Source organism: Halomonas sp. NPDC076908, from assembly GCF_050269715.1.
GTDB lineage: Bacteria > Pseudomonadota > Gammaproteobacteria > Pseudomonadales > Halomonadaceae > Vreelandella.
Map to the genome: position 1 here is coordinate 1 of NZ_JBNNIW010000009.1, position 57,671 is coordinate 57,671.

At 50.7% G+C, this 57,671-nt stretch carries 47 protein-coding genes and 2 pseudogenes (1 of these 49 running past the window's edge); 19 read left to right on the forward strand and 30 right to left on the reverse strand.

Features of this window, described 5'->3' with window-relative positions:
• Positions 1 to 102: 102 nt before the first annotated feature.
• The 3 genes from ACQKE4_RS06980 to ACQKE4_RS06990 are packed head-to-tail and all read right to left on the reverse strand — an operon-like array spanning position 103 to position 4,867.
• Complete coding sequence (locus ACQKE4_RS06980) at positions 103 to 708, reverse strand: hypothetical protein (RefSeq protein ID WP_427387535.1); 606 nt, start codon at positions 706 to 708, stop codon at positions 103 to 105.
• A gap of 48 nt (positions 709 to 756) precedes the next feature.
• Positions 757 to 2,004, reverse strand: a complete 1,248-nt coding sequence (locus tag ACQKE4_RS06985; RefSeq protein ID WP_427387536.1) for an RNA-binding domain-containing protein — start codon at positions 2,002 to 2,004, stop codon at positions 757 to 759.
• A gap of 19 nt (positions 2,005 to 2,023) precedes the next feature.
• A complete protein-coding gene (locus tag ACQKE4_RS06990; RefSeq protein ID WP_427387537.1) occupies positions 2,024 to 4,867 on the reverse strand; it encodes an SNF2-related protein in 2,844 nt (947 codons plus the stop codon).
• A gap of 263 nt (positions 4,868 to 5,130) precedes the next feature.
• Between ACQKE4_RS06990 and ACQKE4_RS06995 the strand changes: the two genes are divergently transcribed.
• Positions 5,131 to 5,724, forward strand: coding sequence for a YajG family lipoprotein (locus ACQKE4_RS06995; protein WP_427387538.1), 594 nt, complete (start codon positions 5,131 to 5,133; stop codon positions 5,722 to 5,724).
• Positions 5,725 to 5,790: 66 nt separating this feature from the next.
• Here the strand turns inward: ACQKE4_RS06995 and ACQKE4_RS07000 are convergent, their stop codons facing one another.
• The 3 genes from ACQKE4_RS07000 to ACQKE4_RS07010 all read right to left on the reverse strand — a co-directional run bounded on the left by ACQKE4_RS07000 (position 5,791) and on the right by ACQKE4_RS07010 (position 7,527).
• Positions 5,791 to 6,423, reverse strand: coding sequence for a thiopurine S-methyltransferase (locus tag ACQKE4_RS07000; RefSeq protein ID WP_427387539.1), 633 nt, complete (start codon positions 6,421 to 6,423; stop codon positions 5,791 to 5,793).
• Between the two features lie 52 nt (positions 6,424 to 6,475).
• Positions 6,476 to 7,111 (reverse strand): TIGR04211 family SH3 domain-containing protein, encoded by a 636-nt coding sequence (locus tag ACQKE4_RS07005; RefSeq protein WP_427387540.1) that lies wholly within the window; start codon positions 7,109 to 7,111, stop codon positions 6,476 to 6,478.
• An 86-nt stretch (positions 7,112 to 7,197) separates the two neighbouring features.
• Complete coding sequence (locus ACQKE4_RS07010) at positions 7,198 to 7,527, reverse strand: DUF1820 family protein (protein WP_427387541.1); 330 nt, start codon at positions 7,525 to 7,527, stop codon at positions 7,198 to 7,200.
• Between the two features lie 194 nt (positions 7,528 to 7,721).
• Between ACQKE4_RS07010 and ACQKE4_RS07015 the strand changes: the two are divergent.
• The 4 genes and pseudogenes from ACQKE4_RS07015 to ACQKE4_RS07030 all read left to right on the forward strand — a co-directional run.
• Positions 7,722 to 7,916: pseudogene (locus tag ACQKE4_RS07015) on the forward strand (carboxylate--amine ligase); the annotation flags it as partial.
• Positions 7,894 to 8,097 carry a hypothetical protein gene (locus ACQKE4_RS07020; RefSeq protein WP_427387542.1) on the forward strand — a complete coding sequence of 68 codons (204 nt, stop codon included), beginning with the start codon at positions 7,894 to 7,896 and terminating at the stop codon, positions 8,095 to 8,097. The pseudogene ACQKE4_RS07015 and the gene ACQKE4_RS07020, both read left to right, overlap by 23 nt.
• Before the next feature lie 30 nt (positions 8,098 to 8,127).
• Positions 8,128 to 10,173: a hypothetical protein gene (locus ACQKE4_RS07025; RefSeq protein ID WP_427387543.1), complete on the forward strand. Its 2,046-nt coding sequence runs from the start codon at positions 8,128 to 8,130 to the stop codon at positions 10,171 to 10,173.
• A 28-nt stretch (positions 10,174 to 10,201) separates the two neighbouring features.
• The gene (locus ACQKE4_RS07030; protein WP_427387544.1) at positions 10,202 to 10,960 is read left to right on the forward strand and encodes a TlyA family RNA methyltransferase; all 759 of its coding nucleotides are present in this window, start codon (positions 10,202 to 10,204) and stop codon (positions 10,958 to 10,960) included.
• Here ACQKE4_RS07030 and mscK read toward each other — a convergent pair.
• On the reverse strand, positions 10,957 to 14,307 hold the full coding sequence (gene mscK, locus ACQKE4_RS07035) for a mechanosensitive channel MscK (RefSeq protein WP_427387545.1): 3,351 nt from the start codon (positions 14,305 to 14,307) through the stop codon (positions 10,957 to 10,959). The two genes, ACQKE4_RS07030 and mscK, sit on opposite strands and share 4 nt — an antisense overlap.
• 162 nt (positions 14,308 to 14,469) lie before the next feature.
• Here mscK and ACQKE4_RS07040 point away from each other — a divergent pair, with 162 nt between their 5' ends.
• The 4 genes from ACQKE4_RS07040 to ACQKE4_RS07055 all read left to right on the forward strand — a co-directional run bounded on the left by ACQKE4_RS07040 (position 14,470) and on the right by ACQKE4_RS07055 (position 16,592).
• On the forward strand, positions 14,470 to 15,501 hold the full coding sequence (locus ACQKE4_RS07040; protein WP_427387654.1) for a phospholipase A: 1,032 nt from the start codon (positions 14,470 to 14,472) through the stop codon (positions 15,499 to 15,501).
• 80 nt (positions 15,502 to 15,581) lie between these two features.
• Positions 15,582 to 15,914: a DUF883 family protein gene (locus ACQKE4_RS07045; protein ID WP_427387546.1), complete on the forward strand. Its 333-nt coding sequence runs from the start codon at positions 15,582 to 15,584 to the stop codon at positions 15,912 to 15,914.
• Positions 15,914 to 16,318, forward strand: a complete 405-nt coding sequence (locus ACQKE4_RS07050) for a phage holin family protein (RefSeq protein WP_427387547.1) — start codon at positions 15,914 to 15,916, stop codon at positions 16,316 to 16,318. The genes ACQKE4_RS07045 and ACQKE4_RS07050 overlap by 1 nt, the downstream gene beginning before the upstream one ends.
• Positions 16,293 to 16,592, forward strand: a complete 300-nt coding sequence (locus tag ACQKE4_RS07055; RefSeq protein ID WP_427387548.1) for a YqjK family protein — start codon at positions 16,293 to 16,295, stop codon at positions 16,590 to 16,592. Before ACQKE4_RS07050 ends, ACQKE4_RS07055 begins: the two co-directional genes overlap by 26 nt.
• Before the next feature lie 35 nt (positions 16,593 to 16,627).
• Here the strand turns inward: ACQKE4_RS07055 and ACQKE4_RS07060 are convergent, their stop codons facing one another.
• Positions 16,628 to 17,812 carry an NAD(P)/FAD-dependent oxidoreductase gene (locus ACQKE4_RS07060; protein WP_427387549.1) on the reverse strand — a complete coding sequence of 395 codons (1,185 nt, stop codon included), beginning with the start codon at positions 17,810 to 17,812 and terminating at the stop codon, positions 16,628 to 16,630.
• Positions 17,813 to 18,051: 239 nt separating this feature from the next.
• On the opposite strand from ACQKE4_RS07060, the gene ACQKE4_RS07065 reads away from it, so the two are divergent.
• Both ACQKE4_RS07065 and ACQKE4_RS07070 read left to right on the forward strand, forming a co-directional pair.
• Positions 18,052 to 19,134, forward strand: a complete 1,083-nt coding sequence (locus ACQKE4_RS07065; protein ID WP_427387550.1) for an efflux RND transporter periplasmic adaptor subunit — start codon at positions 18,052 to 18,054, stop codon at positions 19,132 to 19,134.
• On the forward strand, positions 19,134 to 22,253 hold the full coding sequence (locus ACQKE4_RS07070; RefSeq protein WP_427387551.1) for an efflux RND transporter permease subunit: 3,120 nt from the start codon (positions 19,134 to 19,136) through the stop codon (positions 22,251 to 22,253). The genes ACQKE4_RS07065 and ACQKE4_RS07070 overlap by 1 nt, the downstream gene beginning before the upstream one ends.
• 147 nt (positions 22,254 to 22,400) lie before the next feature.
• Here ACQKE4_RS07070 and ACQKE4_RS07075 read toward each other — a convergent pair whose 3' ends face one another.
• A complete protein-coding gene (locus ACQKE4_RS07075) occupies positions 22,401 to 22,829 on the reverse strand; it encodes a DUF3617 domain-containing protein (RefSeq protein WP_427387552.1) in 429 nt (142 codons plus the stop codon).
• Positions 22,830 to 22,967: 138 nt separating this feature from the next.
• On the opposite strand from ACQKE4_RS07075, the gene ACQKE4_RS07080 reads away from it, so the two are divergent.
• Positions 22,968 to 23,177, forward strand: coding sequence for a CPXCG motif-containing cysteine-rich protein (locus ACQKE4_RS07080; protein ID WP_427387553.1), 210 nt, complete (start codon positions 22,968 to 22,970; stop codon positions 23,175 to 23,177).
• Positions 23,178 to 23,202: 25 nt separating this feature from the next.
• Here the strand turns inward: ACQKE4_RS07080 and ACQKE4_RS07085 are convergent, their stop codons facing one another.
• From ACQKE4_RS07085 to ACQKE4_RS07100, 4 genes are all read right to left on the reverse strand, one after another.
• Positions 23,203 to 24,039: an ABC transporter permease subunit gene (locus tag ACQKE4_RS07085; protein ID WP_427387554.1), complete on the reverse strand. Its 837-nt coding sequence runs from the start codon at positions 24,037 to 24,039 to the stop codon at positions 23,203 to 23,205.
• The gene (locus tag ACQKE4_RS07090; RefSeq protein WP_427387555.1) at positions 24,039 to 24,947 is read right to left on the reverse strand and encodes an ABC transporter permease subunit; all 909 of its coding nucleotides are present in this window, start codon (positions 24,945 to 24,947) and stop codon (positions 24,039 to 24,041) included. The genes ACQKE4_RS07085 and ACQKE4_RS07090 overlap by 1 nt, the downstream gene beginning before the upstream one ends.
• Before the next feature lie 77 nt (positions 24,948 to 25,024).
• Positions 25,025 to 26,206 (reverse strand): ABC transporter ATP-binding protein, encoded by a 1,182-nt coding sequence (locus tag ACQKE4_RS07095; protein WP_427387556.1) that lies wholly within the window; start codon positions 26,204 to 26,206, stop codon positions 25,025 to 25,027.
• A 101-nt stretch (positions 26,207 to 26,307) separates the two neighbouring features.
• Positions 26,308 to 27,411 (reverse strand): polyamine ABC transporter substrate-binding protein, encoded by a 1,104-nt coding sequence (locus ACQKE4_RS07100; protein WP_427387557.1) that lies wholly within the window; start codon positions 27,409 to 27,411, stop codon positions 26,308 to 26,310.
• 303 nt (positions 27,412 to 27,714) lie between these two features.
• Between ACQKE4_RS07100 and ahpC the strand changes: the two genes are divergently transcribed.
• Positions 27,715 to 28,272 (forward strand): alkyl hydroperoxide reductase subunit C, encoded by a 558-nt coding sequence (gene ahpC / locus ACQKE4_RS07105; protein WP_427387655.1) that lies wholly within the window; start codon positions 27,715 to 27,717, stop codon positions 28,270 to 28,272.
• A 119-nt stretch (positions 28,273 to 28,391) separates the two neighbouring features.
• Positions 28,392 to 29,948 carry an alkyl hydroperoxide reductase subunit F gene (gene ahpF, locus ACQKE4_RS07110; protein ID WP_427387558.1) on the forward strand — a complete coding sequence of 519 codons (1,557 nt, stop codon included), beginning with the start codon at positions 28,392 to 28,394 and terminating at the stop codon, positions 29,946 to 29,948.
• A gap of 86 nt (positions 29,949 to 30,034) precedes the next feature.
• On the opposite strand, the gene phaC is transcribed toward ahpF, so the two are convergent.
• The 5 genes from phaC to prmB all read right to left on the reverse strand — a co-directional run bounded on the left by phaC (position 30,035) and on the right by prmB (position 35,196).
• Entirely contained in the window at positions 30,035 to 31,963 is a 1,929-nt protein-coding gene (gene phaC, locus ACQKE4_RS07115; RefSeq protein ID WP_427387559.1) for a class I poly(R)-hydroxyalkanoic acid synthase, read from the reverse strand.
• Between the two features lie 127 nt (positions 31,964 to 32,090).
• Positions 32,091 to 32,501 carry a phasin family protein gene (locus ACQKE4_RS07120; RefSeq protein WP_427387560.1) on the reverse strand — a complete coding sequence of 137 codons (411 nt, stop codon included), beginning with the start codon at positions 32,499 to 32,501 and terminating at the stop codon, positions 32,091 to 32,093.
• A gap of 138 nt (positions 32,502 to 32,639) precedes the next feature.
• Positions 32,640 to 33,041, reverse strand: coding sequence for a hypothetical protein (locus ACQKE4_RS07125; RefSeq protein WP_427387561.1), 402 nt, complete (start codon positions 33,039 to 33,041; stop codon positions 32,640 to 32,642).
• 90 nt (positions 33,042 to 33,131) lie between these two features.
• Positions 33,132 to 34,223, reverse strand: coding sequence for a chorismate synthase (gene aroC / locus ACQKE4_RS07130; RefSeq protein ID WP_427387562.1), 1,092 nt, complete (start codon positions 34,221 to 34,223; stop codon positions 33,132 to 33,134).
• 13 nt (positions 34,224 to 34,236) lie between these two features.
• Entirely contained in the window at positions 34,237 to 35,196 is a 960-nt protein-coding gene (gene prmB / locus ACQKE4_RS07135) for a 50S ribosomal protein L3 N(5)-glutamine methyltransferase (RefSeq protein WP_427387563.1), read from the reverse strand.
• A gap of 160 nt (positions 35,197 to 35,356) precedes the next feature.
• Between prmB and ACQKE4_RS07140 the strand changes: the two genes are divergently transcribed.
• Positions 35,357 to 35,926 carry a Smr/MutS family protein gene (locus ACQKE4_RS07140; RefSeq protein WP_427387564.1) on the forward strand — a complete coding sequence of 190 codons (570 nt, stop codon included), beginning with the start codon at positions 35,357 to 35,359 and terminating at the stop codon, positions 35,924 to 35,926.
• A 4-nt stretch (positions 35,927 to 35,930) separates the two neighbouring features.
• Here the strand turns inward: ACQKE4_RS07140 and ACQKE4_RS07145 are convergent, their stop codons facing one another.
• From ACQKE4_RS07145 to ACQKE4_RS07160, 4 genes are all read right to left on the reverse strand, one after another.
• Positions 35,931 to 36,944 carry a patatin-like phospholipase family protein gene (locus ACQKE4_RS07145; protein WP_427387565.1) on the reverse strand — a complete coding sequence of 338 codons (1,014 nt, stop codon included), beginning with the start codon at positions 36,942 to 36,944 and terminating at the stop codon, positions 35,931 to 35,933.
• A 35-nt stretch (positions 36,945 to 36,979) separates the two neighbouring features.
• Positions 36,980 to 37,882: an alpha/beta fold hydrolase gene (locus ACQKE4_RS07150; RefSeq protein ID WP_427387566.1), complete on the reverse strand. Its 903-nt coding sequence runs from the start codon at positions 37,880 to 37,882 to the stop codon at positions 36,980 to 36,982.
• 249 nt (positions 37,883 to 38,131) lie between these two features.
• Complete coding sequence (locus ACQKE4_RS07155; protein ID WP_427387567.1) at positions 38,132 to 40,708, reverse strand: ABC transporter permease; 2,577 nt, start codon at positions 40,706 to 40,708, stop codon at positions 38,132 to 38,134.
• On the reverse strand, positions 40,705 to 41,433 hold the full coding sequence (locus tag ACQKE4_RS07160; protein ID WP_427387656.1) for an ABC transporter ATP-binding protein: 729 nt from the start codon (positions 41,431 to 41,433) through the stop codon (positions 40,705 to 40,707). The genes ACQKE4_RS07155 and ACQKE4_RS07160 overlap by 4 nt, the downstream gene beginning before the upstream one ends.
• 82 nt (positions 41,434 to 41,515) lie before the next feature.
• Between ACQKE4_RS07160 and ACQKE4_RS07165 the strand changes: the two genes are divergently transcribed.
• Positions 41,516 to 42,217 carry an arylesterase gene (locus ACQKE4_RS07165; RefSeq protein WP_427387568.1) on the forward strand — a complete coding sequence of 234 codons (702 nt, stop codon included), beginning with the start codon at positions 41,516 to 41,518 and terminating at the stop codon, positions 42,215 to 42,217.
• 117 nt (positions 42,218 to 42,334) lie between these two features.
• Here the strand turns inward: ACQKE4_RS07165 and ACQKE4_RS07170 are convergent, their stop codons facing one another.
• From ACQKE4_RS07170 to ACQKE4_RS07205, 8 genes are all read right to left on the reverse strand, one after another.
• Positions 42,335 to 43,339, reverse strand: coding sequence for a glycosyl hydrolase family 8 (locus tag ACQKE4_RS07170; RefSeq protein WP_427387569.1), 1,005 nt, complete (start codon positions 43,337 to 43,339; stop codon positions 42,335 to 42,337).
• Between the two features lie 43 nt (positions 43,340 to 43,382).
• The gene (bcsD, locus tag ACQKE4_RS07175; protein ID WP_427387570.1) at positions 43,383 to 43,862 is read right to left on the reverse strand and encodes a cellulose biosynthesis protein BcsD; all 480 of its coding nucleotides are present in this window, start codon (positions 43,860 to 43,862) and stop codon (positions 43,383 to 43,385) included.
• Positions 43,846 to 48,033 (reverse strand): cellulose synthase subunit BcsC-related outer membrane protein, encoded by a 4,188-nt coding sequence (locus tag ACQKE4_RS07180; protein WP_427387571.1) that lies wholly within the window; start codon positions 48,031 to 48,033, stop codon positions 43,846 to 43,848. The genes bcsD and ACQKE4_RS07180 overlap by 17 nt, the downstream gene beginning before the upstream one ends.
• A gap of 71 nt (positions 48,034 to 48,104) precedes the next feature.
• A complete protein-coding gene (gene bcsA / locus ACQKE4_RS07185; protein ID WP_427387572.1) occupies positions 48,105 to 52,643 on the reverse strand; it encodes a UDP-forming cellulose synthase catalytic subunit in 4,539 nt (1,512 codons plus the stop codon).
• Positions 52,643 to 53,425: a cellulose biosynthesis protein BcsQ gene (bcsQ, locus tag ACQKE4_RS07190; RefSeq protein WP_427387573.1), complete on the reverse strand. Its 783-nt coding sequence runs from the start codon at positions 53,423 to 53,425 to the stop codon at positions 52,643 to 52,645. The genes bcsA and bcsQ overlap by 1 nt, the downstream gene beginning before the upstream one ends.
• Positions 53,422 to 53,850, reverse strand: a complete 429-nt coding sequence (locus ACQKE4_RS07195; RefSeq protein ID WP_427387574.1) for a hypothetical protein — start codon at positions 53,848 to 53,850, stop codon at positions 53,422 to 53,424. The genes bcsQ and ACQKE4_RS07195 overlap by 4 nt, the downstream gene beginning before the upstream one ends.
• A gap of 205 nt (positions 53,851 to 54,055) precedes the next feature.
• Positions 54,056 to 54,934 (reverse strand): DMT family transporter, encoded by an 879-nt coding sequence (locus ACQKE4_RS07200; RefSeq protein ID WP_427387575.1) that lies wholly within the window; start codon positions 54,932 to 54,934, stop codon positions 54,056 to 54,058.
• Complete coding sequence (locus ACQKE4_RS07205) at positions 54,931 to 55,200, reverse strand: SelT/SelW/SelH family protein (RefSeq protein WP_427387576.1); 270 nt, start codon at positions 55,198 to 55,200, stop codon at positions 54,931 to 54,933. The genes ACQKE4_RS07200 and ACQKE4_RS07205 overlap by 4 nt, the downstream gene beginning before the upstream one ends.
• Before the next feature lie 452 nt (positions 55,201 to 55,652).
• Between ACQKE4_RS07205 and ACQKE4_RS07210 the strand changes: the two genes are divergently transcribed.
• The 3 genes and pseudogenes from ACQKE4_RS07210 to ettA form a co-directional block, all read left to right on the forward strand.
• Positions 55,653 to 56,075 carry a PAS domain S-box protein gene (locus ACQKE4_RS07210; RefSeq protein ID WP_427387577.1) on the forward strand — a complete coding sequence of 141 codons (423 nt, stop codon included), beginning with the start codon at positions 55,653 to 55,655 and terminating at the stop codon, positions 56,073 to 56,075.
• Between the two features lie 175 nt (positions 56,076 to 56,250).
• A complete protein-coding gene (locus ACQKE4_RS07215; RefSeq protein WP_290837496.1) occupies positions 56,251 to 56,463 on the forward strand; it encodes a PA3496 family putative envelope integrity protein in 213 nt (70 codons plus the stop codon).
• Between the two features lie 184 nt (positions 56,464 to 56,647).
• A pseudogene (gene ettA / locus ACQKE4_RS07220) lies at positions 56,648 to 57,671 on the forward strand (energy-dependent translational throttle protein EttA); it runs 637 nt beyond the window's last position.

Below are 57,671 nucleotides of genomic sequence, written 5' to 3' on the forward strand. Positions count from 1 at the left end.
ATTGCCCGATGATGGACAGCCCGGCGTGGCTGGTGAGGGTGCGGCGACTGGCGCGGAACTTTATGTTGGGCATGGCACTGTCTGGGTGAATGGCGGTAATGGCTATATTGCCATGCAGGTCAGTGGGTTAGAAGTGCTTCCGGGGGCCGGTCTCACGGATTCAGGGGTATGAAAGCGGCCTTCATTCGCGGTATTCGTTGAGAAAGTTCGTCCTTCACTATCTTTTAAACCAGCGTACTGTAGGTAGGTGTCCAGGCTTTCGCTGAAGTTATCTGGATAAATAAATTCTTTACCAGTATTGTAGGGCGGGTCGATATAGATCATCTTGATACTGCCGTAGTAGTCTTTTTGCAGAAGCTTTAGCACCTCAAGATTATCGCCTTCGATGAATAAATTTTCAGTGGTATCAAAATCCACCGACTCTTCCCGGCAAGGCTTAAGAGTGGCGGTTGAAGGCTGCTGGATCAACCGCAGGCAGTCGCGTTTTCCCGGCCAATCCATACCATACCGTTCGCGGCGGTTGTCATAAATATCTGTTAACTCGCCTAACTCAGCTTTTAAACGCTCAAAATCAAGCGACTCAACGACTTCCCCTTTATCATTACGGGTTTCGGTAAAAGCACTGGGGAAAAGCTGTTTGAGCTCAATGCGACGCTGCTGGGTTATATCCAAGGATTCGCCTGCTAAGCGGGTATTCTGGTTGCTCATACGACAATATAAACCCTAATAATATTTAATTTCCAATGCGTTGCAGCATCAGTCTGTATGGATATCTTTACTCGCAGCGTAAATTGTTAACAGCAGTTCGCTATCATCAACCATGCGGTATGTTGGCTCAACGCCACTTAATTCGCGGCTGCGGTTAATAATTTTGGGGACACCTTCCCCCCTCCGCTCAATCAGTGCTTGGCGGCCTGCTTCTTCTCTCGCTTGGTAATAGCGGCTTAACAAGTTAACCAACGCTTCATTACGGGTAACTGTGTTTTCCATTAAACCATCGATGGTAAGACTGTTGGAGAGCTGGCCGGGACTGAAGAGCTCCAGCCGGTCTGCAAACATATGCAGGCGAATACGCCGACCAGTCATGGAATAGTCACGGTGGGCAATGGCATTCACAACCGCTTCAAATACAGCGCCAAGGTCGTATTGAGGAATATCAATACGCCCCAGCTCTTTCTTAGCAGCTACTCGCAAATTGCGCTTCACGAAATCCACTGCACCATTGATCTGTTGATCAACCGGCCCGCTGTAATCCTGAGCATCCAACTGATCTTGGGCATCACGTTCAGTGCCGCTATAAAATACGCACTGCACATAGGCGTTGTTAAGCCACTGCGTAGGATCTGAAGTGAGTAGCAAAACACCGCACACGGACAAACCTTCGTCGTAGTCGTCCCGAGCAGTGAGATGCAGCTTAAAAAGCTGCTCCCGCTCCGATGTGTCTGACTTGAGAAAACGCTGCTTCAATGTCTTATCAACATTACTCAGAGCCGTGCCGGGAACCAATGATTCATCAAACCGTATTAGCCTCGCCTGGGAGCGCTGCTGAAATAAGCGCGCCAGCACTTCGGGTTTCATTTCTTGCTTGGTCGAGCCTACTCGCTGGTAGTAGCGTCCAGCACTCTGATGCACTGAAATGCTGCGAGAAATATCAACGCAAATGACCGTTTTAAGATCACCTTGCTGGTTAGGCAGTTGAACTAGATGGGTGTCTATGCGGACAGGTGGAACGATGCTGTTTTGACTTATATTGACGATCCACTCTTCTGTTTTGGCCACTTTTTCGTCATCAATACCTACCACTTCTCGGGTACGATCTATAACGCCAAGAATAATTCGACCACCTTGACCATTGGCAAAGGCAGCAATTTCATGAGCCATTTTATCTCGGTTAGGATCTTTAGGACGATCCCCATCATAGGTAATGGCTTTGAATTCAATACTGGAATCTTCGCCAAGGCGAATATGAAATAACAGGTCTTTAACGAGCTTTTCCCGATCCATGTTGCAATCCCGCAGAAGCTTAGTGTTTAAGTGTCCAGCGTGCAGTGAACAGCTCTTTAATATCGAGGGTCAGTTCAAGCTTTTCACTTACCTCATCCAGCAAGCGATCCTCTTCCTGTTCAATCTGTTTTTTCGACTGGTGATACTCTGCCAGAGCGTCATCCCGCTTTCGCTCTAGTTTACGCAACGCTTTTTTTGCCTGGATTTTCTCTACCGTGGACGCCAACTGCCGGGCTTCTTTCTTGTACATACGAATTTGCTCATCCAGCTCTTCAACTGTCGCCATCAACGCTTTACGACGATCCTGTGCCCAACGTTCAAGTTTTTCAGACTCTTGCTCTAAATAGCTATCTAGCTCTTCTTCAGTTTGTGCCTGTGCCTCTTCAACGATTTGCGTACGCCAATCATCAAATAACCCCGGGTGTAATGGGCCGGAAAGTGCTTGCTCGGAGGCAGGGATATACAACAGGTGATCGCTATTTTCTAAGCTCAACCGCTGACCGTCATCTGTCTGTGCTAACACAATCAGCCGAGTATTCTGCGTCTTACCGCGATTATAAGAGAAGCGGAGCTCAAAGGAGGTCAAAACTCCAGACTGACCGATGTAGTCCTTCAGCGCTGCAAACTGTCCTTGCAATTGATCATAATGAAACGTCAGATGCGTAGGTTCCAGAGAGTAGGATTTGGCTCTATGCACTAGCTCCCATGCCAAAAAATGTTCATTAGCCTGCAAGCGGAAAAATTCTGAATTATTTTCTTCAGCCAGTGGCCAGCTTAAATCATAACGCTGACCATTTAGATAAAAATGGTTAGTATTAAATACGGCGGCAGGAAGTTCAGCTCTTGCCAAGTCCATCAGTACCTGCTCATATTCCTGAAGAAAGTCATTACTCTGATCCCTGCGGGTTTTAAGTGTCGATACAACATCCCGATCAAAGTTATTCAACAGCGTCTCTCGAGCAGCGGTTTCTCTGACTACAAGGGTCTCTTCCAGCGTTTTTTGGAGCTGGTCAAACTCGTACTCAATCTCTAGGTCAGTACGGCACTTTTGGTAGATTTCGTAGATACGCTTTTCAATATCGATATTACCTTCAATCGCACCCAGAACCTCGTCTGACGCACCAAAAACGCCTTCGAAGAGCTTTAGCTTTTCATTAAGTAGTTGAAACACACGACGGTCAGCCGGGTTTTTACGATTGACAAAATTGGCAACTACCACATCGTTCTTCTGCCCATAGCGATGTACGCGACCGATGCGTTGCTCTACTTTCTGCGGGTTCCAAGGCAAATCGTAATTAATCAAAACCGAGCAGAACTGAAGGTTGATACCTTCTCCGCCCGCTTCAGTGGAAATGAGGATATCAGCTTTGTCACTGCGAAAACGGTCAACCAGGGCTGCCTTCATATCTGAAGCTTTGGAGCCACTGACGCGTGCAGATCCCTTATGATTTTGGAGCCATTCCTGGTAAATCGCTTTAGAGCGAGGGTCATTATTGGAACCGTTTAGTAATACCGTCCGGCCCTGATAGCCATTTTCTTCTAACAGCGCTTGTAAGTATTGCTGTGTACGGCAGGACTCGGTAAATACTACCGCTTTGCGTTGCCCGCCAAGGTTTTCTGTCATCGCCAATGCCTTCTCAAGCATCGTTAGCAAGGCCTGCCCTTTGGCATTAGAGGTGATACTTTGAGCTAGATCCCGAAACTCCTTAAGCTTGGCTATTTCTTGGTGAAGCGCATCATTTGAGTACGCTGGTTGCTCACTAAAAGCATCATCATTACTGTCGTTTTGCCGCGTTTCCAGCCAATCATCTATCTCTTCAATGTCTGATAAAGCGTCTTCGTTCAGTAATTTCTGCGCTTCTAATCGCTCAATCATACCCTTAAGCGTTTCGGCAACGGCGAAAGAGGATGAAGCCAATATTTTACGCAGACCCATGCTTACCAAGTGGCGAGCACGGAAATTAATCGCCTGATTATTGGGCTGTTGAAGATAGTGCGAGAGGTCTTGGTATAGCTCCCACTCAGCAGGCAGCGGTGTAAAGTCCTGTGTAATGGAATAGCGGTTAGTGAAGTTGATACCACCCTCTTCCTGAACCTGCCGCCTTAACGTTCGGTGGGTGAGCGGACGGATACGCTGTTTTAAGTCTTCAAGCGCCTTATCGTTCTTCTGACGATTAACATAAAGGGATCGAAATGATTTCTCATCACCAAAAAAATGAGGGTCAATTACCTGACTCAGGCCATACAATTCCATCAGGTTATTTTGAATCGGGGTAGCGGATAGCAGCACACGGCTATCGGCAAATTCGGTTGCTTCCACCAACGAACGCGCACGCTTACTACCCTTTTTTTGATAGAGATTGCGAAGTTTGTGGGCCTCGTCAAACACTACCAAATTCCAGCTTACCAAACGGATAGCATCTTTCTGGCGCGAAGCATATTCATATGAGCAGATGACGATTTTATCTTGATGATCAAACGGGTTATTGATCCCCTCTTTTTTAAGTTCTACAGCTACCTTGCCATCGATAATGACCGATGGAAGCTCAAACTTATCCTGCAGCTCTTGATTCCACTGCTTGCGCAGCGATGCAGGAACGACCAAAAGAATATGACGCTTGGCTTCAGCCCATTTCTGAGCCATCACCAAGCTAGCTTCGATGGTTTTACCTAACCCAACCTCATCCGCCAGCAACACCCCTTTTTCTAAAGGTGATTTTAATGCAAAGCAGGCTGCATCAATCTGGTGCGGATTCATATCGACACGTGCTGACGCCATAGCTCGTGAGATTTGATTCTCAATCTTACCGGACTGTGTCAACCAGTGGGCAAAGTAAGCGCTTTGATGGCGAGTGAACATCATCCATCCTTGTAATAGCTAAAATTGGGTTAGGTGGGAATCTTGCTCACAAAGTGTTTAGTTTGCTACTCATTTGAGTCTCAGCAAACCATAGTGATTGAGCATTAGGTTATCATTTGGCTACAACTGATGTGCTCTTCATTCTAAGAAACAATTCTTCACAATCAGTGTTGCCAAATCTTACTCCTCAATGCACTAGGCGTTATACTGGCATTCTATATAACAAAGATCCCCTTGGGCATCACCGTTAGAAAAGGATTTAACATATGCTTCGGCGTCATTTTTTACGAGTTTCAGGTGTACTGTTGGCCAGCGCTTGGCTAGCCGGTTGTGCTAGCCCACAATATTTACAGCTCAGCCCTGAGCGCAGCGCGGCTGTGCCGCAGGTGGGGTCTGGTCAACAGGTGACTGTCATTGCCCAAGATGGCCGTGAAAGCGATATTATTGGCAACCGCGCGGGTGGTGGCATGTCGACAGCCCACATTACGGTGAGTAGTCATGAGCTGATCCCGCGTTTGCAGGAAGAAGCGGAGCGCGCAGTACGTGACATGGGCTTTAGCCCAACTACGGAGCAGGCCCAGGGGCGCCCAAGCCTAACACTGGAACTCGCTAGCTTAAATTATGGTCGTGGCGACAGCGGTCAACCGATGGTCGATGAGGCGCGCCTAGAAGGCGTATTGCGTGCTATTGCGCAAAATAAAGGCACGACGTACACCGGCACTTATACATCACGTCGTACCCAGGGTTATGCTGTTCGCCCCGGTTCAGACAGCAATACACGTATGTTAAGCGACCTACTCAGCGATGCTATGAACCGCGCATTTAGTGATCCTGAGTTAGGCCGCTTGTTGGCGCGCTAACACCGATTACGGCACGCTCTTTATCTGACGCCAACAATACGGACCGCGCCTTTGACCTATAAGGCACTATAGGCGCGGTCCGCGTCGCTCCAGCCCCCAAACGCTTTCAGTTCTGCCGCGCTCATCAGGGCTACCCTGTTCCAGAAAGGTAAGTGCAAAGTTGGGTGAGAAAAGCCTTTCAATCTCACTGCTAGGCACGCTGTAAGGTGGCCCCGCCTTGCCTTCAGTATGGGCTAAGCTAATCAGCAAGCCTTTAGCACCCGGCGGTACTAACTGAGCCAAATGAAACGCGTAGCGCTGACGTGTGGCTGGCGGCAGTGCAATCAACGAGGCCCGGTCATAAAAGGCACCAATTTCAGCGGCCTGCTGTATATGCAGATGAAAAAAATCCCCGCACCACAATTCCACACTGCCTTGACGGAAAATATCAAATCCTGCCTGACGATAGCGTGAGACCGACGTACTACGCTGAGCTAAAAACTGTTCAATCGCCTCAGGGGCAAACTCAATACCAAGAACAGGATAGCCCGCATCCGCTAACCAGCGCATATCAAGACTTTTACCGCATAACGGCACAAGCACTTTAGTGCGTGGAGCAATACCTAGCGCATCCCAATGACGCAGCAGTGCCGGGTGCGCCTGCTGCAGGTGAAAGCCGATACGCCCCTCTTGCCAACGCTTGCGCCATTGATCACTCATTGTTCGCCAGCCTCGCTATTGATCGCGCCAACCTGTTATGCATAACAGCATGTTAGAACCAGCGGTCACGCTTTTTACGCCGGCGCGGAAGGTGCGGCACAATCAGACCCACTAATAGGCCAGCCCCAGCAACGCCGCCGCCATACATGAAGTAGCGCATCAAGAGATCTTCTTCCTGGGTCTCCAGGCGCGCTTGAAGTGCCCTTACCTGCTGACGCGATTGCTCAGCCTGACTATCGAGCTCTTGATTGCTTGCTTCAAGCTCTGCAATGCGGCGCTCGCGAACTTCTAGCGTCTCAGTCATCGATGAAACACGCTGCTCCCATGCCTCGTTGATGCCATCAAGTTCAGCGGTTAACTCTTCGACCTGCTCTTCCAATGCCGGTAGCTGCTCAACCGCGCTGGGCGTTTGTTGAAGCTCGTCGCTCAACACCCAGACAGCATTACCTTCACTATTGCGTACCCGGCTGTAGTTGCCGCTGGTTTCCAGCACATCCACCTGCTCACCGGCATTTAACGTGCCGATGATGCGGTAGCCATCTGTCGGGCCGCTACGCACGTAAGTGCTGAGCTCATCGGTCACCCAAGCTTGGTTACCCGACTGCGCATCAACCTCCATACTTGCCACACTTAACAACACGCCAGCCGCAGCGGCGTAATATCGAAAACGAACTCTATTTACGTGCATAACATGATGTCCTAATTAAAACGCTGCAAGGCGGACGAGCCAACAACGTTTATCGCCTAACTTAGCGGTGCGTTTGTCTCATACACTTACCCTTCTCCGCGCGGTGGCAACGGAAAGGGACGGGGAAACTCCGCTACCCGAGCATCGGTTTTAACCGCCTTCAATGGGCCCTCACGCTCTACCTCGTCAATACGCACAATGGCGTTTAACGGCAGGTAGCTACGCTTAACGCCTTCGAAGGTTCGCTGCAATTTTTCAGTCGCAGGGTCAACGACTACCCGTGAAGCATCGTCAAAGACAAACTCCTCGACCTCAATAAAGCCCCAGAGTTCGCTTTGAAAGATCTCTCTGACGTATAAATCCCATATTTCACCCTGCTGGTGAACCACCACACGGTAGATCGGCTTGGCCGCCATCTTGGCCTATTCCTCTTGCCATTTGTACATGAAGTTGAACCGCCTAGCTTACCATAACCACGCTCGTACGCCTTTAGCTAACCCTGCGTTAGCGCTACGGATAATGCGCACATTAGCCGGGCATACGCCCCCTCGTGTATGGTGGGGCGAGTAATTTGGCAATTCTGTTCACACACCAAGTAGGAGTCATCAACATGCAAAAGGATCCAAATAAGGGCTATATCGCCTTATTAGGCTGGAGCCTCAATGCGATTGAAGGGGCAGAAAATTTTGACCGCCGCTACATAGTCGTTGCACCTGATTGGGCGGAAGAGTATTGCCAAAAACATGATATCCCCTATGTACCTTGGAATTTCGAGCGCCTTAATGATCGCTCCATGGAAATCGCCTGAAGAGACCGAAGATCACCCCTACTTTGAGTCTCATGAGCTAACCTCGCCCGTAGAAGAAACCGTTACCAAACGCACCGCATTTGGTACCCATTGGGGTCTGATCTACTTCAAAGGTGAGGATGCGCATACGATTCGCGATCTGCTAAAACGCCAAGAAGACCTCGACTTCTATGTATAATCCTCGCTGATGCTGGGATAAGGAGTCACCGTGAAGACAGATCAAGAGACGTCTTCTCAAGAAGATAGCAAGCTCAATGGACTATTGAGCAAATTTGATGATGCCGTGCGCCTGCTAATGCAGGCGCCCGCTTTCTCAAAGGCCGCCAAACTACCGCGCGTAATGGACACTGCGCGGCGAGTACTTCTTCAGGATGGCGGTTGTGAAGCACTGGAGGCGCGCGCGCAAGCGTTCGAAGACGCCGGTGTTTTTTTAGGTTCTGATTGGGAAACCCCTCAGTTCTTAGTGCCCACGCTAACTACCTTCGCACTGAAAAGTGCCGATGCCAATGTGGTTGTCATTGAAGCATTAAGTGAACTCAGGCTTCTCGCTGTCGCTAAGAGCGATTACGAACACCCTCTAGTCTCAGCAGATCATGCCCACCATTACCTCACCCAGGTGATGGCGATTAATCTATGGCTGCTTTTCTTGCCGCCCAGCGAGGCGGAGCGCGAAACCCAGGGGCGACTAGCCACCATTCCGCGCCAGCTTTTCCAGCATCTCGCTGAGCGAATTGGTTACGAACATATTGTTGATCAGCTAATCGATGAGATTTGGCGCATTTTAAAACAGCGCCCAATCCAAGTGGATGCTATCAAGCAGATGATCACTCAGATTGCGCTTTGCCAGGCGAACCCAGCAATTGATCTTGGCGCTAGCGGCCAAGGTGCGGATAGGCTCGTCAGTTCACTGTACGGCCCCACCCAAGCTTGCCGAGAAGACCCAGGTGTGGATGTTTATCGCGAACGCTTAGAGCATATGGATCAAGCAGCCCTTCAAGCTGAATCCACGGGCTTTGCGCGAGCGATGCATGACACAGGCTTAGCATCACCTTATCACGCCGTACTGTTACGCCACTTACTTGAAGAGGGCGATCACTTACTTGCCGAGGCAATGGGCCTGTCGTCCACTGGACGTGACTGCCTACTCTGCTATCGCGAGTTAGTTCAAGCGCTTATACGTGGCGGCGTTTACCCTGCCACCTGTCAAGCGGTCTATGGCCTTGCACTGATGCTTGAGCGCGGCATTCTCTATGAGCCTCCGGTCGCGCCAGCCATGTGGCGGCAGCTCAATTTAACGCTTTCTGAGTGGGCGCAGTCGCGACTTAGCGTGGCCTATGGCGACAGTGTTTCTCCCCGTGCACGCTTAATTGAAGGCGTACTTTGTATGTTGGGGCTGCCCTTGGGTGTTGGCCAAGGCAATAACCCGACCTGCCAATCGGCACGGGCGCTTTCCATGTGGGCGTATAACGACCCCGACTACCTGCTGCAAATGGTGGCATGGGCGGCACGTGATGACGAAATTATTATGCATTTTGAAGGACAACCCATCTCGTCAATGGAGAGCGTATCAGGGGTTGCCACTGAGCTGCCGATGGATCTTGACCCTGTTTCGCTAATCGTAGTGCCCCATCTTGACCGTATTTATGCGGAAATGGGCCGACGCTGCATAGGGCGTGAAGGCGATCCACATCGCTGGGTTAATCCCGAATTTCACGGCTGGTGGTCAGGACGTGGCTTTCGCATCAATGTCGATGTGGCTACCGGGCAACTGAGCGATGTCGACAATTTTGTGCGACATTTCTATGCCTGTTACCACCCTTACTACAATGGCAACCAGCCGTTGATCCATCCGCAGCCTGCGGGCGTTGCCGTGACCGATAGCGCAGCGCGATTTATTGGCTGGCATGCGATAACGATTTTGCGAGCATCTCTTGATCCCTCTGAAGTCATGCGCGTTTATTTCTACAACCCTAACAATGACAGCGGCCAGGATTGGGGAGATGGCGTTATCGTAAGTACGTCGGGCAACGGTGAGCGCTTTGGTGAAGCATCACTACCTTTTGAGCGCTTCGTATCGCGTCTCTACATTTATCATTATGATCCGCTTGAACACGGAGAAGTGGCGGCAGTCACTAGTGAGGAGCTGGAAAATGTTAAATACTACTTACACCGTAGCTGGGGAGCGACACGCATACCGCCTATTGAGCTGCAAGCAGATCAAGGTCCCAACGCGCCTCCTGATGAAATGTCATAGGCCTGATTAGCGAATAACACCCATACTCATGATACGACTTGATCAACTACTGGTCAGCCAAGGGCTGGCCAGCTCTCGTACCCGCGCACAGCGCCTCATCCGCCATGGAAGAGTGCGCTTAGCGAATAGTGGCAACCTGTTAAACAAAGCCTCTGAAAAATGGCCAGAAAATACGCGCTTTCGTGTTGAAGATGACCCAGAAGAGCGCTATGTATCCCGAGCAGGATTGAAGTTGGAAGCCGTACTTAAAACGCTTGAACTACGCTTTGACGATTGCGTTGTGCTCGATATTGGCCAATCTACCGGTGGTTTCACCGACTGTGCGTTACGTTTTGGCGCGCAGCATGTGGTGGGGGTTGAAGTGGGTCATGGGCAGCTTGCTGCCGAGCTGCGAGGCAACCCGCACGTTACTTGCTTGGAAGGCTTAAATGCCCGCGCTATGAGTAGCTCAGAGGCGCTCAACAGTGTGCTTGCCGCCAAGCCCATTAACGTCGCGGTAATGGATGTCTCGTTTATATCGCAAACGCTGATTCTGCCCGAAATTGCCGTTCTGCTACCACCGGGCGGCCAACTGATTTCACTGGTTAAACCTCAATTTGAACTAAATCCTGGCGCTTTGGATAAACGGGGCGTGGTACGCGATGCCAGGCTTTTTGCAGACGTTGAAGCCAGCATTCGACGCGCCTGTGACGAATGCGGGCTGATTATTCAACATTGGCAGGAAAGCCCTATCACCGGGAGCGATGGAAATAGAGAGTTTCTTCTCCATGCCATCACTAAGGTTTAAGTCTCCCCAGGCGAGGATAGCGGTGGCGTCAGCGGCTTAGCCGACTGTATTTTTACCGAGTCGCCGTTATCGGGGTGTAGCCATACGTCCATTTGTTCATACGCTATGCGCACGCCGGCCTCGCGAAACAGCTCATCGACACGACAGTTGACTTCATCTGCCGCAAAGAGACGATCGACAAGGTCATTGACGAAAATACGCAGCTCAAAATTGAGGCTATGTTGGCCATAGCTTAAGCAGAACACCTGGGGCTCTGGGTCGCTGAGCACGCGGGGGTTTTCATCCGCTGCCTGACGCAGCAACTGATGCACCTTCGGCATATCTGAGCCATGCGCGACACCATAAGTCAGCACGACGCGAGTGACGTTATCTGACAGCGACCAGTTAATCAGTTGGTCAGTCACGAATGTTTTGTTGGGGATAATGATCTCTTTACGATCAAAGTCGGTGACCGTGGTCGCGCGGATGCGGATGCGACTAACGGTGCCATGCAGGTTGCCGATAGTAATGGTATCGCCAATACGAATTGGGCGCTCAAACAGGATGATCAACCCGGATATAAAATTGGCAAAGATTTCCTGTAAACCAAACCCCAACCCCACACTTAAAGCGGCCACTAACCACTGCAGCTTATCCCACGACACACCAAGCGTTGCTAGCCCCATCACTATCCCGGTGCCAACAATAATATAGGAGAGCAGTGAGCTAATCGCGTAGGCACTGCCCTGTTTCAATGTCAGCCGAGATAGCACCATCACCTCCAGCAGACCTGGCAAATTGCCCGCCATGATAACGGTAATGCCTACAACCAGCAGCGCGGTAAATACATCAGAGATCGACAAGACATCATTAACTAAATCGCCCTCCTGGGCATCCCAGAGCGATACGTTGTCTAAATAGCCGAGCACCGAGAGTAAATCCGACCACACTAGGTAAAGCAGCACACTGAAACCAATCAGTACAATCAGCTTAGAGAGGCGCATGGACTGGCTGTTAATCTTTTCCATATCCAGTGGCGGCTCTTCTACTACCTCAAGTCCCCCCTCGGTCCCTTCCTGCACCTGAGCACGTCGGCGAGCGAGCGCACGCCGATACGCCAGTCGTCTTGCGGCTACCGCTAAGCTTCTAACCAGGGTGGCTTCCACAACTACCCACAGCCCGAGAATGTAAAGGGTGATAGCAAACCTGCCCACCAAGCGCAGCGCGGTGTATTCATACCCCCAGGCGACTAGCCCTAACAGCATAAGCGGCACCGATGCCATCGCGAGGCCCAGCATTAAGCGGAACAACCGCACCCCAAACACCGGAATGTGCGCCAATATCAGCTGCGCCAACCACCAGCTCATTGCGATCAGGCCAAACGAAAATAAGCCCAGAGCGACAGGACGAAGCGCCAGCGGGGTTTCCATTTGCTCCGACATGGCGGCAATGCCAATCACTGGAATGAGAGCAACACCCAAACCTCCCAGTAATTGACGCAGACGAGCGGTATATCTAGGCGACCAGGTAAAGTGGCGCTCGGCCACCCCATCATGCACCAGCAGCCGACGAACCCACGCTACTACTGCCCAACTTAGCGCTAACTGAAGCAGCGCAGGAGCAACGCTACTCCCTAGTGGTCCGGAGGTGGTTAACAGGCCCACGCCAATGCCTGTAACGGCTAATGGTCCTGAGAGCGCCAGCAGCGCATTTAACAGCACTGCTTTGGGGGTATGCAGCTGAGTGTCGCTTTTTAGCCGACCAATTTGAGAATGTAGATCGGCTAAGCGTGTCTTAATTCTACGTCTTAACGCGATTAACGATAAGCTTACCAGTATAAAAGGCGCGCCCTTTAACATGTCCCATGAACCGCCCTGCCAACGCGTTGGCAACACCGCTCGCCACTCACCCTCTTGCCACTCTAGCAGTAGATTAGCGGGCAAGTGGCGCAGCCAGTTAAAGTCCAGGGGCCGGCTATTCGCAACCCAAAAAAGCTGTTCATCTATCGTTTCACGCAACTCACTAGTGGTTAGCAGTAGCTGCTGTTGATTCAGCTGTAGCTCAATGGCAGCGCTCAACAAGCTACCGTAGGATTGCTCTAACTGCTCTACCAGCTCACGACGGGATTGATAAAGCCGCGATAGTGAATCCACTAGCCCGGGGGTTGCTTCAATACCGGCCTCCTGTAAACGCGAAGCGGCAAACTGTTCGCTTTGACGGAGCAAATCACGCTGGCGTACCAAATCAAACTGCTTTAAGCGCAGATCAGCAATTTCATCTTGTAAATCTCGCCTTGGGACGACTGAAGGCAACGATTGGCGCTGTTCTCGCAGAATACGCGACAGTAACTGGCTACCGCGTATGGCATCAATCTGCTCGTTGAGGCTTCGCTGCAGCTGGCGTACATGCTCTAACTGCCGCTGAGCTTCGATATTCTCCCTAACAATACTGTTAGCACGATCCGTGGCACGCAGTAGTTCAAGGCTTAATGTCTGATTGGTTTGTTGCGCTTGCAATACGACAGGGTGCCCTGCAGCAATTAACGGATCGTCTCTAGCGGCATCGGCAATCGCTTGTTCAGAGGCTAAGCGGCGCTGACGATCAATCACCCCTTGCAGTATGCTGAGCTGCTGTTCTTGATAATCGATCTGTAACAACAGTACATCGCGCCGCTGCTGGGATAGCTCGCGCAGACGGCTATTAGCGCTCAGTTCACGCTGAAAGAAACTTACTTCACGGTCGGCCAGCACTCGCTCAAGGCGCCACTGAATCAATCGCGCATCATTAAGTGCGGAGAGCTGGCGATCTGCTAACAAAGCCTCGCGCTCATCGTGCTGTCGGCGTAAACTCTCTGCTCGCTGTAGCGACTCTGCGATGGATTGTTGGGCGCGCTCAGGAAGCGTTTGGGCAGCAAGCAATTGTGAATTCACTTCTGCCAGTTGGCTTTGCAACTGCTGGAGCTCGACCACTGCATCGGTTTGCAACGTTTCTAGCTCATCGAGTGGCCGGTCACTCAAATCAGCGATTGAAAGTTGCTGCGCAGCCTCTTCCGCTTCGTTTAGCTCGCGCTGTAAACGGGTTAGAATCTCCGGCGCTTGCTCAACCCTGGTTTCCAAAGCGGCTAACCGCTCACTGACAGAAATTAATCGTTCATAGGCATCCAGCGCTGCCTCTAAGGCTTCTTTGTCGCTGGTCTGTTGAGCCGTTAAACCGCCTTCTACTGCTTCAAGCTGAGCGAGGCGTGATGTTAGTTCAGCCTGGTCAGGAACACGGTCAAGCGTATTAGCATAAGCAGAGTTAACAGCAATGCTAATAATAAGCAGGGTAAACAAACTCATTACTACCCATTTAAAGGCGCATTTCACCACGTTACTTATGCCTCGTTGACATCGACAGCTCCGCACATACGGATTATTTGGTATTGTCAGGCGTTCTGGTAGTTAGTGCAATCAGAGGTGTTGACTTCCGTGGGTGGCGTGATAGAAACAACGCTGGCATTTGCCACTTCATTTATTTTGCGAGTCACCTTGATGGTCACCCGAAAACTACCGTTCTCGAAATTTATCGTCTTGCTCAGCCTTACGACACTCAGCGCGAATGCCCTCGCTGAGACACAGCAAGAGATTGAAGCACGAATCCGCGCCCTTGATGCGGAGCTTTATCAGTTGCGTCAGCAGTTACAGCAGGTTGAAAGCCCAGCAGACGCTTCGCTTGATCTGCCGTTTGAACTACTGCCAGAAGAAGCGGCTCGTGAAGACTTAAGTGATCGGCGTCAGCTTGAACAGGAGTCGACGCGTAATCCCTTTTCTATCACCACGCACCACACAAACTATCTGTTTCCGGTGAGCTACAACAGCAACCAGAATCGTGAAAGCTTCCGTAATATTTCTGAAGATTCATCAGCAAATAATGCGGAGCTAAAGTTCCAATTTAGCGCCAAGGTCAATCTCGCTGAAGAACTATTTGGTGACTATGGCGATGTCTATTTTGGCTACACCCAGCGTAGCTGGTGGCAAGCGTACAATACGGATGCCTCTTCGCCCTTCCGAGAAACCAATTACGAGCCTGAAGTGTTCATCGATTTCGATAATGCTTGGGGGGCGCTTGGCTGGGTAAATACCCGCAATCGCATCTCCCTTAACCATCAATCTAATGGTCGTTCGTCTCCACTCTCACGCAGTTGGAATCGGGTTTACCTGGAAAGTACTTTTCAGAGTGGAGACTGGGCATTAACACTAGCCCCTCATTGGCGGATACCTGAATCTGAATCGGAAGATGACAATCCCGATATCGAGCGCTTTATGGGCTATGGTGACGTTCGCTTAGCAAAACGCTTAAACAACAATCATGAAGTTAGCGGTCAATTACGCGGTAACCCCAGCGCGGGCAACATAGGCTCCCAGATCGATTACAGCTGGCCCGCCTTTAATACCCTACGTGCCCATGTACAGTACTACTACGGGTACGGCGAGAGCATGATTGATTATGACCATCGCGTACACCGCCTCAGCATCGGCTTTAGTTTAAATCCCTTATTTAGTGCAACGGGGCTGAACCGATAGGGGTAAATACTTGTCTCTTATCATGTGGCTGCTATGCTAGTAGCTGTAATTTTATTCATTATTCGTCAAAGGAAGACACCATGGCTAAACGTCCGTCCCCCTACTTTTCGCAAGCAGATCAACTTAAAGATGACCTGCGCCATTTAAGCGAAACTGTTGAAGAATTGGTCAACGCCACAGCGAAGGATGCAAGTGGTGAAATGAACGATCTTCGTAGCCGTGCCGAGCGCCGTTTAAAAGATACCCGCGCTCGTCTTGAGGCACGTGGTGAACGCATTTATGACGAAACCCGTGACTCACTCACTCACCAAGCTGACGCTTGTGACCGTTATGTCCACGATAATCCTTGGACAAGCATTGGTATTGGAGCAGCAGCAGGTCTAGTTGTGGGTATGCTGCTCGGTCGTCGCTAATGGCTTTGGGTCCAACCCAGCGCGTCTTCTCTGCCGTCAAACGCCTGCTGAAATCGCTGATAGCTAATAGCGAAACCCGCCTGCGTTTGGCGGTGTTTGAATTAGAAGAAGAACGTGCCCGCTTAGTCACATTGATGCTACTTGCCGGTGCAAGCCTATTACTGCTTTTATTAGGTATTGCTACGCTGACAGCGTTGGTTGTGGTTCTGTTTTGGGATACCTACCGTTTAACGGCGATTGGCATTAGTGCAGGTATTTTAATAGGCGCAAGTTTATTGCTTGCGGTCATGGCCATTCGTCAGTCGAAGCGTCACTCCCTATTGAAAGAGACACTCAAACAGCTTTCCGCTGACAGAGCACTGCTTGAGGAGCCTAGTGATGAAACCATCCGAAAACACCGCTAAGCCGTTAAGTCGTGCTGAGCGTAAAGCGCTTCTACTAGCTGAACTTGAGCAACAGCGTGTGGATATTCTGGTTGACAGTGAATATCTGCAGCAAGCTGCGCTCCCGCTGGATAGAAGTTGGCAAAGCTTCAAATTACCGCTTTATGCAGCGGGCGGTATCGCCGCATTCAGTTTGATGCGCCACCCCGGCAGCGCTATGGCAGCAGGTAGAAAAGCACTTGCTGGCTACATGCTTTTCAAAAAGCTTAAATTATTAGCCAAAATGGCTACTTAATTTCAAAGCTTTTGTTTTATGCTAGTGGGGGTAGTTTAGCAGGATTGCCCGCAGGCAACCCCACTGGCCCACGCCCATTGAAAATTATACCCCCCCAATTCCCCTGTTACATCTAAGACCTCGCCGATAAAACGCAACTGCGGCATACCGTTAACTTCAAACGTCTTTGACGATATCTCGTCGGTATTAACGCCTCCCATGGTGACTTCCGCCGTACGCCAGCCTTCGGTACCCGCTGGTTTAAGCTGCCATGCATTGAGTCGTAACGCCCATTCATCCAACGTTTGATTGGCATATTGTGCCAGTGGGCGCGCGGGATCATGATCGGGATACCATTCCAGCAGTGCTTGAGCCAATCGCTTGGGGAAGCGCTCGGCAAGCCAAGTGGAAAGCTGACGTTTGGGGGTTATTTGCCGTGCTTCACGCAGCGATTCAGCCACCTTTTCATTGGGCAGCAAATCAATCGTAATGTGCTCCCCTGGCTGCCACACGCTGGATATTTGCAACATCGCAGGACCCGATAAGCCCCGGTGAGTAAATAGCATTGGCTCGACAAAACGGCGTTCACCAGCGCTTACCGAGATGGGCACGCTCAAACCAGAGAGCTCAGCGGCACGCGTTTTCCAAGAGTCACTGAGAGTAAAAGGCACTAGACCGGGGCGCGTAGCTAGCACCTCTAAACCAAATTGCCGAGCGATATCATAGCCAAACCCCGTCGCTCCCATGGTGGGAATGGAAAGGCCTCCTGTAGCGACCACCACGACACCAGCATCAATTTTTCCCATCGAAGTAGAGAGCTGCATCGCATTACCGCGCTGTTCTACTCTTGTTATTTGGGTATTTAGCGCTATTTCAGCGCCGGCCCACTCACATTCAGTCAGTAACGTGCGGACTATTTCCTTGGCGGAGGTTGCACAAAACAGCTGTCCAGGCGTTTTTTCGATGTGCTCCACACCATGCCTTTCGACCAACTCAACAAAGTGCTCGGGGCGGTACCTTTTGAGCGCGGAAATACAAAAGTAAGGGTTTGACGAGTAAAAGTGCTGTGGCGTCGTCCCAAGATTGGTAAAGTTGCAGCGGCCGCCGCCAGACATCAGAATCTTTTTGCCTGCTTTGTTAGCATGATCAAGCACTAAGACTCGCTTGTCGGCATAACCCGCAGAAGCTGCGCACATTAAGCCTGCGGCACCGGCACCAATGATCACTACGTCATAGGTCATAATGAACTGCTCATAATTGATGACTCATGAGGGCTGCTTCCGCCGTAAAAGGGTGGCATTTTAACAGGGACAGCGCGCGAAAATGTTATATATTAAAAAACAATTTGTACAATAAATGTACAACTGAAAATTCTTTGGTCTCAACCGCTAACTGACCCAGGCGGATAAGTGCCACTTCCTAAAAGGCCTGGGGGCACTGTCTAAATACGTTTGCTTTGCCATCTAACGCTGAGATAACTATGCATTTCCAATTACATCGACGACTGCTAACCCTATTGGCGCTCGCCCCCCTGAGCCTTTTGCCCATCAATGATGCCTTCGCTCAAACACCCCCCTCTGTCATCGGTACTCGCGCAGTAATGACCACCTGGTCTGACCCTTTAGAAGCATTGGGAACGCTCAGTGCTGAAGAGAGCGTTACGATATCTGCTACCGTCACGGAAATTGTTGCCGACATCAATTTCCGTGACGGCGAACAAGTTGATGAAGGACAACTGCTTATTCGGTTGGAAGATGCTGAAGAGCAGGCACAGTTAAGAGCATCACAGGCACTGCGGGATGAACGCCGCAATGCCTCTACTCGCGCCACTCAACTACAAGATCGTAACTTAGCCGCTCGGGCAGATGTTGAGGATAGCCAATCAAGACTGCGACAGGCGGAGGCGGATATTCAAGCGATCGAAGCAAGGCTCTCAAATTATCGCATCCAGGCACCCTTTAGTGGCCGCGTAGGTTTCCGTAATATCAGTGTTGGCACCTTGGTAACGCCTGGCATGGATCTAGTTACCCTGGATAAGCTAGACGTAATGAAGCTCGACTTTAGCGTACCCGAGATTTTTCTTGGCCGACTTTCACCAGGCCTGATGCTTAACACCTCCACAGCGGCCTACCCCGACGATATCTTTAGCGGTGAAATAGCCACCATTGGTACACGAGTAGACCCGGTAACCCGCAGTATTAATATACGCGCTGAACTCGACAATGCTGACGGACGCTTGCGCCCTGGCATGCTGATGCAGGTGATCGTTCAACAGCGCGTGCGTGATTCCGTCGTCATCCCTGAAGCGGCCATCGAACCTAGTGGTGACCGGCACTCAGTTATGCTAATCGAGGAGAGCGATGGCACCACGCGTCTGACTAAGCGCAACATTTCTATAGGCGAACGTCGCTATGGCCAAGTGGAGGTTCTTGAGGGCTTAGCCGAAGATGAGCTTATTGTGGTGCATGGTTTACAGTTAGCTCGAGATGGGCAGGAAGCCAGATTAATCGGCATTGTTGACGATGAAACAGGTATCCGAGCGCTATTAGAGGCTGACCGCTAATGCGCATATCGGATATTTCAGTTCAGCGCCCAGTGCTTGCGATGGTGATCGCCGCACTGATTATTGCTTTTGGCTTGATGGCACTTAACCGCCTGCCGCTGCAAGAATACCCCACGATCGACCCTCCGGTAGTGACGATTGATACCCGTTATCCCGGCGCCTCCGCGAACGTCGTCGAAACGCGCATCACCCAAGTACTTGAAGATCGTATTGCAGGGGTGGAAGGCATTGAGCTAATCACCTCACGAAGCGAAGATGGTCGTTCTCAGATTGAAATAGAGTTTGGCATTGATATGAATATCGATGCCGCCGCTAATGATGTTCGCGACCGTATTTCTGGCGCGTTACGCAACCTACCGGACGACGCAGACAATCCAGAAGTCACCAAAGCGGATAGCAGCGAAGAAATTGTCGTATGGCTAAGCCTTTCCGGCGAAGATTACTCCATCACTGAACTGACCGATTACGCCAACCGCTACTTGGTCGATAGCCTTTCGGTGCAGCCTGGGGTGGCACGGGTACGAGTGGGCGGAGGCAGCGATTACGCGATGCGCGTTTGGTTGGATCGCAACGCATTAGCCGCTCGCGGCCTTACTGTTAGCGATATTGAAGACGCCCTTCGAGCTGAAAACGTTGAACTACCCGCAGGTTCGATTGAATCAGAAGATCGTCAGTTTATTGTTCGTCTGCCCCGCAGCTTTGCCAGTGCCGAAGATTTTCAGCGGCTCGCCATCAATCAAGGAGATAACGGCTACTTAGTTCGCCTGGCTGATATTGCCAGAGTAGAAGTGGGCGCAGTGGAAGATCGCTCAGTATTTCGCTCCAACGGCGTGCCTATGGTGGGGCTTGGCATGATCATGCAATCCACCGCCAACATCATAGAGCTTTCTGAAGCTGTACAGCTGGAGCTTGAACGTCTGCAGGTCTCGTTGCCGGAAGGCATGTCGCTAAGCTTAAACTACGATGCATCTCTGTTCGTTTCCGGAGCAATTGACCAGGTAGTCGCCACGCTATTTATCGCCATGGGGCTCGTTGTGGTGGTGATATTTCTCTTTTTGGGCAATTTACGCACCACCATGATTCCCGCCGTCACTGTGCCGATTGCTGTTATCGGTGCCTTTACTGCATTAGCTGCGATGAATTTTTCGATCAATTTATTAACGCTATTAGCCTTGGTATTGGCAATAGGCCTGATCGTTGATGACGCCATCGTAGTGCTTGAAAATATTAACCGCCGTATGCATGACTATGGCGAAACACCCTTAGTAGCTGCTTTTCGTGGTACCCGACAAATTGCCTTTGCCGTTATCGCAACGACGCTCGTTTTGGTAGCGGTATTTTTGCCACTGAGTATGCTACAGGGCGATATTGGGCGGCTGTTTTCTGAATTTGCGCTAACCATGGCCGCTGCCGTCGTCTTCTCCACTCTGCTAGCGCTGACATTAACGCCCATGATGGCGTCTAAAATCCTTAAACCAGGCATGCACGATAGCCGTATTGGTAAAGGCGTACAGTGGATGCTGAATGGCACCCAGCGCCGCTACCAACGCGGGCTTGAGTGGATGCTTAAGATGCGATGGCTGGTGGTAGCGATGTTTGTTCTGTTAATTGCCGCCACCGCGTGGATCGCCTCAGCACTACCCAACGAATATACCCCCCAGGAGGATCGGGGTAACTTCATCGTGCTGGTCAATGGCCCGGAAGGCGCTACCTTCGATTACATGATGGATTATATGGATGAAATCGAAGCGCGCATGTCTGGGCTAGTAGACAGCGGAGAACTTGAGCGCGTTGTGGTGCGTGCACCCCGCGGTTTCGGCAATATCGAAAACTTTAATAGCGGTTTCATTATCGTCAATATGGCCGACTGGGGCAGTCGCCGTAGTGCCTGGGAGATTATGGCGGAGGTACGCGAAACGCTGAGTACCTTGCCTGGCGTCCAAGCCTTCCCCGTTATGCGGCAAGGGTTTGGCCAGCGCACCCAAAAGCCGGTGCAATTTGTACTCGGCGGCGGCACCTATGAAGATCTTGCCCGCTGGCGCGATACGCTGATGGATCATGTGCGTGAAAATAATCCACGCTTACTAGCGCTGGAGAGTAATTACAACGAGACCCAACCACAACTGCGTGTCGATATCAATTATGAGCGTGCCGCTGCACTAGGCGTCACGGTGACTGAAATCGGCCGCACCTTAGAAGTGTTGCTGGGTGGGCGCAATGTCACTCGCTATGTAGACGACGGTGAAGAGTACGATGTGATTTTAGAGGGAGACCGCAGTAGCCAAAACAGTCCGCGGGCACTGGATAATATCCAGGTGCGTTCGTCACGCTCTGGTGAGCTGATTCCTTTGGCAAGCCTGGTTACGCTTTCTGACTTTGCTGGTGCCAGCACCTTGAACCGCTTTGACCGCATAAGGGCGATTACCATTGAGGCCAACTTAGCCGATGGCTATCCGCTTGGCGAAGCGCTTGCCTACCTAGAGCAGAGTGCCGTGGCGCTACTACCCGAAGAGGTACAAACCAATGTGGCAGGCCCATCACGCGACTTCCAGCAGGCTAGCGGTGCTACGACGTTCTTGCTGGTGCTGGGCGCCCTGGTAGTGTTCTTAGTGTTAGCCGCGCAGTTTGAGAGCCTCATTCACCCCTTTGTCATTATGCTCACGGTACCATTGGCAATGAGCGGGGCTTTACTTGCACTACTACTTAGCGGTCAATCGCTGAATATTTATAGCCAGGTAGGGCTAGTGCTACTGATTGGCCTTGCGGCTAAAAATGGCATTCTAATCGTAGAGTTTGCCAATCAGTTACGCGATGAAGGTCGGGAGTTCCACTCGGCGCTGATTGAAGCGTCGGTTACCCGCCTACGCCCTATTTTGATGACCGCCGTCACCACCATGGCGGGCGCTATCCCGCTGATTGTTTCTACCGGACCAGGGGCAGAGTCTCGCTTAGTCATAGGCACCGTTATTATGGCGGGCGTTGGCTCAGCAACGATTTTCACGCTGTTCGTAGTACCTGTCGCTTACGACTTACTGGCACGCCACACTGGCTCGCCAGGTGCCGTCAAGCGCCGCCTGGAAGAGGAGATAGCCAACGCGCCGGGAGAGCAGCAAACATAAGCTTTGCTGAGGTCATTGCGAGCGAAGCGCGGCAATCTCAGAGAGTGGAGATTGCTTCGTCGCAAACTCCTCGCAACGACATAAGATAGGGTATTCAAAATGAAAAAAGGTGCCTAACGGCACCCTTTTTCCCTAGCGAGGCAGCGATTACTCACATTCGCCCAAATACTCGCCATCAATAACCGTATTCATACTCAGTTCACCCATAGGTGACTGGGTCAGGATATCGACACTACCTTCGATACGCTCGCCCATAAACCGCATTTCGCCATCGATGGTTGCTTCGCCACCCTCAGCACGGCATACCATGCTATAGGTCAGCCCATCCTCATTCATTTCCTGATTCAGCAATTCACAGCCTTCTTCTTCCTCAATGAAGCCAAACTCTGCGCCATCAAGCTCCTCTTGAGTTATACACTGGCGTTCAGTTTCCGTTTGATCCGGAATTTCCATTTCGCCGCTAATACTGGTTGTGCTAGTAAATTCCCACTCACCTGCGGTTACATTTGGTGTTTCGGCCAAAGCGACCATTGGAAAGGCCATAACGGCCGCTACTGCCATGTTACGTAACATCATCGCTACTCTCACTGTGTTGCTTTAGGAAACCCGTGAATATCCTACCTGATTCAACCTAACGATGCCCAACCTGCCTACCACACTGCTACACTTTGGGTATTCGTTTCAGTGTAAAAACAGCCCATAAAGGTAGCTAATATGCAGGATGATGCTCTGATTAATTACGATTTTCATTGCCCGTACTGCGACTCGCCGCTGACCTTTATCATTGATATTTCACAGGGCAGCCATGCGACCTGGGAAGATTGCCATCAGTGTTGCGCACCTATTCAACTGCAGATCATTGTGTCGCCTATGACAGGCGAGCTTGATAGCGTATTGGCTGGGCGCGACGACGATGTCTTGTAATCCCAATCACCTCTGAATGGTATAACTAGACAATGTCGGCTTGCTGCATTGCGATCTTCCGCTTGGCCTCATTACGACGCATGAAAAACCAAGCAAGCAAGGTTGCCAGCGACACCGTCAAAATAATCAATGTCGCCAAGGCATTAATTTTTGGTGACACACCCATACGTACCGATGAAAACACCACCATCGGCAGCGTATTCGCCCCGGGGCCCGAGACAAAACTGGCAATCACTAAATCGTCTAGCGATAGTGTAAACGCCAGTAGCCAGCCCGCTGCCAGCGCGGGGGCGATGACTGGCAGCGTTATCGCAAAGAAGGTTTTTAGCGGCGGCGAGCCTAGATCCATGGCGGCCTCTTCAATAGAGCGATCCACTTCACGTAAGCGCGCGGCAACGACGACCGCTACATAGGCGCTGCAAAACGTCGTGTGGGCAATCCATATCGTCGCCATACCACGGTCCGCAGGCCAGCCGGTTATCTGTGCCATTTGTACAAACAGTAATAGCAACGACAACCCGGTAATCACCTCAGGCATGACCAGCGGTGCTGTGACCATGCTTGAGAGTGCCGTTTTGCCACGGAAGTGGCCATAGCGTGTCATGACGAAGGCTGCCACGGTGCCTAGACACACCGCCATGCTGGCAGCAAAAAAAGCGATTTTTAAGCTTGTCCATACCGCGGATAGAATCTGCTGATCACGAAATAGCTCGCCGTACCACTTGGTCGAAAAGCCCGTCCATACCGTAACTAACTGCGAGGCGTTAAACGAATACACCACCAGGACAAACATCGGCAAGTAAAGAAATAGCAGGCCAAGCACCAGCATGACCGTTGAGAAATTAGGTCGCCGCATGCGCATTATTCAAGCTCCTTGGACTGGTAACGATGGAACCAGACAATCGGTACCAGCAACAGCAGCAGCATCACCATGGCCAACGCAGACGCTACCGGCCAATCGCGATTGAGGAAAAACTCTTCCCATAAAACTTTACCGATCATCAACGTGTTCGGCCCACCCAGTAATTCCGGAATTACAAACTCACCTACTGCGGGTATGAACACCAGCATCGAGCCCGCCACAATACCGCCCATGGAAAGCGGTAAAGTCACTTTTATAAACGTATTCAGCTTGCGTGAACCAAGATCGGAAGCGGCCTCAAGCAGTGAGTTATCCAAGCGGGTTAGATGGGCATACAGCGGCAGCACCATAAAAGGCAAGTAGGCGTATACAATGCCTATCGTGACGGCAAACTGGGTATTCATCATTCGTATTGGCGAATCGATCAGGCCCAATCCGAGTAGCAGATTGTTGATTAGACCGCTGTTACTTAGGATGCCCATCCAGGCGTAGACCCGAATTAGAAATGATGTCCATGAGGGAAGCATAACCAACAGTAGTAATAGCAGTTGCCAGCGCGCTGGTGCTCTCGCCATGGCATACGCCATTGGATAACCAATTAACAGGCAGACTGAGGTAGCAATAAACGCGGTTTTAATTGACCCCCAGTAAGCAGCTACATACAGCGAGTCCGATAGCAGAAAGAGATAATTACCCAAGCTTAGAAAGATATGCAGCGTTTGATCAGCATATTCAAGCAGCGGCCCATAAGGCGGAATGGCAATCGCGGCCTCAGACAAGCTGATTTTTAATACCAATGCAAAGGGCAGCAAAAAGAACAGGGTTAACCACACCAGGGGAAAGGCAATCACCGCCCGGCGTCCTAATTGCCAGCGCTTAACCAACGCTGAAACACGAGATGGCATCATTTAAGGCAGTCTCCTCCCAGCAAGAAACCCAATCGTTAGTAACTCAGTCGTTAGTAACCCAGTCGTTAACCCAGACATTAGCGATTGAGCACAATAGTGCTGTGATCTTCCCAGTGGACATAGACGCCGTCTTCCCAGGTCGGCCGATCTCCACGGCGTTCAGTGTTGGCCATACTGACTTTAATGACCTGGCCCGAGAGCGTGCGCACGTAATACAAAGAGAAACCGCCTAAATAAGCGATATCGTCAACCTTCCCTTCTGCCCAGTTATATTCTGTGGTGGGTTTCTCGCGGGTTAACCAAATTTTCTCAGGGCGCAGTGCAACCCAAACACGCCGATCATCCGCTTGAGTGGTAATACCATGGTCAATATAGATTGGCTGTTCCAGCGCAGGCGCCACAATGCGGCAGTGATCAGCAGCATCTTCGATGATTTCACCTTCAAACATATTCACAGTGCCGACGAACTCAGCCACCATTCGACTGACCGGGCTTTCGTAAATATCAATGGGTGAGCCTATCTGCTCTATCCAGCCATCGGCCATGATCGCCACTCGGTCAGCCATTGTCATGGCTTCTTCCTGATCGTGGGTCACCATAATGCAGGTAACGCCTACCTGCTCGATAATCTCAACCACCTCTAGCTGCATCTCTGTGCGCAGCTTTTTATCCAGCGCACCCATCGGCTCATCCAACAGCAGAAGCTTGGGTCGCTTAGCGAGCGAGCGGGCCAACGCCACCCGCTGCCGGTGGCCACCGGAAAGCTGATGCGGCTTGCGCTTAGCAAAACGCTGCATATGCACTAGCTTCAGCATTTGCGCCACGCGCTCGTCAATATCCGCTTTAGGCAGTTTGTCCTGCTTTAAGCCAAAGGCAATGTTTTGCGCCACCGTCATATGGGGAAACAGCGCGTAGGACTGAAACATCATGTTGATAGGCCGCTTGTGGGGCGGCATAGCGGTGATGTTCTCACCCCCTAACATGATGCGCCCTTCCGAGGGGGTCTCAAATCCTGCCAGCATTCGTAGTAACGTAGACTTTCCCGATCCAGAACCACCTAATAACGCAAAAATTTCCCCGCGTTTGACCTGCAAATTGACATTATCCACCGCCAGCGCATCATCAAACCGCTTACTTAAGTGCTTCACTTCCAGTACTACGTCCTCAGCAAAGCGCGGCGTTTTACCGGTAGCATGTAAAGCATGAGGATTAGTTGGCGAAACGGATGAAGGCTCGTTCGACAGGGGCGTAGTGACCATTCGCCACTCCCATCAAAAGGCCCGGCAAAACCGGGCAGATAAAAGGCGAACAGCGAGCTACAAAGGGAGTACCCCAAGCTCGCCGTCGGATAAGTGTTAGCTTAACGGCCTGATTTTACGCGGTTCCAAATACGCGTACGGGCGCGTTGAACATTTTGAGGCTTTTCAATCGCCACGTACAGGTTTTGCATGACATCGGTTGCTGGGTAAATAGCCGGGTCATTAATAATCTCTTCCGAGAGATATTCGTTAGCCGCTGCGTTAGGGTTGGCGTAACGCACATACTCGGTAATCTCAGCAGCAATTTCAGGATCTAGAATATAGTTAATAAAGGCGTGGGCGTTTTCAGTATTTGGCGCGTCAGCGGGTACCGCCATCATGTCAAACCAGAGGGCTGCACCTTCTTTAGGAATACTGTAACCAATAGAGAAGTCGCGACCGGCTTCTTCAGCACGCTCGGCTGCTTGAAAAATATCGCCTGAATAGCCAGCGGCTACGCAGATGTCGCCATTGGCAAGATCGGATACGTAACGCGAAGAGTGGAAATAAGTAATATTATCGCGGATACCTGCAATTACCTCGCCGCCGGCTTCCAGGTCTTCAATATTTTCGCTAAGCGGATCCAAGCCCACGTATGCCATAGCAGGTGATAGCATCTCATCACCTGAATCAAGCATCGCAAGGCCACAACCTGCTTCACTCAATGCAGTGGTGATCTCAGGATCAAACAGCAGCGCCCAGCTATCCACGGGGGCGTCGTCACCCAAAATTTCCTTTATGCGATCAATGTTATAACCCAAGCCATTGGTACCCCACATATACGGAACCGAATATTCGCTTCCAGCATCAATGGCTTCCAAGTTGGTCATCAATTCGGCATTGAGGTTATCTAAATTAGGTAGTAGCTCATGGTTGAGCGGCTGGTAAACACCAGCGCTTACTTGGCGGGTAAAGTAGTGCGTTGAAGGCACCACCACATCATAGCCAGAGCGTCCCGCGAGTAGCGCGGCATCAAGTATTTCATTGCTGTCGTAAACGTCGTAGGTCACTTCAATACCGGTACGCTCTGTAAATTTTTCAAGCGTTTCCGGGGCAATATAGTCTGACCAATTATACACCCGCACCTCTTTGGCATGGGCAGCACTAGCCGCTGCGGCAAACGAGATGGCCGCAACGGCCGCAGAAAGTTTGTGGATGTTCCCCATATTGCTACTCCTTTTTCTAGACTATTTTTCTAAGCCATTTGGCCCCGCTCTTAGCGTAGGCGATAAAGCTGACCGTGCGAATTTTGCGGTGCAGAAACGCCGATCGCAAGCCAATGTGAGAAATTCTTGCATTCTGTCTTTGCGGCCCCATCTAACAGTTTGTGCGGGGCGCCCTCTTTACCAATAGAGAAACCCTATTGATGGGATGGCTATTCTCAATTTTAGCCTTTCGTCGTTAGCCATTAGTATGGCTATCACTTTCTAATTATTCACCCACTGCTACTGGAGATTATTTGAATGTCATTGATTAACACTGAAGTTAAGCCGTTCAAAGCAACTGCCTTTGTAAATGGCGAGTTTGTTGATGTTACTGAAGCGGACATGAAAGGCCAGTGGTCTATCTTTTTCTTCTACCCAGCTGACTTTACCTTTGTCTGCCCGACCGAGCTTGGCGACTTAGCTGACAACTATGCTGAGTTTAAAAAGCTGGGCGTTGAAATTTACAGTGTTTCAACCGATACCCACTTCACGCACAAAGCGTGGCATGACAGCTCTGAAACTATCGGCAAACTGCAGTACCCGATGATTGCTGATCCAACGCTGCGCATTTCACGCAACTTCGAAGTTCTGATCGAAGAAGTTGGCCTTGCTGAACGCGGCACTTTTGTGGTCGATCCTGACGGCAAAATCCAGATCGTAGAAATTAACGCTGGAAACATTGGCCGTAATGCCGAAGAACTGCTTCGTAAAGTGAAGGCGGCTCAGTACGTTCGCGCTAACCCGAATGAAGTATGCCCGGCTAAGTGGAAAGAAGGTGAAGAAACTCTCGCGCCTTCTCTGGATCTCGTAGGCAAAATCTAAACCGCCTATCGGTCTAACCTGCCGCTACTGTTTAACTAAGGCGACAGGTGATTACTCAACACCCGGGTTCTGCCCGGGTGTTCTGTTTTTACCAAAAGCACTGTGAGGAAGTTACTGTCATGCTGGACGCCAATTTAAAAACCCAGTTGAAAGCCTATCTGGAAAAAGTGACTCAGCCGTTCGAGATCGTTGCGTCCCTCGATGACGGTGCCAAGTCACGCGAACTACTTGGCCTGCTGGAAGACATCAGCAGCCTAAGCGATAAAATCACCTTGCACAGCGACGGCCAAAATGTGCGCAAGCCGTCTTTTGCGATCAACCGCCCTGGTGAAGAGACGGGCGTAGTGTTTGCGGGTATCCCCATGGGTCACGAGTTCACGTCACTCGTTCTCGCCCTGCTGCAAGTCGGCGGTCACCCGCCCAAAACATCTGACGAACTGCTTGATCAGATCCGAGCACTTGATGGCGAGATGCTGTTCGAAACGTACTACTCGCTCTCCTGCCAGAACTGCCCCGATGTGGTTCAAGCGCTCAACCTAATGGCTATTTTCAATCCTAACGTGCGTCACGTCGCCATCGACGGCGCGCTATTTCAGGATGAAGTTGAGTCTCGCGAAATCATGTCGGTGCCCAGCATTTACTTAAACGGCAAGCCGTTTGATCAAGGCCGCATGACGCTTGAGCAGATTATAGCCAAAGTCGATACCGGTGCCGCCGAACGCGATGCTAAAAAGCTCAGCGAAAAGGCAGCCTTCGACACGCTCGTGATTGGTGGTGGCCCAGCGGGTGCTGCTGCAGCCATTTACTCAGCGCGCAAAGGCATCAATACCGGCGTTGCTGCTGAGCGCTTTGGTGGTCAGGTATCTGACACCATGGGGATTGAAAACTTCATCTCCGTTTCGCATACCGAAGGTCCAAAGCTGGTTAGTGCGCTTGAAGAGCACGTGAAAGAGTACGAAGTTGATGTAATGAACCTGCAGCTTGCTACCTCGTTTAAGGCCGCTGAAGCGGAAGGTGGACTGCACGAAGTAACCTTTGAGTCTGGCGCCAAGCTTAAGAGCAAAACCCTGGTATTGGCGACAGGCGCTCGTTGGCGCGAGATGAACGTACCCGGTGAGCAGCAATACCGTAACAAAGGTGTTGCCTATTGTCCGCACTGTGACGGCCCGCTGTTTAAGGGCAAGCGCGTTGCGGTGATTGGCGGCGGTAACTCTGGTGTTGAAGCGGCCATTGACCTAGCCGGCATTGTCGCTCACGTGACACTGGTGGAGTTTATGGGTGAGATGCGCGCTGATGCGGTGCTGCAGAAAAAGCTTAAGAGCCTGCCCAACGTCGATATTATTGTTAATGCCCAGACCACTGAAGTCAGCGGTGACGGCAGCCGTGTTAATGGCTTGAACTATAAAGACCGCACAACCGATGAGAGCAAATCCATCGCGCTGGAAGGTATTTTTGTTCAGATTGGCTTAGTACCGAATACTGAATGGCTAAAAGGCTCGCCGATTGAGATGACGCCCCGCGGTGAGATCATTGTTGATGCTCACGGTATGACGTCCGTACCCGGCGTATTCGCTGCGGGCGATGTCACCACCGTGCCCTACAAGCAGATTATTATCGCCATGGGCGAAGGCGCCAAGGCGTCGCTGGGTGCATTCGATTATCTAATTCGTAATTGACAGTAACGAAGAAAAGCCCGCTGACGAAATGTCAGCGGGCTTTATCAGTGAAAGGCAGCTTTAGCTCCCAGCCCCGCCTAATCAAATTAAGACGATGTTGGAATTTCCCCTAGCACCTCTGGGATCGTCATTTTTACATAACGGCCTGGCGCAGGTTCGATCACCTTGAGTTCACCATCCCCTAGCTGGCGTACAGCTACCATTTTTTCACTATCCGCATAACCATTTTGGGTCATCCAATTCTGCCAATGAGGCCACCAGGAGCCTTCATGTGCAGTCGCGCCTTCCAACCAAGCCTCATGAGATGCCGGTAATGTATCGTTGGTCCAATAGCCGTACTTGTTTTTATACGGTGGATTGACGATACCGGCGATATGTCCTGAGCCGCCCAATACAAAGGTGCTAGGCCCTTTTGGTAGTAATGCGCCGTAGTAGGTACTGTTCCACTTCGCGATATGATCTTCTTTGGTGGATACGAAGTAGCTAGGCGTCGACACTTTACGCAGATCAATTTTAACGCCATCCAGCTCAATACCACCCGGCTCAACTAAGCGGTTCTCTAAATACATATGGCGCAAATACCACGGGTGTGTACCAGCCGTTAGGTTGGTGCCATCGGTATTCCAATAAAGCAAATCAAAGGCGGCGGGCGTTTCACCTTTCAAATAGTTATTGATATAGAACGACCAAAACAGGTCATTTTCACGTAAAAGATTAAAGGTATAGGCCATTGATCGGCCATCCAAATAGCCTTTTAACTGCACAGACTGCTCAATACCGTCGACCGCTCGTTTATTGAGGAAAACGCCAATATCGCCAGGGTCGCGAAAATCCTGCAGCGTGGCCATATAGGTAACAGACTTTACCTTCCGCCCCCGGCGCGTGCTGGTTAGGTATGCCACTGTGGACGCAGTGAGTGTGCCCCCTACGCAATAGCTGAGCAAATTAACGGACTTCTCGCCGCAGGCCTGCTCAATAGCTTCCATCGCGCTAATAGGCCCCATCTGCATATAGTCGGCCCAGGTAATATCCCGCTGCGCTGGGCTTGGGTTACGCCAAGAGATTAGAAATACCGTATGTCCTTGATCCACCAACCACTTAACCATTGAGTTGTCTTCACGTAGATCAAGAATGTAATACTTATTAATCCACGGTGGTACCATCAGCAGTGGTGTTTTGAATGCCTTTTCCGTTGTGGGGGTATATTGGATTAGCTGTATCAATTCATTTTCGTACACCACCGAACCGGGAGTGACCGCGATATTTTCGCCTACCCCAAAGGCACTACGATCCGTCATACGGACATTAATGCCCTCTGCAGAGTTGCCTAAATCCTCCCGTAAACGCGCTAACCCATCGACCAGGTTTTGGCCGCGTGTCTCAATGGTACGGCGCATTACCTCAGGGTTGGTGGACATAAAGTTGGTTGGCGCCATCGCGTTAACCAATTGGCGTGCGTAAAACACCAAATTGCGCTTATGTGTTGGGTCTAAGCCGCTTAAGCTCTCGATTAACTCATCCACCATCTGCGAAAACAGTAAATATTGCTGCATGATAGTCATGTACTGAGGATCTTGCGTCCAAGCCTCATCTTTAAAACGACGATCATTTTTTTCAGGTGTGATGAGGGGAGCCACTTGCTCTCCTGCCATGCCACGCATGGCCTGTTGCCACAATAACCATTGATCTTGCATCAGCCGGGTTTGTGTTTCCCACATCAGCGTCGGGTTTTGCATCAGCGCTTGCGCACCCGCTTCAAAGCTTTCCCGCATATCGCTGTAGATTGAGTCGGCAGCTTCATTTGGGGCAATGCGAGAGAGTAGGTCCTGCATTAGGCCCTGGTATTGCTCGCTGATCTCTTTAAGCTGGTTATTCCAATCTTCGATTTCTGATGGAGATAGGCCTTCAGGCACGCCTTGTGCCAGCCCCTGAGTCAGCCCTTGGGAAAGTGCTTCCGAAAGACCTTCAGATAGCCCTGATATTGTCTGAAAAGGATTTTGCCACGCTGAATGCATACTTGCTCTCCCTACGCCAACATCAAGGCGCATCGAACGCTCTAGACCAAGTCTTACTAATAAAGTTAAACCGGCCAAGGTTACCAATGCATCGCGGCGCCCTTAGGCGCCGCGATGATGTGATCAATTAGCTTTTACGAGACGACTGACTAGAGGCTTTAGCGGGTTGCTCGCCTTTAGCAGCGGCCTTGGCTTTATCCGACATTTGCTGGCCAGCTTCGCTGAACATTTTTTCCATTTCAGATTTAAATTGCAGGCTCATTTCACTCATTACCCGCGCATCTTCCTGCATCTGTTGGGAAAGCTCATTCATCATTTCAGCTTGCTTGGTGCCGAAATCACGTAGGCTTTCTGCATCTTGAATTTCAGTTGCACTACGAATGCGCTCGGTGCCCATCTGGCTGTAGCGCTTCATTGCTTCCAACTGATACTGGGTCATTTTTTCCATATTGTTGAGCATTAGCGAATTGATTTTACGCATGGGCTCGAACATTTGGCGAGTTTGGGCGTTAAAGTTATCCATCATATTGTCTTGCATAGTGTCTGCTCCTATTACGTTCCTTGGCATGAGCCTGGGAGTGACTCATCTCGATTCAAACTTTCTTTGTTGCACTGCAAAAAAGAGTAATCTCTGGCATGACGCATTGCAACATACTTAAGATAGCGTCCTTACCATCTACCCTTTTGCTCGAGAGCGAGAGGAAGCGGTGGCTTTGGTGCTCCTCTCGCTCGACGACCCTTTATTGGCTTTAGCCGGCTCCGCAGCCCCCTCGGATGTGCGTTGATTTCCCGATTTATCCGATGCAGAGGAACTGCTAGTGCCCGCCTGTCGTAACATATCCAGCATCATTTGCTGGTAGGTGCCGAAATTTGCAAGCCCTTGAGAAAGACCTTGCTGCATCATAGGTTGCTGCAGGAAAGGTCGCATAAGACTCATCGGATCATAACCTTCAACCCCTGATTCCATCTGCTGCTGAATATTGTCGAGTAGATTTTTCTGGAAAGCCTCAACATCAGGCAAGCCTAGCGATTGTCGGAATTCGTCCGGGGTAAGTTCGAACTCAACGTTAATTTTCATTGGCGGCTCCTGCACTTTTTTCCATGACTGTTTCTCATGCATTTGTTTTGTTTGAGTGTAGCAGCGAACGGCCAACCTTACTCCGTGACGTTAACGCTGCGTTAAACGCGGTGTGTCAACGCTAACATCACCATTTTGGCCACGCTGACGTAACCAGTGATCCAGCAGCGTTATGGCCATCATGGCTTCAGCAATCGGGGTCGCACGAATACCGACACAAGGATCATGCCGCCCTTTGGTAATGACTTCTACTGCTTGACCATGAACATCAATGGAACGCCCTGGCGTGGTGATGCTGGAAGTAGGTTTAAGCGCTAAGCGTGCCACGATAGGTTGGCCGCTAGAAATACCCCCCAATACGCCGCCAGCATGATTAGATAAAAATCCCTCTGGCGTCATCTCATCACGGTGCTCGCTGCCACGTTGGGCCACACAGCCAAAACCTGCACCAATCTCTACCCCTTTTACCGCATTAATACTCATCAAACCGTGCGCCAGGTCAGCATCCAGGCGGTCAAAGACGGGTTCGCCCAACCCTACTGGCACGCCTTCAGCAATCACAGTGATTTCAGCGCCTACAGAGTCTTGGTCGCGGCGCAGTTGGTCCATATAGGCTTCTAGCTCTGCGACTTTTTCAGGATCGGGACAGAAAAAAGCATTTTGCTCAACGGATTCCCACTGTTTAAAGTCAATTTTAATCGGCCCTAATTGACTCATGTAGCCGCGAATCTGCACGCCGTGTGCTGCTAAATATTTTTTGGCAATCGCCCCTGCGGCGACCCGCATCGCCGTTTCGCGGGCGCTGGAGCGGCCACCGCCGCGATAGTCACGATGACCATATTTATGGTGATAAGTGTAATCCGCGTGGGCTGGCCGAAACTGATCTTTGATTTTTGAATAGTCGTTGGAGCGCTGATCGGTATTCTCGATCAACAGCCCAATTGAGGTACCGGTGGTCTTACCTTCAAACACGCCAGAAAGAATACGCACTTGATCAGGCTCTTTGCGCTGCGTTGTGTGCCGCGAACTGCCTGGCCGACGGCGATCCAGATCATGCTGCAGGTCTTCTTCCGATAGTGGCAGGCCGGGCGGGCAGCCATCAATAATAGCGCCCAGCGCAGGCCCATGGCTTTCGCCAAAGGTAGTAACCGTAAATAGCTTGCCAAACGTATTGCCAGACATGGCCGTTAATTCCTCACACAAAAGACGCCGCATGGGCGTCGAGTTCAGCGGCGCTCAGGGCAAATACACCCTGGCCGCCACGCTCGAATTCTAGCCAAAGGAAAGGTACGGCAGGAAACGCCGCTTCCACATGGCGATCAGAGTTACCGACTTCTACTATCAGCCACCCTTCACTGGTTAAGTGTTTCCGCGCCTCCCGCAGTATACGCCGCACGATATCCAAGCCATCGCTGCCAGCGCCCAACGCCAATGAAGGCTCATGGCGGAACTCAGCGGGCATTAAAGCAAGGTCTCGGGCATCCACATACGGGGGGTTAGAGACAATCAAATCAAAACGTTGCCCTTCCAGGCCACTGAATACGTCCGACTCAACTGCGCGAACCCTGTCGCCCACATCGTGACGGGTAATATTTTGCTTCGCTACCGCCAACGCATCCTGGCTAATATCAGCAAGTACTACTTCGCAGGTGGGTAGATAGAGGGCCGTAGCAATACCAATACAACCCGAGCCAGTGCATAAATCAAGCACGCTAGCAGGTGGCTCTTCCGGAAACCACGCAGTAAAGCCATCTTCTATCAGTTCGGCGATGGGTGAACGGGGAATTAACACGCGCTCATCAACGCTAAAGGGGTGGCCAGCAAAGAAGCTCTCACCCAATAAATAGGGCAGCGGGCGGCGTGTGGTAATACGTTCACGGGCCAAACTAATGATTCGTTGACGCTCAACGGGCAACAGCCGCGCCTCTAGTACACTCGGGTCGATATTCCACGGGAGATGCAGTGCGCCTAAGCAAAGCGCTACCGCCTCATCCCAGGCGGATTCAGTGCCATGGCCGTAGTGCAGCCCTGCGAGATAAAACTCACTGGTGACCCAGCGCAGATAATCGCGCAGCGTAAAGAGATCGCTCACCAGTGCCGAATCCGGCAGGGAAAGGGTTGAGTGCGAATTCTCAGCGGTAAGATGCGTGGTCACAGTGACTCCTGGTAAAGATACTCATGGTCGCAGCTAAAAAGCCTTATCCACATGACGAATAAAAGATTGTACCTTTCACGCCGCCCGGTTCACAGCAACGCTCAGCCCGCTATACTGTGCTCCTTAAGCTGATTCACTTTTTAAACCACCTGAGCCTGCCATGACGCGACGCCGCCACTTGCCTAATGATGACGATATCAGTGCTTTCCGCGATGCGTTAAAAGCAGCGGGCGTTAGGCCTATCGCCACTAATCAGGCGGACCCCGGCAAGCCCAAACGCGACAGCCAGGCCCATGAAGCCCGGCGCACCGCTGCTGTTCAGACGAATGCCCCACAGGCCACCGGACGCACGTCGGATGGCCGCGTAGAAGCTGTGCGTCCTTCTGAGTATTTAGAATTTAGCGTGCCTGACCTGCCGTGGCGCACATTTAGCCAGTTAAAACGCGGCCAAACGGCTTGGCAAGCGGGACTAGACCTGCATGGCTATACGCTGGAAGAGGCGCGTAGGGAGCTTGAGAGTTTTCTGCGCGATTCCGCTAGCCAAGGCCTACGTTGCGTACTCGTAGTGCATGGCAAGGCGTGGGGCAGCACGTCTGACTTCCCTGTCCTCAAAAGCCATACGAACACCTGGCTGCGTGAGTGGCCTAATGTGCTGGCGTTCTGCTCAGCGATTGATATCGACGGTGGCACCGGTGCGGTTTATATACTGTTGCGTAAACGCGGTCATTAACCATTTATTCAGTGGCATCAGAGGCAATGCTTGGCATGCGCCGCTCTAGCGCCTCATCGGCTAAGTGGCGACCTAAGCGAATCAAATCACGCCCCCGGTGGAATTCGTAGGTGCTACAGACGGTTTTGGGTATTTCGATCAGCACATCTGGTGGATAGCCTGCCACTTTGTACTTGGCCAGCGCCGCCTGGGTAATATCAAACGACTCCAATATCATATCCAGCTTGCTCCACTCGCGTTTACCGCGTGCTTCAGGTGTCTCTTCAAGCACCTCATTGTCATCTGTATGGCTGCCAAACCCACCCCACAGTTTTTTGGTGGCTGCTCGCACATCGCCAATCCAGTTCCCCATGCTTTGATCTCGCTGGCGCTCTTGTTCACTACGGCTATCGGTATCTTCCTCCTCCTTCGGCAGTAACTCTTCTAATGTCACCGGCAGTGGGCTATGTGCCGTAACGTTAACCGCCACGACAAAATCTGCTTCATGGGCGGCTACCACTGGCATAATAGGAAGCGGATTGAGTAGCCCACCATCCACCAATACTTGGTCACCTAAATGCACCGGGGTAATGACACCTGGCACAGCGATAGAGGCGCGAATAGCCCGCAGCAATGAACCGTTTTGAAACCATACTTCCCGTTGACGTACGAGATCTGTCGCCACCGTTGTCACAGGGATCGCGAGGTCTTCAATTAAAATATCGCCTACTAAGGCCTCCAGCTTGCTCATCACTTTACTGGCGCGCATCGCCCCCATTGGGCTCCACGTGACATCGACCAATTTGAGCACATCCAGATAGTCGAGATTACATACCCACTCACGGTATTCCGGCAGTTTTCCGGCAGCATAAATGCCGCCGATCAGCGCCCCCATGGAACACCCTGATACGGCAATAATCTCGAAACCGCGCGCCTCCAGTGCTTCAATAACGCCAATATGCGCATAGCCACGCGCCCCACCACTGCCCAGCACGAGGGCGACTTTGTTACCACTTCCTACGTGGGCCAATGTGGTCATGTAGCAGTCCTTCCTTTGCGCTTTCGATGACGCTATTACCGTTCAACACTGCCCCAATGATGGACGATAACAGCAGCGACTTGAGCCACCGCTCGGGGCTCCAGATGCAGGTGGTGCCCACCACTTAGTACTTCACGCGTTAACCCTTGCACCGCTTGGCGCGCCTGCACCGCCGAAGAGCGCTCCCCTAAAATCCCATCCTCGCCCTCGATCAATAGTACTGGCGCCTGAATCGCCGCCAGTAGCGATAGCACTTGCTCGGGTGTAAAGCGCACCAGGGATGGCTTCAACAACCGGCTATCTGTGCGCATTTGCACATGTCCATCGGCAGTGGGCTGAGTATTACGCTCCACCAATGGCGTGGCCGTTATGCTATCGACGGTTGTAACGCCACCGGCAACCCGAGCGGCAACCGCACTTTCGATATCTGGGTAGCGCGGTGCTCGCGACAGCGGCCGACGATAAGCCGTCAGCCCTTTACGCAGCTGACTGGAGGTCTCTTCAACCGGGGTATTAAGCGCTCCTAACCCGTCAATCAGCGTTAAGCGCGCAACGCGCTCAGGCAGCGCAGCGGCAAGCAGGCAGGATACTGCCGCGCCCATGGAGTGGGCTAATAAGTTGGCTTGTGCAATGCCGAGGGTTTCCATGGCATCTAATACATCGTGGCAGTAATCCCACAGCGCATAATCCGTTCCCGCCGGCGCATGTGTTGAATGCCCATGGCCACGAAAATCCAGTGCCACAATGCGGATATCCAGCGCCTCGACCAATAGCGGTGCCAAACGGGAGAAACTCGCTGCATTGTCTAACCAGCCGTGCAGGGCAAGCCACGTGGGAGCATCCGCCCGCCCCCAGCTAAGTGCGGCAAGTCGACCCTGAGCAAGTAAAAGCGGCTGCGGCGCCAAGGCACGTACAGCCGAAGGGTGGGTATGTGGCATAAGCATTCAATCCTAAGCAGATGTTGTCGCCAAACACAGGCAAGTCAAGGCAGACAAACAGAAACACCAAGATGACGACCTGGACAACAAAAGGTACCATGCCGTGCTTAATGCTTCTGCTGCTTTTACCTCCATGCTTATTTTGGTGCTGCCATGAAACCACGTCGCGATACTCGCGCCCGTAATCTCGTCTTTTTTGTTGTTGTCACCAGCGCTATTGTTGTCGGCTTCTGGTTAGCTAGATAGCTATTACGCCTCCCCAAGTAGACCAAGACTAGCCGCCGGGGCTTGGCGCCGTAGCCCGCGAGAAAGCGCATGCCCAATCACGCCAATCATCAGCGCCCCCCCCAGCGGTAGGAAAACCCATAGCCCCAGGTGAAAGCGCGGCGTGAGATCCAGCCAGTAAATATAGAGAGCCCCTGTCGCAAGCTCTGCCAACACCGCGCCCATCAAACCACTGGCAAACCCTAACAGAGCGTACTCGGCTCCCTGCACCCGTGAAATCATTCGAGTGCCCGCTCCGAACACACGCAGTAGGCCGCTTTCGTGGGCGCGCACCGGACGGCTTGCGGTTAGCGCTGCATAAAGCACGCTAATGCCTGCTAAAAGCACCAAGGCAAGCACTAACTCCACTGCTCGCGTGACCTGGGTGAGTACATCGCGCACCTGACCTAAAATCGCATCGACATTGAGCAATGAAACACCGGGGAAATCCGTGATCAACTCGCGGATCAACCCCTCTTCCGCTTCAGGTAAGTGAAACGCAGTGATGTAGCTATGGCCAAACTGCTCCAACACGCCAGGAGGGAAAATTACAAAGAAATTAGGCTGAAAACTGTCCCAATTCAGGCTGCGAAGACTGGTGATTTGCGTAACGATTTCATCACTGCCGACGGAAAACGTCATTTCGTCGCCAATCCCAAGTCCTAGCCGGTTGGCTAATCCATCCTCCATCGAAATAGGCACTGGCGCCGCCTGAGGCGTTGCCTCTACTGCACTCATCCAGCCTTGGCCTGATTCAGTGTTTTCTTCTACCTCTGCAGCCGAAAACCACTCCCCAGCCACCACTGCGTTGCCCTCAGGCAACTCTACTTGCCAGGTCAGGTTGAGCTCGCGGCGCAGCGAGTTATCACCGCGGGCATCTTCTGGCACGGCGTCTTGTGGTGACTGATCATTTATCGCAATCACACGACCGCGGACCATGGGATACAGCGTACTTTGGGTATCTACCCGGGGCGATACCGCAGCTTCGAAAGGGCCACGCTCTGAAGGCTGAATATTGATAGCAAAATAGTTGGGGGTGTTATCAGGCAATTGGTCTTGCCAGGTACTTAACAGGTCGCCGCGTACCAACACTATCATCGCCATGGCAAAGAAAGTGACCGAGAACGCTAACAGCTGGCCCAGCCCTGCTTGGCGCCGACGAGCCAATTGGCGACCGCCCAAACGCAGCGCCTGGGACCATTCACTGCTTCCTGATAAGCGCTGCACGCCCTTCAGCAAAGCGCTGAGCAGAAACGCGCTAATCAACCACAGCAAGCCGAGAAGCATCGCGCCGCCGATTAATAGCGCAATAGCCAATGGCAGGCTGCCCGAATAGAGCCATAACAAGCCGCCAAACACAGTACTGGCCACGCCCACAACGAGCCAGGCAGAGGGTGGCAATGGATCTAGCTCACGTCGTAGCACTTTTAGCGCACTGACTTGCTTAATACGCAGTAGCGTTGGGCCTGCAAATCCCACCAAAACAGCCAGAGCGGTGAACACACCCAGGCCAAGCGGCATCAGTCCCGGTGGTGGGAGTGTCATAGGTAGGAAACTTACCAACAGCCAGAGCAGTATCGCTTGGCCGACCAGCCCTAGCAGCGCCCCAATCACGGCGGCTACTAGCGCTAAGCCCAGCAGTTGCAGGCTAAAAATAGTCACTAATTGGCGCTGGCTGGCCCCAAAACAGCGCAGCAGTGCGGCGGTATCCAAGTGGCGTTCCACGTAGCGCCGGGTAGACATCGCCACGGCTACCCCCGCCAACAATACGGCAGCCAACCCTGCTAACCCCAAATAGCTTTCAGCGCGCTCCAGTGCATTACCAAGCTGGGGGCGATCAACCCGCACATCCCGCACCTCTACTCCGTCACGGCGTAGTTCCGCGAGCAGCCCTTGAACCTGATCCAGCGCGGAAGGTGAACCCGCCGCTAAAATTTCAAACTCTACTCGAGATCCCTGTTGCACAAGCCCTGTCGCTTCTAGATCCGCCGTATTAAGCATTAAGCGCGGATTAAAATTGCCAAAGCCGCCAGACTGATCCGCTTCACGCTCAACAATGCCCGTCACGGTAAGCTCAGTTTGGCCTACCTGCACCCGGTCACCGAGCTCAATTTCAATCAACTGCACTAGCCGTGGGTCAGCCCAGGCCTCTCCCGGCGGTGGACCAGAGGCTATTTGCTCGGTGCCATTACCAAAGTCGACATGGGAGACCCCGTAATGAGGATAGACATCATCAACCGCTTTCAGGCTCGCAGGCTGGAACTGGTCGCCGCGGCTGATCATCGAGACGAGATCCACCTGATCGCTTAACGTAAAGCCTGCCTCTTCTAAATTGGCCCGAAGCTCATCGGAAAAAGGATCGCGCTGTTCCAACACTAGATCGCCACCCAGCATTTGCCCAGCCTGCCGCTCCAAGCCGCGCTCTAAGCGATCGAGAAAAAAAGCAATCATGGTGGAAGCCGCTACGGCCAATACTAATGCAATAAACAGAGCTCTAACATCGGCAGCGCGCAGGTCTCGCTTGAGACTGCGCATTGCCAAACGCCAATTCACATCACTCATTGTGCTCCCTCTTCACTTACAGCGCTGGCAGGCACAAAGGGTTCCAGACGTCCGTGGTCCAAGCGCAAGCAACGGTCACAGCGGCGCGCTAGCGCGTGGTCGTGGGTGACGAGGATTAGCGTGGTACCCGCTTCACGATTTAAGGTAAATAACAAATCAATGATTTGCGCACCGGTATCTGGGTCCAGGTTGCCTGTGGGTTCATCGGCGAAGACTAACTCTGGGTCGGTCACAAAGGCACGGGCAACCGCCACCCGCTGCTGCTCGCCACCAGAAAGTTGTTTAGGTAGATGCTCCACCCGCTCGCCCAGCCCTACGCGGGTTAGCCACTGTACGGCGGTTTGCGTTTCGCCCGCACGCGGTGAAAGTTCCAGTGGCAACAAGACGTTTTCAAGTGCGCTCAAGGTAGGTAACAGCTGAAAATTTTGAAATACAAAGCCCACTCTACCGGCACGCAGCGCCGCACGACCATCTTCATCCAGGCGGCTAAGCGCTTGCCCGAACAGCGTTAGCTCGCCATCACTGGGGGTATCTAAACCAGCCAACAGGCCAAGTAACGTTGATTTACCCGCACCGCTCTTACCCAATATTGCAACGCTTTCACCTGCCGCTACGCTAAGCGATAGGTCATGTAAGATAGTCAGTGAGCGCTCACCGCTAGTGACTTCTTTGGAGAGCTTATCAGCGTGTAGGACGGGCTGCCCAGCAGTACCATGGGGAACCATACGGGTGACTTGGTGGTCGGTAAGATGCTGGTGATCAGCTTGATCAGTAGAAGAATTTGCAGTTTTATCAGAGGAGTAAGGCATGAAGCGAAGCATCCCTGTAGCTTGGTGTGGACTAAACCGTATGGTACCTGTAGGAGTAGTACTACTGGTAGTCGCCTTTACCTCGTCAGCTGTCAACGCAGAACCAACTGGCTCAACTTCTACAAACTCAGAAGCTGTCCCTACGTTACTGGTCATGGGCGACAGTTTAAGCGCAGCATACGGCATAGAGCGCGAAGAGGGCTGGGTGTACCTCTTGGCAGAGCGTTTAGCGGGTGATGCACGTGTTATAAACGCAAGTATTAGCGGTGAAACGACGTCTGGAGGCGCACAACGATTTGCTAACATTATCGGACAACGCCAGCCGGATATTGTTCTACTTGAATTAGGAGGCAACGACGGATTACGCGGCCTCGCCCCTACTCAAATGCAGGCTAATTTAGCGGCGATGATTGAACAAAGCCAAGACGCAGGCGCGCAAGTATTACTGCTCGGCATTGATATACCGCCCAATTATGGCCAGGCCTACCGTGATGCATTTACCGGCGTCTACCACTCGCTGGCCGAGGAGTATGACGTGCCATTAGTGCCGTTTTTACTTGAAGACGTTGCGCTCGAAAGTACGTTAATGCAAAGCGATGGCATTCATCCTACCGCGGACGCTCAACCGATTATTCTAGATAACGTGTGGCCCGCACTTGAACCGATGTTAGAAACGTCGTATCAGGCAGCCGTTGAGTAAGAGGTACCTCTACCACCACTATTTACTATTTAAAAAAACAGCTAGGTGGTAGAGATTTATAATAGTTTTTACAAATAGTTGTTACAAACAGTTGCTACAAACAGTTGCTAGGCATTATTAGCGCATATCTTCTGCCATATGGGTTAAAAGCAGCAGTGTCGCTGAAAAGTAATCATCTTGGGACTGAGGGGTTGCGCTAGGCAGCGTTTGACTACTTGCAAAAGCTCTAATCGCATCCACTCCACGCGAAACAGCGTATTCAGCGCGCTCTTCACTCACCACATTAACCCAAGCAGGGGGTGGCTGATGAGCAGGATCATTCCAGAAGGCAGTAATGCTACCAACTCCGCTCGCTTCTGCACGTCCTCCCCAAACAAAATAAAGCGGGATGCGCACCGCATCAAAGCCAAAACGCGGCTCCCAATTAGCCGCCGGAGTCAATTCACCTTGTTGAGTCAACTGAACCCAATCTGTTGGCAATAAATAGGCACCAAAGCGCGCTTCGTCCAGTAACTCAACCCCGTCATCAATCAGCTGCTGCCATGGCTCATCGGGCTCTATTGCTGCAAAGTCTCGCAAGGCGGGTAGAAACCAATAAGAAAGATTGATATCTACTGATTTATCACGCCGAAATCCCTCTATCCCTGGTAGCAGTACCTGAAAACCAGCCATTTCATAAGTAAGGTTTTCTAATATAGCGTCTCTTATACTTCTTGAAGCACTCGCGTAATTAGCGTTGTTCCAACGTTCAGCGGCTAAGTGCAACGCCCATGCGATAAATAAATCTCCATCAGTCGCATTGTTTAAGTCACAAACGGCAGGCTTATCCCGGGGATCATATCGCCATGAAAAAAGAGACACATCCGGTCTACTTAGGTGGCGGCGGGTCCAACGCCATAACTGATCGAAGGTTTCTTGGTCGTCATAATGCTGCGCAAGCATCATGCCCCAACCTTGACCTTCAGAGTGACTTATACTGTTGTTGCCTGTATCAATGACCCGCCCCTCAGCGCTCACGAAGCGCTCACGATACACGCTCCAAGCTGAATCAGCTTGGGCCGCACATGCACTGATAAGCATACATATAAGAAGCCCAGTGCTTAACATAAACCGATTCAACATTTTCGGTCAGTCCTTAAACGTGCAGCTCAATCATTTAAAGCTGCTAACGGCCATAGAGGAAAGTGCATTCCCGTTTTTCCAGATTGCGACTGGTACAACGGATAGGAACATCAATATCCCCACCTTGCTGCTGCAGCCATCCCTGATATAGCCCCTCCAATACTGCTGACATTGCGAGTAAGCTAATTTCTATACGCTCCCGAGATGCTCCAGGGGCTGGACAAGCAGTATGACAAATATGCATTTTTTGGTTATCAGCGGTGATGCTTGCCCAGCCCCAGTCCAACTGCCCTAATATATCGTTGATAGCACCCTCAAGTAGCTCTAGCGTTGCACACTCTCCAATGGGCATTTCTGATGCTATTCGGCCACCAATATGGCGCCAAAAACCAGAGGATTCCTCTTTGCCTGCACTGCTTGAGAGCTCATCAAAAACCAACTCTAAAAAAAGCCGCCACTGGGTACTACAGTGATGCTTAGCATAATACTCAATGTACTGGGAATAATTATCTGGCTCGTTCACCGCTATCTCCAAAGGTGTAGTTCATAAACATGCTAGCGGATGTGTCGTTATAATCACCAAAACTATTAAAATCTACTCGCCCGCCAAGGGAAAGCTCCGAGGTCATTTGGTACTCCATGGCTCCACCGAAGGAAAGCCCCACTCCGCTCTCACTCTCTCCAGCATAACGAGACGCCGGGGTAGCACCTAAAGCAGTAAACACATCAAGCAACGCTTGTGACTCTGGGTCGGTCGGGAAATAGTCGCTGTCGTCAGTGCTATAGCTTTGGAACCCAGGAGCAATATAACCACCCAACGTTAACTGGTCGGTGACGTTCTCTTGGTAATTGATTGGGAAGGCCACGCTGACATAATCCTGCGGGCTAAAATACCCTCCATGCCCATAGGTAAAGTGGCTCAGGTCATCATCAAATGCCATGACAGACACATGCACGCCGGTTTGCAGTTGGCGACGCTCGTTATTGATCGGCCGAGCATAGCCACCGAGAGAAAGCTCATATGATTGGTTATCGGCAACGTTATTACCGGTATAACGGTAAGTACCTATATCCGCATAAAGCCCTCCCGCTTCAGTATCATAATTGATACCGGCACTGCCACCGGTACTGACAACACCGCCCCAGGTGTCGCCTGAATAAGCATCGTAGGCACCGGCATATGAGAGCACGCTATCTTTCACTGCTCGACGTTCAACAGTGAAATTCAGCGATGTATTTTCGGCAATCTCTGGTCGCCAGTTGATTCCACCCACTAGATTAGTTTCTTCAAATCCAAGGGGCGTACTGCCAAAATCTAATTTTGCATTACGATGCTCATAGCTAAGCTCTAATCCAGTACCGCTATCGCGCAAACTGGAGGGGCGCGCTGATAACACAGCCGTTTGTAAACGTCCTTGTATATCTGCTAGTGCGGTCTCGATTTGTTGCCTACTTTCAATGAAATCCTCTTCTGAAGTGAAAACTGGCCTTAACCCATCAAAAATATTTTCTAAGGTCAAAGCATCAATACCAACCTCACCTAAATAACCTAAGACAAAATCACGTTGATCTTGATTTAAGTCTGAAAGTAGCGCTTCAAATAAAGGACTACGTTGCCTTGCATCTTCTAAAAATCCTTCCGCGATTTGTAGGTTTTCAGCACGCTCATTAAGTAATATTTGTGCATTTTCAAGCTCTTCTGTTAAACGAACAACCTCTTGTTCGTTAGGTGCCGCTTGGATACGCCTTAAGGCGTTAGCTACATTACGCTCTGATTCAACGACAAGACTTTGAGCAGTACGGAAATTTCCAATAGTCGATTGCATTTGATCGTAAATAGGAGCTAATTCCGCCAAAGTTTGATCGAATAACGTGATGGCACTCTCACCTATAGCTCCACTGCCATATCGCCGTAACGCATCTCCTTCAGGCGCACCGGCCGTCACTTGAGTAGGCGTGACTACCACCTCAAAACGTCCCTCACCAAAAGGCATGGCTGAAAAACGCAGTGGGGCTTCAATACGATCTTGCTGGCTTAATCCACCTTCCCCATCGCGCAGGTTAAAAGCAAACTCAGTGGCTACTCTGGGTGCCCGCTCGCGTCTGATTTCCCTTGAAAGCTCCTCTATCCGTTGACTTGTGGTAGGTGCTAACACTACCGTTTCAGCCATCATCGTGTCGCTACTAACCTCACGAGTTGTGCCCGGCAGCCAACTAGGCCGTTGCGAGCCACTTGCCGTACGTCTAGATCTATCAGTAAAAGGATTTTGCCCTTGTGCAAGCGCTGCCACCCCTCCTTCTTGACCACTTAAGCGTTGCCGGGCTTGACTCAATAAAGCAAGCGCCTCAAGGCTCTCACCATTAGCACGTGCTACTTGAGCACTTAACAACAGTGTCTCTGATGTTTGTTGCGGTGGCGCATAGCGACTTAGTAGCTGACTCGCTTGACGAGGCCGATTATTAGAAAGTGCCGTTTGCACTGCACCTTGCAGGGCCTGTTCGCTCTCAGGGTGTCGAGTAAGAACATAGGTGTATATCTGTTCAGCTTGAGCCTGCCGCCCTCCATCTGTATATATACGCCCCATCGCCAGCAACAGTTCCTCATCATCAGGTGATTGCTGCATTGACTCTGCTAGCCGGTCATAAGCACTCGCTAAACGACCACTCTGACGCAATTGATCTGCTTCTATAATCGCTAAACCACGCTCTGCTGCCAATACATCTTGATTTTCTTGCCATTGAGGGTTTGCTGCTAAGCGATTAAGCAATTGGCGGGCAGCCTCGGGTCGACCAGCCTGAGCCATTATCAGGACATGGTTGATATAATCATTGGGAGCTTGCTCATCAATTCCACGAGCCAAATCCCGCTCTACCCACCGCAAGGCTTCACTGTGTGCACCAGCTTCAGACAAAGCACCTGCAATTTGACTAACCTGACTTGGCGTAAGGTCGGAGTCTCCATAGCGAAGGTATAGCTGCTGAAGCGAGCCAATGGCAGCGACCTGATTACCCTGCTCGAGCTGTGAGAGCGCCTGTGTAAGTGGCTGCTGAATTTGCGCCTGCTGCTGAAGTGATTGCATATCAGCGGTTAGCGCATTGGCCGGAATCCCAGATAGCAGACGCTGGGTTTCTGACCAACGTTCCTGCTCGGAAGCAAATAACGCAGCGGCATACCGTTGGTCGGGTGTGGCACTTCCGCTTTGAAAAGGCACCATCAAGGCTTGCGCTTCATCAGGGCGTGATTGATCAGCCAAAACCCGCGCTAAGTCGAGGCGCGCCCAAGGATCATTTGGCGATAAATCAAGTGCTTCGCGAAGCGCCGTTTCAGCCCCAAAACTATCCTGCTGCTGCGCTTGACGACGCAGTGCCTCCACTTGCGCAGTGGTTAATCCGCCAATTTGGCTACGAGCACCTTCCGGTAGCGCCTGAGCAATTTGCTGTGCAGCTGCCCAGTCGCCTTTATCCGTTAATACTTGGACTAAGCCTACGCGAGCGTCTACATCGTTCTGCCGCTCTTCAAGTAGAGATCGGTAGGCCTGTTCTGCTGCATCAAGGCGCTGCTGTCGACGCAGAATATCTGCTTCTAATAATCGTGCGGCCCGTCCTGCATCACCACGCTGCTGGGTGAGTGGTCGCACTTGACCAAGCGCTTGTTCAAGATTATTTGCCTCAGCTAAGCGCCGAGCTTCTCCCAAACGAGCATAGAAAGCGGCGCTTTGATAAGCCGCTGCCCACTGCTCACGTCGATCAGGTGCTTCATCCATTGCTTCAGCTAGTAAATCTCTAGCCTGGGCAAACTGCTGCCTTCGTAACAGGATAAGACCCAACCCACCCTTTGCTTCGGCATCTTGCGGATTATCATCGAGCGCTTGACGAAACGACTGCTCAGCGCTGCCTAGCTCCCCAGACTGAAGTGCTGTAAATCCCACTGAACGACTGTTCTGAGCAGTTGATTCTTCAAAGCGTTGTAAAACTTCGCTATCGTCTGGGTTGGCTTGTACATAAGCTTGGTAAAGCGTTTGGTCAGCCGGGGTGGCTTCTAGCCAAAGCAGGGCTTGTCGCCAAGCACTGCGTGCAGTACCTGCTTCCGAGCCGCCTTGTCGTGCTAACTGAGCCAGCCGATCAATCCCCTCTCGCCGAGTTCCCTCACGATAAGTTAAGACCTCTCCCAGTGCTCGGTTTAGAGGGCCGTCTTCAGGATAATCATTGCTAAACTGACGTAAACCGTCACGCGCCTCCCGCCACTGGATATCACTACCACCTGCGAGGGTTTGATAATATTCAACGGCAAGACCACGAGGTGGTGTCTCCCCACCGAACAGCTCGCGATAGGCAGATGCCGACTCTGCATAGCGATTAGCACGGGCTAGCTGACGAGCACGGTTCAACTGAGTAGTGTCTAACTCATCGCCTTGCTGAAGTTGGTCTAACTCAATTAGCCGGGGATTATTAGGTGATGCCTGCTCTAACCGACGTGCCCACTGCTCAGCTTGATCAGGCTGATCATCTGCCAATGCTTGACGCGCCAATCGGAAAAGGACCTCAGGGTCGTCTGGCCTACCGGTGAGATAACGCTCTAACGCTTGTCGAGCTAAATCTGGGCGCTGATTCTCTTGCCAGAAATCTGCCTGACGTAACAAAGCATCTAGGGCACTTTGCGAGTTTTCTTGACCTAATACCGAGGTAATAGGCATGCAACAGGCTAAGGCGCTTAGCAAAAGTCGCTTTGTGAATTTCTTGGAAGTAGGTATGGGCGTATGCATATTTATTCCCCGCCAGCGTGCGTGTTATTACCCATATTTGCTCGACGCAGTGCTCGACGTTTGAGAGTGCTATAAAGAAGTCCAGCCAGCAAAAGTAGTACCGTCCCCATGGCTAATAACATGGGAATGATGTATTGGCCGGCATACCAGCGGATTAAACGGTGCCAAACCATTTCCCCACGGGCAGTCCGAGGACCAACTTGATACGCACTTACTTCCTGTCTAGGAGATATCATTACTAAGTCACCTACCGCTTGGCGACTGATGTGAGGCTGATCGATAGTAGCCGGTAACGTACGCATGCCTTCATCGTGAAAGGCGGTTGCTATGACGATGCTTCTCATCGGGTTAAGAGGTGAGCGCACCCCCATTAAGACTTGCTCTGGAGCTTGGCTACCAAGTCGGTTACGCGAGCGCTCAACGTCTCTTCCCCATTGAGCCTGCGCCCATAGATTGAGCCTATTTAGCAAGCTTAAAGGAGTAACACGTAAAGCGCCTTGTTCTATACTGAATGGATCAATTCGATCATTAAGTTCGCTATTTTCTAATTGGTCAGCACGGGCAACTACCAGGATATCTCGCTGAGCTAGGCTGTCATTCAACGTCAAGCCTTTGCGAACATCCAATGCAATACTGGGATAACCTGTTGAGGCGCCCATGCGACCAATCAAACCAAGTGCAGTACTGATCTCAACAGCATCAGGTTCGTTCGCAAATAGCAAAGTAGTTTGGGATAAATCCGCCCACTGAGTAAATGGAAAGCCAGCACTCAGCCAATATGAAAGCTCAGGTAGCGCCGCAAAGTGCTGAGCATCACTCATATCTAAATAGGAGTCTGGATAAATTAGCGTTTCAACACGATCAGGAAGGCCTAGTTCGCACCCATCCTGAGGTAAATTGACCGCCATATTGAAATAGAAATTGAGCTGATTATTTCCATATAACTGTTCTTGAGGTATGCGTAAGGTGGCTCGTTCTTGGCGAATATCATTACCTAGTAAGCGCCAGGCTTCCCAAGCTAATGATCGTTTCTCAACAGGCAATGAGCCAAGATAAGATCCATTAAGGCCAACCTCCAAACGAGAATCGCTTTCATTTAACCACTCTCCACGTGGAAATTCGTAACCTATTTCCAACGTAACATCATCACCCGGCCATAGGTGCATATTCGGTGGCAGGCGGAAACTATAATTTTGAGGTGGAGGGCGAATACCCTCACCTACCATCTCAGCTCCGCTTATCATGCTATTAAGGAATATCGGTTCATTGAGCGCCTGCCAATTAGGCGCATCATAGGGCTCTCGGGGTGTTAACTGGGGTACGCTAACCTGCTCACTATCCCCATTTAATCTCTCTTGGTAACTGGCTAGATAAGTTGCAGCGACTTTGACATCCTGTTCTGTTTGTCCCGTTACAATGAGCAGGCGATACATTGCGTTATTAGGATTAGCATACTGAAGTAATGTTGGACCTTCGATGCTAGGCAACTCCACCCCTAATGGCATTTGATCAGGGGTGCCGATCACTACTGAGTGTTGATCAGGTATTTGCGTATGGTGTACTGGGAAGTCGGCTCCCCTAAAATCCGACTGTATAGCGAAATGTGACGCTATAATGGCACTCGCATTAAGTAAAATTTCTGATGGTTGAGCAGGCATTACGAAGGGCAGCACCAGACGCTCCATATCTGCCACATCGAAAAAAGGAGCAGGCAAATTAGCTAAACCACTTATCGGAGGTAACGACTGGACATCAACAGTAAGCGTTGAACTGGGCAGAATCTCTACCCAAATATCTTGGCTCAAAAGATTATTACACTGTTCTAATGTTTGGCCCGCAATACTAAGTAATAAGGTGTTATAAGTAACAATTAGCTCAGGTGGAATAGCAATCTCTGCTACTAGCTGGTCAGCGGTAAAGCGATCAAGCTCAAGGGTGTCTACTACAATACCATTAAGTGTAACATCCAGCCGGCTAAGCCCCTCCAGAAGCAAGTCAGAATAGCGGAGATCCAAATGCAATATGGCTCCGGTAGACACTTCATCACTGCGCAATGAAAACTCAACGCCAGCCTGCGCTCCATTACCCTGTATACGTAAAGGGTTAGGCTCTATATCGTCCATTTGATTTAAAAGGGGATAAATACGCTCCCGAGTTGGGGCTGGCATATTAAAAGCGAGCCCTCCCTGAGCACTAACCTCAACGTCAGGTAGCTCAGCGGCATCAACTGATGGTGACTCCATCATTAAAAAAGTTGCTTCGCGAGGTAGTATTTGGGTCTCTAGCGCTTGGCTCCAGGCTCGCTGAGTGGACATGATACCAATAACAATTAGTGCAACTAACACCATACGCCACACCCATGTAGAGATAGAAGTAGTGACCTGGGTTACTGATGCGCTCATCGGTGCGGAGTTTGTGGTACCTGGCTCTGGCTGTTTTGCTTGAGGTGTATTCGCCCCTCCTCCTGCAAATAAGCGGCGCTCTTTCCAGTTCCTAAAGAAAAGCCCTGTCACAGCTCGGATGACTGTCCACATAGAACGCAGTGGCTGATCCTGAGGTAGCTTTCTTTTCTGTAGCCATGCATCTGCACGCCCCATAACAAGTTTGACTAGTTGACGACGTTGCGCAACATTTAAACTACCGAAGCGGAGACGGATATGTTGGCTATCTTGGGTGACTATATGTACCGGAAAGAGCACATGACTGTTATCGAACTCCATTTCGACAAAATCAATACGTGAATCTTTTGGAAAGCCTGCTATACCCGCAATTTGAATACCGCCCATTGAAAGATTTTGAGTCATGGCCGATAGGGTGTAGCCACCAGTAAGATGTAAAACCACAGGGCGACTCAACTTAATTCGCACATATTCGCGAACCTGCTTTTGTTCGCTGCCAACAGATATCGCCGCCATTAAAAAGAAAGCGCTGAACGAGGCCCATACTAAATTGAAAAGCAGCACACTTAACTGCTCACCTTCAGGGTTCCACCAAACTAAACGAATAACTCCCCATATCGCTCCGGCAGTCAGTAAGGCCAATAAAAAAAGGTGTGGGCGCGTCACATTAAAATCAAAAAAGCTTCGATCCAGCCGTCCCCCTTTTTCAGTAACATCAAACTTCCCACGATTAGGATTAAAAAGCGTCACAATAGATGGTTTAAGCAAATGGAAAGTCAGAACAGTTTCATATATTTCATTCCAAAATGTATAGCGATACTGTCCTACAAGTTTGGCATTGGTATAAACAACGGCAAAAAGATGTGGCAGTACATAAACCGCTACAGACTGTGGAGAGGCTTGAATAATATTAAGACCAAATAACAGATACGCTAAGGGGGCTGTTAAAAATACAAATCGTGCCAGCGGAAACTGGAAGTGAAGCATTGCGCTTAGATAGCATAATCGCTGAGGTATGCTCAATCCTCTACCTAAGAGAGGATTATCACGACGCAAAATCTGAGTCATGCCACGAGCCCAGCGTGCGCGCTGAACAATATGCAGAGCAAGGCGCTCGGTTGCCAGCCCTGCAGCAAGCGGTATTCCTAAATAGGCGGTAGACCATCCTTTTCTTTGTAATTTTAGAGCTGTATGAGCATCCTCAGTGACTGTTTCAACAGCAAAACCGCCAATTTCTTCTAAAGCACTACGACGTATAACGGCACAGGAACCACAAAAGAAAGTTGCGTTCCAGTAATCATTACCCTTCTGAATAGGTCCGTAAAAAAGCTCACCCTCATGAGGTACTTCTCGTCCACTTACCAGATTACGTTCAAAGGGGTCGGGAGAATAGAAGTGGTGAGGTGTTTGTATTACGGCTAAAGAATCATCAACAACAAATGCACCTACAGTCGCCTGCAAAAAAATTCGTGTGGTAATATGGTCACAGTCAAAAATACAAATCAGCTCTCCTTTCGTTTTCTGAAGAGCGTTATTTAAGTTCCCCGCTTTTGCATGCTTGTTATCCGAACGCGTTATGTAGCCTACACCTGCCTGAGATGCAAAAGCCCCAAACTCGGCTCTTTTCCCATCATCTAAAAGATATACATTGATCTTATCAGCAGGATAATCCAGGTTTTGAGCTGCAAGCACCGTATCACGGACTACATCTAAACTTTCATTATAGGTTGGTATATATACATCTACTGTGGGCCACTCAGAAACTTCTTTAGGTAGTGGAACAATTTTTCGCTCAAGCAACCAAGCTGACTGAAAAAAACTTAGCACTAAGACAAGCCAAGCATACCCTTCTGCTGCCAAAAGACCGAAACTCAAAATTGGCTCTAGTAAACCGTCAGTAACCAACGTTTCCGTTACCCGCCAATAAAGATAACGGCTCGCGGTCATTACTGTTATCAAAGCCATTGCTAAGCGTATACGTGGCGAGTTCACCTGTCCCATCACTAATAATAGTAAAGCGGTAATACCTCCAAAAGCCAATTGATTATTCAACGTCATAGGTGTTGAAATAACAATTATCAGAATAGGCGCACACACTAATAACAAAAGGATAATCCATGCTTTATAAAACAGATTTTTCATTACTCACCTTCCTGGCGAATTTGCAATAAAGCAGCATCTGGCATTAATCGCACGAGGTTATGAGCAATATTTTCTAAATCATTTACGACTGCTGAGGTGTAAGCGTGCTGCAGCACTGAAACCTGCAGAGCATGGGCTTCAGAAACGGCTGGATCACGATGCACTGACCCCAGAAGAGAGGCGCCCAAACGCTCCTTTAAAAGAGCATATACATCACGGCTAAGCTCACTGCGCAGATCAAACTGGTTAATAACATAATATGAATGTCTATCAATACTCTCAGGATAGAAGCCTCCCTCTTCTATCGAAGGTAAAACTGCCAATGACGCACTGTCTGCAAGCAATGCGGTTATGCATAATGGCTTTAACTGGCAAACCGCATCCAAGGCAATAGAGTGCCCTGGAGGCAAATCCACTAACAACACATCATCTTGAGATCCATAGAAACCTTTCAGCGCTTGATAAAGCGCCTTCGGATCATTCGCTAAAAAACTTTCAAAACGGTAACGCTCTTCCCGAGTCGTATGACCATAAGCGAGCAGATCAATACCACTTGATGTGGTTCTAACCATTTCATGCCAGAAAGGGTTAGACGTTGCTTCACTCACATATCCCTGAGGATCATTGAAAGCAATGCCAAAGTGTAGTTTCAATGCATCTTGACTATCAAAATCGATGACAGTGACATTGAAACCCTGACGCTGCATTGTGTATGCAAGATTGGCTGTCAATGTTGTTTTACCAACTCCGCCCTTAGGAGAGGCAACGCAAATAAGTGTCATGAATTAATTTGCCTTAACAACGCTTTAAGCGATGTTCTTTTAATATCCGTTTGCTTTTGCTCTTCTTCATTATTTGTATAAACTTCAAACAGGTGGCTAAATGAGCGCCCTGTAGGTTTCACGGTAGCAGGCTGCTCAAAGTGGGCAGTAGGATGAGGTGACCTAAAAGTAGTCTCTTGCCGAGGAGTGGCGGCTCGCTCTGGGGCTAACGTTTCGTTACGTTCTTGTACTTGGATAGGCGGAATGGGGGCATTCCTAGCGCGCTCAGCCCCCTTTCGAGCAATACCCGGGGCATGCTTTGCAATACCATCAAGTAATTTCCAACGCTGCTGCTCGCTAGAGTAAGTCGAATCAGTTGCAAATTTCCGGTATTCGAACTCGTCACCCACCCTGTCGATTAGCGTATCATCTGTATTTGTGCTCATGCTTTTGTTAAAACCTCGTTTGTAGCGACAGCTTTCCACTCAAACGTCATACAATTTTTGTAATGACATTTCATGAGTGTAGAGGAAATACACCCATGCTGTGGCATTAGTGATTTCAATGACTTTTATATGAGATCACATCGTATATCAAGGGATAAAAATAATAACGCAACAAACAGAAACCTTTGATTACCATGCTACACATTCACCAAACACTTTTCTGCTGACTCTGAAGCCCTAACCCCAGCAGTATTAATACCAGGCCCACCAGAGTAGAAGGCAAAATAGGCTCACCCACTACCAAGAGCAGCAGCAGAAGCGATACTGGGGGAGAAAGGAAAATCAGATTTGAAACCTTAGCCGTGCGTGACACTTTATGAACAGCCATCTGCCATAGGATGAACGCAATACCCATTTCAAACAGCCCCACATAAACCCCAGCGCCAAAGGCTGGCCACCCGTGCCACTGTAAACCTGGGCCAACAAGTAGTAACAATAGGGTCAATACAGGCAAGCCAACGCTGAAATTTTGCCATTGGCCGACTAACGGTGGGCGGTGATCACGCGCATTGAGCAGCCAATAAAGCGCCCATAGCAGTGTCGACGCCAGCGCCAGCACCACGCCTAAAGGGTCGGCAAAGGAGACATTGAACACTTCGCCGCGCGTCGCTATCACCCATACCCCCGCGTAAGCGACTAACCCAGCGACAATATCCATGCGCGTTAAGCGATGCCCCAGCATAGGCACCGCTAAAAAAGCCATTGCCAACGCCCATGTATAATTCAGCGCCATGGCCTCCTGGCCTGGCAAACGATCATAGGCGGCAAATAGCACCAAGTAGTAGGCCACCGGGTTCATTAACCCCGCCCAAGCAGCGGTTCTCCAGCCACTCCTTAGTGCAATAGCCATTTCCCCACGCTTGATGACTAGCGCGCCCATCAATGCCCAAGAAACAAGCGCAGCTATCCACATCAATTCCAGCGGGCTCATCCAAGCGAGCGCCACCTTAAATGCCGTGGCCACCGTAGACCACAGCGCAACGGCCCCTAAGCCATAGAAAATCGCTTGCCGATCCTGGCTCATCGGTCAATGTGTCCTAAGTCGCGATCTGGGTCCAACTGATCTCGTACCTGCTGTTTCAGAAGTTTAATATCTGGAAAGCCGCCATCGCGCTTGCGTTCCCAGAGTAATATTTCTTCATACCAAATCTCAAAAGCACCGCCATGGGATGGGGCTAAAGAGACCTCACTTAATGCTTCACCAAAAGTGGAAAGTAGCTCTTGAGCATACCAAGCACTGCGCAACAACCACTGGCACTGAGTACAATAGCGAATCTGAATACGTGACATTCTGGATCTCCTAATTAAGCAAAATGGCATTTTTATGGATATTTTGTCATCTTGAGATGGCTTGAAACAGCTCGAAATGCCCTCCAATTGGCGACAGAATCAGTCGTTGCCAACAGAGGGGCTAATAGGCGCACTTGCTCAGCTATTTAGAAGCGCTACCTTGTTGTTAATTCTTGCTGGCGTAGCATCGAGGGTAATGCTGAGAACTCAATAAATACCTAAGGTTGAGTAGCGGTGCAGGAATTATAGGAAACTCGTCGCCGCTAACGCTAAGATAGTGCTCAAGATTGCAATATATGGCGACGCTCGCCATGATGGAGCCGGATAGTAACTACCCATTGGGACATTTATTATCTTGCCTATAATAAGTGATTGGAAATCCCGTTTGGCTATCGGTGAAAGTGACTACCGTAGCCGACGGAAAGGACTGGAGCTGCAACAGGAACCCCTTGATGAAACGATCTCCATTGATCAGTCCAGAGCTGCTCGAACGTATTATTGATGCATCGGAAGACGGCATTGTCGTCGCTGAGCAGGAAGGGGATGAAAATATCCTCATTTATGTCAATAAAGGCTTTGAGCGCTTAACGGGCTATAGTGCGGATGAAATTCTATATCGCGACTGCCGTTTTCTTCAGAATGAAGACCGCGACCAGGATTCACTCATCTCCATTCGTGAGGCACTGAAAGATGGGCGTCCTTCTCGTGAAATACTGCGTAATTATCGTAAAGACGGCACCATGTTTTGGAATGAACTATCCATCACACCGGTCTATGACGAGGCAGATAAGCTAATGTATTACATTGGCGTACAGAAGGATGTTACTGAACGCGTTGCGGCACAGCTAGCGCTTGTAGAGCTTCAAAATCAATGAGAAAACAGCAAATAATCAACTTTCTCTTTAAAAACGGCCATCAAGACTTGAACTTCATCCCAACTGGCGTTATATAGCGGCAAGGCGCTTAAACTGCGCTAGGCGCTTCATACCATTTACTGAATGCGTGAAGCCATTGTGATGCCGGTACGCTGGCTGGGTTGGAGGGCATATCATGAGCCGTGACCCCTTAAGTCGTGAAACCTTTACTACCGATGCACTCGACTCTGACGAGTTCGAAAGCCTAGATGCCGTTAATGATGACCACTACGGTAAAAGTAAACCTAGTAAGGCAGATAGCCTACGCGCTCGTCGCCAGGTCGAAGCATGGCTAGAAGAGCGTCGATTACAGCGTGTAATTGAAGATGACTGGGAAGAAGAAGAGTAAATCCCAACTCACTGCGCTTAACAGTATGCTCAGAAACGGCTTGGCCTTCTCCTGCATTGAGTAGGCCCAGCCAGTTTGACTGTCACGCTACCTAGCCTTTCCTTACGTAGACCACTATCATCTGCATCTAGCCAGTAGCTTACTGCTGCCGATTATCCTCTTTCCATCAACCTAACGGATTTCCATGGCGCAATACGTTTTCACCATGAACAGGGTTGGCAAAGTAGTGCCGCCCAAAAAGCAAATTCTTAAAAATATTTCGTTATCGTTTTTCCCTGGCGCCAAAATAGGCGTGCTGGGCCTTAACGGTTCGGGTAAATCCACACTGCTACGCATTATGGCCGGTGTCGATAAAGAGTTTGAAGGTGAAGCTCGTCCGATGCCCGGTATCAATGTTGGCTATCTTCCTCAGGAACCGCAGCTAGATGATGAGAAAAACGTCCGCGACACGGTCGAGGAAGCCCTTGGAGCGATCAAAGAAGCGCAAGAAAAGCTAGACGCGGTTTATTCAGCCTATGCCGAGCCGGATGCTGACTTTGACGCCCTAGCGAGCGAGCAGGCGCGACTTGAAAACATTATTGAAGCAGCTGATGCGCACAACTTAGAGCGCAAGCTCGAAGTCGCTGCTGAAGCACTGCGCTTGCCCCCTTGGGATGCTAAAGTTGGCAACCTTTCTGGCGGTGAGCGGCGACGTGTGGCGCTATGTCGCCTGCTGCTCTCAAGCCCCGATATGCTGTTGTTGGATGAGCCTACCAACCACCTGGATGCAGAATCGGTGGCGTGGCTTGAGCGCTTCCTGCATGACTATAACGGCACCGTTGTGGCGATCACCCACGACCGCTACTTCCTGGATAACGTGGCGGGCTGGATACTAGAGCTTGACCGTGGCCATGGCATTCCGTTTGAGGGAAACTACTCTCAATGGCTAGAGCAGAAAGATCAGCGCTTGAACCAGGAGGCTAAGCAAGAAGCCTCTCGTCAGAAAGCCATCAAGCAGGAGCTTGAATGGGTGCGCAGTAATGCCAAAGGCCGTCAGGCGAAGAGCAAAGCCCGCCTTAATCGCTTCGAAGAGATGCAGTCAGGCGATTTCCAAAAGCGTAATGAAACTAACGAAATTTACATTCCGCCAGGACCACGCTTGGGCGACAACGTTATTGATTTTCATAACGTCACTAAGCGTTTTGAAGACAAACTGCTTTATCAAGATC

Bases quoted from the DNA above. Each gene is read 5' to 3' on its own strand.
- ACQKE4_RS06980 (WP_427387535.1), bottom strand. From the start codon at position 708: ATGAGCAACCAGAATACCCGCTTAGCAGGCGAATCCTTGGATATAACC.
- ACQKE4_RS06985 (WP_427387536.1), bottom strand. From the start codon at position 2,004: ATGGATCGGGAAAAGCTCGTTAAAGACCTGTTATTTCATATTCGCCTT.
- ACQKE4_RS06990 (WP_427387537.1), bottom strand. From the start codon at position 4,867: ATGATGTTCACTCGCCATCAAAGCGCTTACTTTGCCCACTGGTTGACA.
- ACQKE4_RS06995 (WP_427387538.1), top strand. From the start codon at position 5,131: ATGCTTCGGCGTCATTTTTTACGAGTTTCAGGTGTACTGTTGGCCAGC.
- ACQKE4_RS07000 (WP_427387539.1), bottom strand. From the start codon at position 6,423: ATGAGTGATCAATGGCGCAAGCGTTGGCAAGAGGGGCGTATCGGCTTT.
- ACQKE4_RS07005 (WP_427387540.1), bottom strand. From the start codon at position 7,111: ATGCACGTAAATAGAGTTCGTTTTCGATATTACGCCGCTGCGGCTGGC.
- ACQKE4_RS07010 (WP_427387541.1), bottom strand. From the start codon at position 7,527: ATGGCGGCCAAGCCGATCTACCGTGTGGTGGTTCACCAGCAGGGTGAA.
- ACQKE4_RS07020 (WP_427387542.1), top strand. From the start codon at position 7,894: ATGATCGCTCCATGGAAATCGCCTGAAGAGACCGAAGATCACCCCTAC.
- ACQKE4_RS07030 (WP_427387544.1), top strand. From the start codon at position 10,202: ATGATACGACTTGATCAACTACTGGTCAGCCAAGGGCTGGCCAGCTCT.
- ACQKE4_RS07040 (WP_427387654.1), top strand. From the start codon at position 14,470: ATGGTCACCCGAAAACTACCGTTCTCGAAATTTATCGTCTTGCTCAGC.
- ACQKE4_RS07045 (WP_427387546.1), top strand. From the start codon at position 15,582: ATGGCTAAACGTCCGTCCCCCTACTTTTCGCAAGCAGATCAACTTAAA.
- ACQKE4_RS07050 (WP_427387547.1), top strand. From the start codon at position 15,914: ATGGCTTTGGGTCCAACCCAGCGCGTCTTCTCTGCCGTCAAACGCCTG.
- ACQKE4_RS07055 (WP_427387548.1), top strand. From the start codon at position 16,293: ATGAAACCATCCGAAAACACCGCTAAGCCGTTAAGTCGTGCTGAGCGT.
- ACQKE4_RS07060 (WP_427387549.1), bottom strand. From the start codon at position 17,812: ATGACCTATGACGTAGTGATCATTGGTGCCGGTGCCGCAGGCTTAATG.
- ACQKE4_RS07065 (WP_427387550.1), top strand. From the start codon at position 18,052: ATGCATTTCCAATTACATCGACGACTGCTAACCCTATTGGCGCTCGCC.
- ACQKE4_RS07070 (WP_427387551.1), top strand. From the start codon at position 19,134: ATGCGCATATCGGATATTTCAGTTCAGCGCCCAGTGCTTGCGATGGTG.
- ACQKE4_RS07075 (WP_427387552.1), bottom strand. From the start codon at position 22,829: ATGATGTTACGTAACATGGCAGTAGCGGCCGTTATGGCCTTTCCAATG.
- ACQKE4_RS07080 (WP_427387553.1), top strand. From the start codon at position 22,968: ATGCAGGATGATGCTCTGATTAATTACGATTTTCATTGCCCGTACTGC.
- ACQKE4_RS07085 (WP_427387554.1), bottom strand. From the start codon at position 24,039: ATGCGCATGCGGCGACCTAATTTCTCAACGGTCATGCTGGTGCTTGGC.
- ACQKE4_RS07090 (WP_427387555.1), bottom strand. From the start codon at position 24,947: ATGATGCCATCTCGTGTTTCAGCGTTGGTTAAGCGCTGGCAATTAGGA.
- ACQKE4_RS07095 (WP_427387556.1), bottom strand. From the start codon at position 26,206: ATGGTCACTACGCCCCTGTCGAACGAGCCTTCATCCGTTTCGCCAACT.
- ACQKE4_RS07100 (WP_427387557.1), bottom strand. From the start codon at position 27,411: ATGGGGAACATCCACAAACTTTCTGCGGCCGTTGCGGCCATCTCGTTT.
- ahpF (WP_427387558.1), top strand. From the start codon at position 28,392: ATGCTGGACGCCAATTTAAAAACCCAGTTGAAAGCCTATCTGGAAAAA.
- phaC (WP_427387559.1), bottom strand. From the start codon at position 31,963: ATGCATTCAGCGTGGCAAAATCCTTTTCAGACAATATCAGGGCTATCT.
- ACQKE4_RS07120 (WP_427387560.1), bottom strand. From the start codon at position 32,501: ATGCAAGACAATATGATGGATAACTTTAACGCCCAAACTCGCCAAATG.
- ACQKE4_RS07125 (WP_427387561.1), bottom strand. From the start codon at position 33,041: ATGAAAATTAACGTTGAGTTCGAACTTACCCCGGACGAATTCCGACAA.
- aroC (WP_427387562.1), bottom strand. From the start codon at position 34,223: ATGTCTGGCAATACGTTTGGCAAGCTATTTACGGTTACTACCTTTGGC.
- ACQKE4_RS07140 (WP_427387564.1), top strand. From the start codon at position 35,357: ATGACGCGACGCCGCCACTTGCCTAATGATGACGATATCAGTGCTTTC.
- ACQKE4_RS07145 (WP_427387565.1), bottom strand. From the start codon at position 36,944: ATGACCACATTGGCCCACGTAGGAAGTGGTAACAAAGTCGCCCTCGTG.
- ACQKE4_RS07150 (WP_427387566.1), bottom strand. From the start codon at position 37,882: ATGCCACATACCCACCCTTCGGCTGTACGTGCCTTGGCGCCGCAGCCG.
- ACQKE4_RS07155 (WP_427387567.1), bottom strand. From the start codon at position 40,708: ATGAGTGATGTGAATTGGCGTTTGGCAATGCGCAGTCTCAAGCGAGAC.
- ACQKE4_RS07160 (WP_427387656.1), bottom strand. From the start codon at position 41,433: ATGGTTCCCCATGGTACTGCTGGGCAGCCCGTCCTACACGCTGATAAG.
- ACQKE4_RS07165 (WP_427387568.1), top strand. From the start codon at position 41,516: ATGAAGCGAAGCATCCCTGTAGCTTGGTGTGGACTAAACCGTATGGTA.
- ACQKE4_RS07170 (WP_427387569.1), bottom strand. From the start codon at position 43,339: ATGTTGAATCGGTTTATGTTAAGCACTGGGCTTCTTATATGTATGCTT.
- ACQKE4_RS07180 (WP_427387571.1), bottom strand. From the start codon at position 48,033: ATGCCTATTACCTCGGTATTAGGTCAAGAAAACTCGCAAAGTGCCCTA.
- bcsA (WP_427387572.1), bottom strand. From the start codon at position 52,643: ATGAAAAATCTGTTTTATAAAGCATGGATTATCCTTTTGTTATTAGTG.
- bcsQ (WP_427387573.1), bottom strand. From the start codon at position 53,425: ATGACACTTATTTGCGTTGCCTCTCCTAAGGGCGGAGTTGGTAAAACA.
- ACQKE4_RS07195 (WP_427387574.1), bottom strand. From the start codon at position 53,850: ATGAGCACAAATACAGATGATACGCTAATCGACAGGGTGGGTGACGAG.
- ACQKE4_RS07200 (WP_427387575.1), bottom strand. From the start codon at position 54,934: ATGAGCCAGGATCGGCAAGCGATTTTCTATGGCTTAGGGGCCGTTGCG.
- ACQKE4_RS07205 (WP_427387576.1), bottom strand. From the start codon at position 55,200: ATGTCACGTATTCAGATTCGCTATTGTACTCAGTGCCAGTGGTTGTTG.
- ACQKE4_RS07210 (WP_427387577.1), top strand. From the start codon at position 55,653: ATGAAACGATCTCCATTGATCAGTCCAGAGCTGCTCGAACGTATTATT.
- ACQKE4_RS07215 (WP_290837496.1), top strand. From the start codon at position 56,251: ATGAGCCGTGACCCCTTAAGTCGTGAAACCTTTACTACCGATGCACTC.